50 protein-coding genes and 2 tRNA genes are annotated in these 40396 nt (G+C 36.4%); 18 read left to right on the plus strand and 34 right to left on the minus strand.

What is annotated here, in order from left to right; translation table 11 throughout:
* The 4 genes from NSIN_RS01300 to NSIN_RS01315 all read right to left on the minus strand — a co-directional run.
* A partial coding sequence (locus NSIN_RS01300) for an HYR domain-containing protein (RefSeq protein WP_133124024.1) occupies positions 1 to 2321 on the minus strand: 2321 nt, incomplete at its 3' end.
* 75 nt (positions 2322 to 2396) lie between these two features.
* On the minus strand, positions 2397 to 3176 hold the full coding sequence (locus NSIN_RS01305) for an ABC transporter permease (protein WP_101009026.1): 780 nt from the start codon (positions 3174 to 3176) through the stop codon (positions 2397 to 2399).
* Positions 3173 to 4174, minus strand: a complete 1002-nt coding sequence (locus NSIN_RS01310) for an ATP-binding cassette domain-containing protein (RefSeq protein WP_101009027.1) — start codon at positions 4172 to 4174, stop codon at positions 3173 to 3175. The genes NSIN_RS01305 and NSIN_RS01310 overlap by 4 nt, the downstream gene beginning before the upstream one ends.
* A 67-nt stretch (positions 4175 to 4241) precedes the next feature.
* Positions 4242 to 4688: a PRC-barrel domain-containing protein gene (locus tag NSIN_RS01315; RefSeq protein ID WP_101009028.1), complete on the minus strand. Its 447-nt coding sequence runs from the start codon at positions 4686 to 4688 to the stop codon at positions 4242 to 4244.
* A gap of 88 nt (positions 4689 to 4776) precedes the next feature.
* Between NSIN_RS01315 and NSIN_RS01320 the strand changes: the two genes are divergently transcribed.
* Positions 4777 to 5097 (plus strand): nitroreductase/quinone reductase family protein, encoded by a 321-nt coding sequence (locus NSIN_RS01320; protein ID WP_101009070.1) that lies wholly within the window; start codon positions 4777 to 4779, stop codon positions 5095 to 5097.
* Here the strand turns inward: NSIN_RS01320 and NSIN_RS01325 are convergent.
* Positions 5078 to 5719, minus strand: coding sequence for a hypothetical protein (locus NSIN_RS01325; RefSeq protein ID WP_245871865.1), 642 nt, complete (start codon positions 5717 to 5719; stop codon positions 5078 to 5080). The two genes, NSIN_RS01320 and NSIN_RS01325, sit on opposite strands and share 20 nt — an antisense overlap.
* A 66-nt stretch (positions 5720 to 5785) precedes the next feature.
* Between NSIN_RS01325 and NSIN_RS01330 the strand changes: the two genes are divergently transcribed.
* Positions 5786 to 6289 carry a hypothetical protein gene (locus tag NSIN_RS01330; RefSeq protein WP_101009030.1) on the plus strand — a complete coding sequence of 168 codons (504 nt, stop codon included), beginning with the start codon at positions 5786 to 5788 and terminating at the stop codon, positions 6287 to 6289.
* Here the strand turns inward: NSIN_RS01330 and NSIN_RS01335 are convergent.
* Entirely contained in the window at positions 6241 to 6921 is a 681-nt protein-coding gene (locus NSIN_RS01335; RefSeq protein ID WP_101009031.1) for a hypothetical protein, read from the minus strand. The two genes, NSIN_RS01330 and NSIN_RS01335, sit on opposite strands and share 49 nt — an antisense overlap.
* A 20-nt stretch (positions 6922 to 6941) precedes the next feature.
* Complete coding sequence (locus NSIN_RS01340; protein ID WP_101009032.1) at positions 6942 to 8609, minus strand: cupredoxin domain-containing protein; 1668 nt, start codon at positions 8607 to 8609, stop codon at positions 6942 to 6944.
* Between the two features lie 97 nt (positions 8610 to 8706).
* On the opposite strand from NSIN_RS01340, the gene NSIN_RS09370 reads away from it, so the two are divergent.
* On the plus strand, positions 8707 to 8853 hold the full coding sequence (locus tag NSIN_RS09370; RefSeq protein ID WP_165775215.1) for a hypothetical protein: 147 nt from the start codon (positions 8707 to 8709) through the stop codon (positions 8851 to 8853).
* A 226-nt stretch (positions 8854 to 9079) separates the two neighbouring features.
* Here the strand turns inward: NSIN_RS09370 and NSIN_RS01345 are convergent, their stop codons facing one another.
* On the minus strand, positions 9080 to 9958 hold the full coding sequence (locus tag NSIN_RS01345) for a hypothetical protein (protein ID WP_101009033.1): 879 nt from the start codon (positions 9956 to 9958) through the stop codon (positions 9080 to 9082).
* A gap of 111 nt (positions 9959 to 10069) precedes the next feature.
* Here NSIN_RS01345 and NSIN_RS01350 point away from each other — a divergent pair.
* Positions 10070 to 10145 (plus strand) — tRNA-Glu (locus NSIN_RS01350).
* Positions 10146 to 10190: 45 nt separating this feature from the next.
* Here the strand turns inward: NSIN_RS01350 and NSIN_RS01355 are convergent.
* The 4 genes from NSIN_RS01355 to endA all read right to left on the minus strand — a co-directional run bounded on the left by NSIN_RS01355 (position 10191) and on the right by endA (position 13559).
* On the minus strand, positions 10191 to 11507 hold the full coding sequence (locus tag NSIN_RS01355; RefSeq protein ID WP_101009034.1) for a cache domain-containing sensor histidine kinase: 1317 nt from the start codon (positions 11505 to 11507) through the stop codon (positions 10191 to 10193).
* A 111-nt stretch (positions 11508 to 11618) separates the two neighbouring features.
* Complete coding sequence (locus NSIN_RS01360) at positions 11619 to 12221, minus strand: hypothetical protein (protein ID WP_133124025.1); 603 nt, start codon at positions 12219 to 12221, stop codon at positions 11619 to 11621.
* Positions 12222 to 12290: 69 nt separating this feature from the next.
* Positions 12291 to 12716, minus strand: a complete 426-nt coding sequence (locus NSIN_RS01365) for a hypothetical protein (protein WP_101009036.1) — start codon at positions 12714 to 12716, stop codon at positions 12291 to 12293.
* 273 nt (positions 12717 to 12989) lie between these two features.
* Entirely contained in the window at positions 12990 to 13559 is a 570-nt protein-coding gene (gene endA, locus NSIN_RS01370; RefSeq protein WP_101009037.1) for a tRNA-intron lyase, read from the minus strand.
* A gap of 96 nt (positions 13560 to 13655) precedes the next feature.
* Between endA and NSIN_RS01375 the strand changes: the two genes are divergently transcribed.
* Complete coding sequence (locus tag NSIN_RS01375; RefSeq protein WP_165775216.1) at positions 13656 to 14510, plus strand: S16 family serine protease; 855 nt, start codon at positions 13656 to 13658, stop codon at positions 14508 to 14510.
* Between the two features lie 65 nt (positions 14511 to 14575).
* Positions 14576 to 15082 carry a 50S ribosomal protein L16 gene (locus NSIN_RS01380; RefSeq protein ID WP_101009039.1) on the plus strand — a complete coding sequence of 169 codons (507 nt, stop codon included), beginning with the start codon at positions 14576 to 14578 and terminating at the stop codon, positions 15080 to 15082.
* Here the strand turns inward: NSIN_RS01380 and NSIN_RS01385 are convergent.
* Positions 15079 to 15354: a hypothetical protein gene (locus tag NSIN_RS01385; RefSeq protein WP_101009040.1), complete on the minus strand. Its 276-nt coding sequence runs from the start codon at positions 15352 to 15354 to the stop codon at positions 15079 to 15081. The genes NSIN_RS01380 and NSIN_RS01385 overlap by 4 nt on opposite strands.
* A gap of 82 nt (positions 15355 to 15436) precedes the next feature.
* On the opposite strand from NSIN_RS01385, the gene NSIN_RS01390 reads away from it, so the two are divergent.
* Positions 15437 to 15510: transfer RNA gene (locus NSIN_RS01390), tRNA-Gly, on the plus strand.
* Between the two features lies 1 nt (position 15511).
* On the opposite strand, the gene NSIN_RS01395 is transcribed toward NSIN_RS01390, so the two are convergent.
* Genes NSIN_RS01395 through NSIN_RS01405 form a run of 3 tightly spaced genes read right to left on the minus strand, consistent with a single transcriptional unit; the run spans position 15512 to position 18147 of the window.
* On the minus strand, positions 15512 to 15931 hold the full coding sequence (locus NSIN_RS01395; protein WP_101009041.1) for a hypothetical protein: 420 nt from the start codon (positions 15929 to 15931) through the stop codon (positions 15512 to 15514).
* Between the two features lie 42 nt (positions 15932 to 15973).
* Entirely contained in the window at positions 15974 to 17569 is a 1596-nt protein-coding gene (locus tag NSIN_RS01400; RefSeq protein WP_101009042.1) for a hypothetical protein, read from the minus strand.
* Positions 17569 to 18147 carry a hypothetical protein gene (locus NSIN_RS01405; protein ID WP_101009043.1) on the minus strand — a complete coding sequence of 193 codons (579 nt, stop codon included), beginning with the start codon at positions 18145 to 18147 and terminating at the stop codon, positions 17569 to 17571. The genes NSIN_RS01400 and NSIN_RS01405 overlap by 1 nt, the downstream gene beginning before the upstream one ends.
* A gap of 270 nt (positions 18148 to 18417) precedes the next feature.
* Here NSIN_RS01405 and msrB point away from each other — a divergent pair, with 270 nt between their 5' ends.
* Positions 18418 to 18792 (plus strand): peptide-methionine (R)-S-oxide reductase MsrB, encoded by a 375-nt coding sequence (msrB, locus tag NSIN_RS01410; RefSeq protein WP_101009044.1) that lies wholly within the window; start codon positions 18418 to 18420, stop codon positions 18790 to 18792.
* A 246-nt stretch (positions 18793 to 19038) separates the two neighbouring features.
* Positions 19039 to 20514, plus strand: coding sequence for a chemotaxis protein (locus NSIN_RS01415; RefSeq protein WP_101009045.1), 1476 nt, complete (start codon positions 19039 to 19041; stop codon positions 20512 to 20514).
* Here the strand turns inward: NSIN_RS01415 and NSIN_RS01420 are convergent.
* From NSIN_RS01420 to NSIN_RS01435, 4 genes are all read right to left on the minus strand, one after another.
* Positions 20511 to 22532 (minus strand): cellulose synthase family protein, encoded by a 2022-nt coding sequence (locus NSIN_RS01420; RefSeq protein ID WP_101009046.1) that lies wholly within the window; start codon positions 22530 to 22532, stop codon positions 20511 to 20513. The genes NSIN_RS01415 and NSIN_RS01420 overlap by 4 nt on opposite strands.
* A gap of 48 nt (positions 22533 to 22580) precedes the next feature.
* Positions 22581 to 23534: a 4Fe-4S dicluster domain-containing protein gene (locus NSIN_RS01425; RefSeq protein WP_101009047.1), complete on the minus strand. Its 954-nt coding sequence runs from the start codon at positions 23532 to 23534 to the stop codon at positions 22581 to 22583.
* A 37-nt stretch (positions 23535 to 23571) separates the two neighbouring features.
* Positions 23572 to 23805, minus strand: a complete 234-nt coding sequence (locus tag NSIN_RS01430; protein ID WP_245871868.1) for a hypothetical protein — start codon at positions 23803 to 23805, stop codon at positions 23572 to 23574.
* Between the two features lie 76 nt (positions 23806 to 23881).
* Entirely contained in the window at positions 23882 to 24724 is an 843-nt protein-coding gene (locus tag NSIN_RS01435; protein WP_101009048.1) for a sulfurtransferase, read from the minus strand.
* Positions 24725 to 24811: 87 nt separating this feature from the next.
* On the opposite strand from NSIN_RS01435, the gene NSIN_RS01440 reads away from it, so the two are divergent.
* Positions 24812 to 25627: an NAD(+)/NADH kinase gene (locus tag NSIN_RS01440; protein ID WP_101009049.1), complete on the plus strand. Its 816-nt coding sequence runs from the start codon at positions 24812 to 24814 to the stop codon at positions 25625 to 25627.
* Positions 25617 to 26135 carry an NOB1 family endonuclease gene (locus tag NSIN_RS01445; RefSeq protein ID WP_101009050.1) on the plus strand — a complete coding sequence of 173 codons (519 nt, stop codon included), beginning with the start codon at positions 25617 to 25619 and terminating at the stop codon, positions 26133 to 26135. Before NSIN_RS01440 ends, NSIN_RS01445 begins: the two co-directional genes overlap by 11 nt.
* Here NSIN_RS01445 and NSIN_RS01450 read toward each other — a convergent pair.
* Genes NSIN_RS01450 through NSIN_RS01490 form a run of 9 tightly spaced genes read right to left on the minus strand, consistent with a single transcriptional unit; the run spans position 26082 to position 31342 of the window.
* On the minus strand, positions 26082 to 26840 hold the full coding sequence (locus NSIN_RS01450; protein ID WP_101009051.1) for a sulfurtransferase: 759 nt from the start codon (positions 26838 to 26840) through the stop codon (positions 26082 to 26084). The genes NSIN_RS01445 and NSIN_RS01450 overlap by 54 nt on opposite strands.
* A gap of 40 nt (positions 26841 to 26880) precedes the next feature.
* Positions 26881 to 27543 (minus strand): ERCC4 domain-containing protein, encoded by a 663-nt coding sequence (locus tag NSIN_RS01455; RefSeq protein ID WP_101009052.1) that lies wholly within the window; start codon positions 27541 to 27543, stop codon positions 26881 to 26883.
* 44 nt (positions 27544 to 27587) lie between these two features.
* On the minus strand, positions 27588 to 27980 hold the full coding sequence (locus NSIN_RS01460) for a prefoldin subunit beta (protein ID WP_101009053.1): 393 nt from the start codon (positions 27978 to 27980) through the stop codon (positions 27588 to 27590).
* A 23-nt stretch (positions 27981 to 28003) separates the two neighbouring features.
* Positions 28004 to 28246, minus strand: coding sequence for a KEOPS complex subunit Pcc1 (locus tag NSIN_RS01465; protein WP_101009054.1), 243 nt, complete (start codon positions 28244 to 28246; stop codon positions 28004 to 28006).
* Positions 28233 to 28448: a 50S ribosomal protein L37 gene (locus NSIN_RS01470; RefSeq protein WP_101009055.1), complete on the minus strand. Its 216-nt coding sequence runs from the start codon at positions 28446 to 28448 to the stop codon at positions 28233 to 28235. Before NSIN_RS01470 ends, NSIN_RS01465 begins: the two co-directional genes overlap by 14 nt.
* Before the next feature lie 2 nt (positions 28449 to 28450).
* Positions 28451 to 29254, minus strand: coding sequence for an exosome complex protein Rrp42 (rrp42, locus tag NSIN_RS01475; RefSeq protein ID WP_101009056.1), 804 nt, complete (start codon positions 29252 to 29254; stop codon positions 28451 to 28453).
* Positions 29255 to 29971 (minus strand): exosome complex exonuclease Rrp41, encoded by a 717-nt coding sequence (rrp41, locus tag NSIN_RS01480; protein WP_101009057.1) that lies wholly within the window; start codon positions 29969 to 29971, stop codon positions 29255 to 29257.
* Positions 29952 to 30653: an exosome complex RNA-binding protein Rrp4 gene (rrp4, locus tag NSIN_RS01485; RefSeq protein ID WP_101009058.1), complete on the minus strand. Its 702-nt coding sequence runs from the start codon at positions 30651 to 30653 to the stop codon at positions 29952 to 29954. Before rrp4 ends, rrp41 begins: the two co-directional genes overlap by 20 nt.
* Positions 30653 to 31342, minus strand: a complete 690-nt coding sequence (locus NSIN_RS01490; protein ID WP_101009059.1) for a ribosome assembly factor SBDS — start codon at positions 31340 to 31342, stop codon at positions 30653 to 30655. Before NSIN_RS01490 ends, rrp4 begins: the two co-directional genes overlap by 1 nt.
* A gap of 85 nt (positions 31343 to 31427) precedes the next feature.
* Between NSIN_RS01490 and NSIN_RS01495 the strand changes: the two genes are divergently transcribed.
* From NSIN_RS01495 to NSIN_RS01515, 5 genes are read left to right on the plus strand one after another with little or no spacing between them, the layout of a single operon-like run.
* Entirely contained in the window at positions 31428 to 32063 is a 636-nt protein-coding gene (locus NSIN_RS01495; protein ID WP_101009060.1) for a DNA-directed RNA polymerase subunit D, read from the plus strand.
* 42 nt (positions 32064 to 32105) lie between these two features.
* On the plus strand, positions 32106 to 32453 hold the full coding sequence (locus tag NSIN_RS01500; protein ID WP_101009061.1) for a 50S ribosomal protein L18e: 348 nt from the start codon (positions 32106 to 32108) through the stop codon (positions 32451 to 32453).
* On the plus strand, positions 32446 to 32919 hold the full coding sequence (locus NSIN_RS01505; RefSeq protein ID WP_281259586.1) for a 50S ribosomal protein L13: 474 nt from the start codon (positions 32446 to 32448) through the stop codon (positions 32917 to 32919). Before NSIN_RS01500 ends, NSIN_RS01505 begins: the two co-directional genes overlap by 8 nt.
* Complete coding sequence (rpsI, locus tag NSIN_RS01510) at positions 32919 to 33362, plus strand: 30S ribosomal protein S9 (RefSeq protein ID WP_101009062.1); 444 nt, start codon at positions 32919 to 32921, stop codon at positions 33360 to 33362. Before NSIN_RS01505 ends, rpsI begins: the two co-directional genes overlap by 1 nt.
* 17 nt (positions 33363 to 33379) lie before the next feature.
* Positions 33380 to 34096: a nucleotidyltransferase family protein gene (locus NSIN_RS01515; protein ID WP_245871867.1), complete on the plus strand. Its 717-nt coding sequence runs from the start codon at positions 33380 to 33382 to the stop codon at positions 34094 to 34096.
* Here the strand turns inward: NSIN_RS01515 and leuD are convergent.
* From leuD to NSIN_RS01535, 4 genes are all read right to left on the minus strand, one after another.
* The gene (leuD, locus tag NSIN_RS01520) at positions 34093 to 34665 is read right to left on the minus strand and encodes a 3-isopropylmalate dehydratase small subunit (protein ID WP_101009064.1); all 573 of its coding nucleotides are present in this window, start codon (positions 34663 to 34665) and stop codon (positions 34093 to 34095) included. The two genes, NSIN_RS01515 and leuD, sit on opposite strands and share 4 nt — an antisense overlap.
* 1 nt (position 34666) lies before the next feature.
* Entirely contained in the window at positions 34667 to 36079 is a 1413-nt protein-coding gene (gene leuC / locus NSIN_RS01525; protein ID WP_101009065.1) for a 3-isopropylmalate dehydratase large subunit, read from the minus strand.
* Between the two features lie 196 nt (positions 36080 to 36275).
* Positions 36276 to 36758, minus strand: coding sequence for a LeuD/DmdB family oxidoreductase small subunit (locus NSIN_RS01530; protein WP_101009066.1), 483 nt, complete (start codon positions 36756 to 36758; stop codon positions 36276 to 36278).
* Entirely contained in the window at positions 36755 to 38026 is a 1272-nt protein-coding gene (locus NSIN_RS01535) for a 3-isopropylmalate dehydratase large subunit (protein WP_101009067.1), read from the minus strand. Before NSIN_RS01535 ends, NSIN_RS01530 begins: the two co-directional genes overlap by 4 nt.
* Before the next feature lie 72 nt (positions 38027 to 38098).
* Here NSIN_RS01535 and NSIN_RS01540 point away from each other — a divergent pair, with 72 nt between their 5' ends.
* Both NSIN_RS01540 and NSIN_RS01545 read left to right on the plus strand, forming a co-directional pair.
* Complete coding sequence (locus NSIN_RS01540; RefSeq protein WP_101009068.1) at positions 38099 to 38869, plus strand: coenzyme F420-0:L-glutamate ligase; 771 nt, start codon at positions 38099 to 38101, stop codon at positions 38867 to 38869.
* 41 nt (positions 38870 to 38910) lie between these two features.
* Positions 38911 to 39462, plus strand: coding sequence for a hypothetical protein (locus NSIN_RS01545; protein WP_101009069.1), 552 nt, complete (start codon positions 38911 to 38913; stop codon positions 39460 to 39462).
* Positions 39463 to 39630: 168 nt separating this feature from the next.
* On the opposite strand, the gene NSIN_RS09375 is transcribed toward NSIN_RS01545, so the two are convergent.
* Entirely contained in the window at positions 39631 to 39807 is a 177-nt protein-coding gene (locus tag NSIN_RS09375; protein WP_165775217.1) for a hypothetical protein, read from the minus strand.
* Between the last annotated feature and the right edge of the window lie 589 nt (positions 39808 to 40396).

Genomic DNA, 40396 nt, shown 5'->3' on the forward strand with positions numbered 1-40396 from the left:
TTAGTGATAGTTACTGGTTGAAGATCAGTTACAGAGGGATTAGTCAATTGTATTGTATTATTATTTAGCGAAGTTGCCTCCATCGTTATGTTTGTCGGAGTAGCAATTTTTGGTGCAGTGGTGTCAACTACATTAATAGACTGAGTTGCGTTAGAGATATTGTTTGAGGTATCCTTAGCAATCCACAATATGGTAGTCTTGCCTAGTGGGAATGTCTTTGATGCGTTGTTAGTGATAGTTACTGGTTGGATGTCAGTAGCTGTAGCATTACCTATTGGTACTGTATTGTCTTTGAGTGATGTTGCCTCAAAGGTGACGTTAGATGGAACTGTAAGCTTTGGAGGAATTGTGTGAATTACATCTACTGTTTGAGTGGCATTTGCCTTGTTACCTGCTTCGTCTATTGCAGTCCACAATACAACTGTCTTACCTAACGAGAAGAATTTGGTTGCATTGTTTGTAAGGGATTTTACAATTCCATTATCAGTAACAGTTGCATTTCCAAGTGAAACTGTGTTTTGATCAATAGATGTTGCCTCAAAGGTTACGTTTAGAGGCGGAGATATCTTAGGTGCAGTGGTGTCAACAATATTCACTAATTGATTTGCAGTAGAAATGTTTCCAGACTGATCAGTAGCAGTCCAAGTAACTGTTGTTTTTCCCAATGGAAATACAGTAGGAGCGTCATTTGTGACAGATTTTATGATTCCATTATCTGTAACTGTGGCATTTCCTAGTGCTACAACATTAGAGTTCTGGCTTGTAGCTTCTTGTGTAATATCGGTCGGAGCATGAATTATTGGAGGAGTGGTATCTTTTACTGTTACAATCTGGGTTGCTGTTGCTGCATTACCAGAAGTATCTAATGCTTTCCAGGTGACAGTTGTCTTTCCAATTGGGAAATATGGTGGAGCGTCATTTATTACAGATTCTACTCCCACGGCATCATTTACAGAAGGTAATCCAAGATCTACAGAATTATGATCAGGGCTAGTTGCTTCCACAGTAACAGGCGGAGGAGCTGTCATGACAGGTGGGGTAGTATCTTGCACAGTGATTTTTTGTACTGCCTTTGCTACATTTCCACCATTATCTATTGCAGTCCAGGTTACCATCGTAATTCCAAGAGGGAATTTTGTTGGAGCATTATTTGCTATTGATGCAACACCACTATCATCTGTTGCAGTTGCTTGTCCTATTGACACAGGAGTCAAGATTCCAGTTGCTTCAATCGTAATATCAGATGGAGCAGTAATTGATGGAGGAGTGTGATCATTTGGTGCAGTAATTTTTGGATTATTTTGTGTATTATTTTGTGTGACTGTTACAGGAGTTGTAGTATTTTGGATCTTTGTTTGATTAACAACAGTTGTTGCCACAACAGGAGTTTGAAGTACAACAGGTGAGAATTTTTGTACTCTGTTATTATTCGAGTCTACAACAAAGACATTTCCTGTAGAATCTACTGCTGTTGATATTGGATTATCAAAGAAATCAGCTCCTGTTCCTTGACTTCCCCAAGACGTTATTGTATTACCGTTGTTATCAAGTTCAACTATTCTGTTGTTTCCACTGTCTGCTACAAAAATATTACCAGACTTGTCTACAGACATTCCAAGAGGTGTTTTGAAATTTGCACCGGTTGATGCGCTAAAAGATCGTATAAAGACGCCATCTTCAGTAAACTTTTCTATTCTGTTATTTCCAGAATCAACTACATAGATACTTCCTTGTGAATCAGCTGTGATTGCACGCGGAGAAAGAAATTGACCATCTCCCAATCCACTCTCTCCAATCGTGAGTAGATATTTTCCAGTACTGTCAAATTTTTCAATTCTACTGTTTCCAGTATCAGACACATATACGTCACCACTAGGATCTACTGCTACACCTTGTGGAAGTAAAAATTGACCATGGTTTGTACCTTGTCCTCCCCACTTTGTTACAAATTTCCCAGTAGAATCAAATTTTTGTACATCATTTCTTGCATTATCAACAACATAGATAGAACCATTATTCATCGCAATTCCAACAGGGGCATTAAACTGACCATCTCCACTTCCTTTTGTTCCAAATGTAAATAGAAAGTTTCCATTGTTATCAAATTTCTCTACTCTTCTATTACCTAAATCAGTCACATACACATTACCAGAAGAATCAATCGATACCCCTTGAGGGAAAGCAAATTGTCCTGTATTAGAAAGCCCATAAGAACCCCATTGTGTGGAAAAAGCAGGTGCTGATGCAGCCCAAGAATAATCAACAAACATACTTGACAGTACTAGTGCCATAATCCCAATTAGAACTGGGAGAGTCTTCAATACTCATAGATTTGCAGAATACTAAAAAGATCTTCTAAGTGAGAAATTGTTACAATTTTGGTCAATTATGGTAAATTAGAACGGCTTGTTAACTTCTCTTGTAAAGACATAACTTGCAAGAGCAACCATTACAACAACAAAACCACATATTACAGAGAGTTCAATTGCCACAGGCAGAATTTGGACTGTGCCAGTCATCATCTGTCTTATGAGTAAGACAGAATAAGTAACAGGATTGAGTCTTGCTACAAATGCAAGCCATGATGGCAGCAGCTCTAATGGAAATAGAGCTGGACTTAGCATAAACAAGGGCATACCAAGAAAGTTAATCACGCCCCAGAAGGTTTCTTGAGATTTTGACGTAGCTGCCACAATTACAGATATTCCTGAAAAACCAAGAGAGAACACGGTAACTGTGAGCAATATTGGAAATATGACAAATAGATTTGCAATATGTACACCTAATGCTAGTGCAATTCCCAAAATTAGACTAGATTGCAGTGTTGATATCAAAGATATTGCAAGCATTTTTCCAAGTGCTATTGAAGATCGTGAAACAGGCGATACTAGAGCTTTATTCATAAAGCCATATCGTCTATCCCACAAAGTGTTGACTCCTCCAAATATGCTTGTGAATATTGCAGTAAGCATGATCACACCAGGAGCCATGAATTCAATGTATGAGCCATGAAATCCTACAGACTGAATTAACGGTCTAGTACTTGCAAAAGTATTTCCCATAACTATTATCCATATAGCAGGCTGGATCAATCGTATCAGTATCCCACTACGAGATTTTTTATATCGTTTCATCTCCCTCCAGAAAATTGTATATGCATCAACTAGCATTGTCATGCCCGTATTCTCCTCATTCTCTCCCGGACTTTTTTTCTATCATATTTTCCATCATCTTCACGAAGTTCACGACCCGTATGAGACAAGAAAACATCATCAAGAGTAGGCTTTGTCAGAGATATACTTTCGATCTTTATTGCAAGATTATTTGCATGTTGAAAGATTTGAGGAGTTAGTTGATCTCCACTTGTTGTAAAAATTGTGATCATTGTTCCATCTGTTGATACATCCTTTACAGTTGCGATCTTTTTGATATCAGATACAAAAGTATCAATTTTATCAGAAGAGTCAATTTCAAAAACTACAATTTCATTTCCCAGTGCATTTTTCAGTTCTCTTGGAGAACCAGTTGTCTTGATTTTACCATTATCAATTATGGAGATGTTATCACATAATTTGTCAGCCTCTTCCATATAATGAGTAGTAAGAAAAATAGACATACCAAATTCATTGTGAATTTTTTTTATATACTCCCATATTTTGTATCTAGTTTGTATATCAAGACCAAGAGTAGGTTCATCAAGAAATAGGACTTTGGGCATGTTAAGCAAACCTCCTCCAATATCTAGTCTCTTTCTCATTCCACCAGAATAAGTTACAGCAGCTTCGTGTTGTCTATCAGATAGTTCTATTATCTCAAGTATTTCGTCGATTCTCTTAGATCTAATATTTTTCGGAATGTGATTTAATCGTGCTTGGAGTTCCAAATTCTCACGACCTGTAAGATATTCATCTACAGTAGAATCTTGTTGTACATATCCAATATTTTCTCGAACATCTTTTGCATTAGTTGTGACATCAAATCCTGCAACAAAGGCCTTTCCAGAAGTAGGTTTTAACAGAGTGGTCAGAATCATAATAGTTGTACTTTTTCCTGCACCATTTGGTCCCAAAAAACCAAAGATTTCTCCATTTTTGACCTTGATTGAAATTTCGTTGACTGCTTTCAGACCACTAGAATACACTTTAGAAAGTTTGTCAGTCTCTACAGCATACAACAAAAACTAGGTTATTGATCTGTTATAAATTGCTACTATAATCAAAAATACAAAAAGAAAAAAAGATTTACGGATTTTTATATTCGTCTTTTGTCTGTCGAAGGATTACTTTATCACCGACCCCCCAGATTTCTGATGTGCGGAATATTCTCGAACCAGTAAAACCGGTAGATACTTCAATAGATTCAAGTTCATTTGTGTCAACGGCCATGTGTAGTCTTTTGATTTTACCAATTTTATGGCCGTCAATATCCACTACTAGTGAATCTATTCGTATTGGTGCAGAGGATAATAGAACTGATTCTTCTGTGAATCTATCTATATAATCACGAGACAGAAAGTGATCTTTGTGTAGCCCCTTGTGAACTGTTATTCCTATTACCTCTAGTGTGTCGGTATTGATGTGTATGTGTTTTACACTACCGTATTCGATTCCTTCTCTATCAATGACTTTTTTTCCCTTAAAGTCATCTGCTTTGACTTGTTTGTTGTCATATTGAGCTTGTGTAGCCATGGGAAGAACTCGACAAGTCAGTTTATTGAAGAAGGTATCAGAGTTTTCAATCCAATCGGTTAAATTCTTTACAACCAGAATCAGCCATATGAATATCAAAGATGGAACTTTCAAGGCCATTCTGGTCACCATAGGAAGAAAAACAGGTAAGGAACATGCTGTTGAGATAAGAGTTGTCTTTTATCAAGGTAAATTCTATTTTTCTAGAAGAAATCCTAACAGTGATTGGCTCAAAAATGCACTTGCCAATCCAAGTGTTAAAGTCAAATATCAAGAGCAGACTATTTCAGGCACAGCATTACTTGTAGAGGATCAACAATTATGCAAAAAAATATCTCAAATGAAATATTCAGATAAACGATCTGAAGAATCAAGAATAGTTCTAGAAGTTACCCCATGTGAATTATAGTGGTTTTACCTCGTCTTTCATATTCTTGGCCATCTCGTGTTTCCATTACAACAACGGTAAAAGATACAACATCTCGAAGTTGACATTTTTGGGCGTCCATTTTTAGATGTAGATCAAGCAGATCAAAATCACCATCTGGAATATTTGATTCGTCAATCGTAACTGGAGCTGTGGAGCTTATCAAAAATCGTTTGTCTTTTTGATGCCATCCAAGCTTTGTCTTCATCCCTTCTTTTCCTACAGATTTTATGTTAATGTCAATCATTCCGGGTTTGGCAATAGTATAACCTGATGTATTATTGACAAAAACTCCTATCTGAAATGGATATCCTGCAGTGCTTTCAGCCATTTTTTGAATTCCATCATTCATGACTACATCTACTCCCTTGATTGTGGTAGCTATTTTTGCAATCCAATCATTTGTTCGTTCCACAATTGCATGTATTTGTGTACGTCTTTTCTTATCTTCATCTTCAGGAAGTTTGTAATAATCAACCCATGCAAGATAATCACTGCTAATATCTTTGATAAATTGAATACATGTAACTTTGTAATCCTCAACACTTGATGCTCTTTCTGATCCTTCGTCATATGGAACTCCATCTTTGTCTAGTGGAAGCATGAGTTTCATTTTGTTCTCTTATAATTAACCCTAATGCATATATGAGAAAATTTCCATACTGTAATTGTGAGTTTTTCTCAAATAGTTTCAGAGTTGCAAAAGGAATTAAGATCAAACAATCCACAGATAAGATTTCTTCTCAAAAAAAATCCAGGTCTTGCATTTACTACAATCAATGAGATTTCAACAAACATAGGAAGTAAGTATAACGTTAGAATTTCATTAAATTTTCCTGAGAAGGGAAAGATTGAAGATTATGAATCATATGGTACAGAAAATTTGGGATTCGTATTTCAGAGAAATAGTAGAAACTTTACCATACCAAGAGAATCAATAAAATCAAAAGCGTCAGAGATCTTTAACAGTGTACAAATACAGGATGCGTACATGTATGAAGGAAAAGAAGGAGTCAGAGTAATTCACGATAGTTTTAGAATAGATGTCCTGCCTGCATCTCTACATGTGTGGGGCAAGATAAATGAAGAAATTAGAAATTTTTGTAATTGGCTACTTGAGAATTGTTATGAAGTAAGACCTGCTGCTGGGGCTTTGAGTGAAACCAATTCATAAGTATAAACAAGGTTACCATCAGGGTCATAAATTTCAGATTTCACAGGAAGTGGGATATTGTCAACTATCCAAATCTTGTTTATTTTTGCACCTATTCTGTATGATAACAAGTATGCATCTGCAGAACCAAATGTAAAGGACATTTTTCCAGAATCAGTTACTTTTAGTTTTTCGTGATTTGCTCCAATGTAGAGGTCACCCCACTCTGCATCTTTAGCAAGATATTTGTCGTCAGTAGCATAATCACGCATAGAAAAAACAGATTGGTTTAGAATGTCAAAGTATGGTTTTGCCTCAGGGGACGTATCTACAAAATAATAAACTAGTCCAATTTTTACAGATTGATCTATTTCTTTTCCACCATCGCTGGGCGTTATTTTGGCAGAGATCTGTTGTCCTCCACCTGAAATTGTAAGAAACTTGAGATCAGCAGAAAGTTGGGTTTTGTTGTATGATATTTGATACACCATTTCCGGATTAGTTTCAGAACCTTTTCCAATATGCCATTGACTTGCATGTACCGGTTCTAGAATATAGCTGGTTTTCATATTTGCGATAAATGGCCAAGCAATTCCTGCAACTGCAGCAATTATGATCACCGCAAAAATAGCTACTATTCTGATATTTGGCATATTACTTTCAGTTTAGTTTTTTATAGTTTAACACTTGACAAGCGTGGATTTATTCTGATGAACAAGATTCCGAGTGTAATTACAATTGCCATTATCAACAGAGAACCTAGTGGGAATTCAGGTATTGCAGTACTTACAGTCACAGTTCCAGACAACCATGGACTTGGCTGGTCAAAGTAACTGTATGAGCCAGTACTGTTGAAAATATATGAGAAGGTTTGACCAGGTTGTATCAATCCACTGTCGAATTTTCCGTCAGGACCTGCTTGTGCAGAGCCACTGGTTATAGTATGAGGTTTATCATCATTATTTGTCCAGGTAATTGTAGTTCCTGGCATAATTGATACATCTTTTTGATCATATGTTATTCCGTTGCTGTCAGTTGATCCTTTTGGAATACTTACTGATATTTTCATTGGCATTGACATGTTACTGCTAGTGTTATTCATTGGAGTGACTGTTGTAGAATTAGTCGTTGTAGAATTGGTCATGGTAGAGTTTGTCATAGTATTATTTTGAGTAGTTTGATTTTGTTGTCCAGTTGTACTAACATCAAAACCGCTGAATGGGTCTTGTGTCTTTATATCAAATTTTACAATGCCTGACAAAGTAGGGTCAGGAGTAGTTCCCTCTGCACCAATACCAAGCATTGCGATTAGTACATGAGATGTAGGAGTAGTTCCTTTCAATATTGTGGTAACATCATCAGTACCAACAGGTGCAAATAGAGATGAGCGTCCCTTACTTTGAGCTATTGAAGATATTTGTTTTCCTTGATCATCTACGGTAAAGATATCATACTGAGTATTGCTATAGGTTTGTGACGGATCAGAATTCTTTTCAAACCATATTCTGTATTCTACAGGACATCCATTATGAGGATTAGATGGACTGTATCTATATTCTACAATCATAGAGTTTGAATCAGTTGTAACTGAATCATGTACAGAGTCTTGTTCCATGTTAGGAGTATCACATTGAGGACTGTAACCTTTATGAATTGTTGATGACACATCCAAAAAGCTAGGCTCAGTTGGACTGTTTCCCATTTGTAATAATTCCAAAGTATAATCAGGCGGTGGCACTCCACTTGTAACATCTACATAGACAATTGCTTTTACAGGGAACGGTACACTGGAATCTATCCAAATTTTATTGTCCACACCCTTGTGCCAGCCCAGAACATATGTATCAAAAGTTCCTGCTCCTACTGTAACTTTTTCATGATCTACCGGACCTACAGACTGTCCCCCTACAGAACCAGTTCTTCCCCATGCTGGGACATCAAAGGTTTTTGGAGTATCTTTTGTTGCAAAAGAATCAAGCCAAGATACGGTACTTCTGTAAACTCCCGTATAATCAGAAATATTAGGATCAAAGGATGTAGGATCAGGAGTAATCTTGCCAATTGTCATGATTCCTTTTTGTGTGTTAGACCCATCAACTGCAACAAATACTACATTCCAGCCACTTCCATCACTGGTTTCATTTTTTATCCAAAAGTTCATTTGAAGAGGGGCGCAGTTATGCCAGTCTGTCCAGCATACATTATAACTAAAATAATCTCCTTGCTTTAGGCCTTTTCCAGGATACCAAGAATCAGTAGATGATGTAGCGTGTACAGATTGAAATGCAACAGGTGATATCAGTAATAATGCAAAGATTGCAAATAAGGAGTATTTTTGCATGTATTTGCTACAAAAAATGATCTAGTTAAATCTTTCAAATAAGCAAATATAGTGGATTCATTTTATTCCGAATATGTGTGAATGTGAAAAAGTCCACATGTATGAAGTAGATTTCAAACTTGATGGAATGGTAGTTGTTCCAACACACAAGAATTGTGGTGATGCCCTCAATGAAAAACAGGTAGACAAGTTCCAAAAAGAACTAGTCAAAACATGGGGTATAAGAGACGAAAACGAAAAGTAGGCTTTTAAAAAAGAAAGAAAAAAAGGTTCTAAAACCTAATCAGAATGAAGCTACGTGATCTTTGCAAACTGATGCTTTGCAAGTGCAATTACCATCACAAAGACATGAGCCCTGCATTTCACAGTCGCATTCTGTGCTATTTTCAGCGGATGCTTCGCATCCACATGCTGCATCGGTCATACTTGGGAGATCCCCTGCAGGGTTTTAAAAGTTATCGAATTATGGCCTAGTTTTTTAGATCTCCAAATATTTCAGTTACAGACTGCAACACTGTTACTGCTTGACTGTCTATAACCATTGGATCATTTTCAATATCCATCCCTGTTTTTAGTACATGAATAAACTCAGGGTTTTTGTGGATTCGGTTTTGAATTTTAAGTACATTTTGCCTGTTTACATATCCAAGATAAAAATAACAATCAGATAGAAGAGAGTTCTTCGCCAGATAATCATATTTTTTCTTCACAATACCAGAATTACCATTGTTTTCTATCATATCTGAAAATCCTACAGTAGATTTGGCCATTCTTGAAAGAAGTGATGTAGTGGATCTTTCAATACCAAGAATATTATGAATTATTGAGAGTTTTTGATTTACTTGATCTTTTTTCATATTTCTTAATGAATCAAGCATATGAGTAGGACTAGGTCTTTGCATATTGAAACAGAATATGGCATCTGCGAGAGAATAAGAGGCACATTTTATCCATACACCTGCAAACGGATCCTTTAATTTAGCAAAGTCTCTAGATTTATTGGCAAAGATTCCTGCATCAACAAGACAGCTTCTTGCATGTGAAATTGCAATCTGCTTTCTTTTGTCTTTTATTTTAGATAGAAACATCCTAAGTTTCCATTCATCATCATTTATGATGCTTAAATTCTGCAACTGATGTAATGTGTCACTTTCAACAGTATCAAAAGAACAATGATGTACCTTGACATATTCATCATCCACATTATGAATTGATTCACCAGATTTTCCATCCATTACTGTTATGTTAAATTCACAGCATTCGTAATTAGTTCCATCATTTCTACACCCTCCTAGACCCACAGGAAAATTTGAAAGTCCCATAGTGTCAGAAATTTGTTTCAAATCCATGATGAATGGATAAGACAATTTGCTATAAACTGACAAAGCTGTTAAAATTTACAAATTTATTCAAAGCCAAAACGTTCCTTTAAATTGCTATTCTTTATGGCTTTAATCTAAGCTCCTGTGGTGTAGTCCGGCTAAGCATACTGCCCTCTCAAGGCAGTGATCCCGGGTTCAAATCCCGGCGGGAGCATTTTTACATAAACAGTAGAAACCAGAAACAATATTTTTTGATTATTTAGATTTGTTCTAATTTATTATCCGGAAGTGTGAACTTGAAAGATGCACCTTCCGTATAGCTTGTATCTAGCCAAATTTTCCCACCGTGAGCTTGTACCAAAAGGGAGCATATTGACAGACCTAGTCCACTACCCCCATATTGTTTGGAAGAGATTTTCCCTACCTGATAAAATTTTTTAAAAAGATGTTCTACGTGTTCTTGAGGAACACCAGGACCGTTATCAGATATAGTGAAAACTGCATTTGAGTTTTCATCTTTTTCAACACCTATAGTGATTTGTCCACCTTTTGTTGGTACAAAATCTAATGAATTTTTTATGAGATTAGAAATTACTTGAGATATCCTTTTTGAATCGCATGAAACAGAGCCTTTTACTTTGATATTAGTTGTAATAGATACCCCCTTCTTGACACACAGAGGTGTCAATTCAAATATCGTTTGTTGAATAAAGTTTGAAATATCAATATCTTCTTTTTCCAATTTTAGACTTTTCATCTCTAGTTTGTATGCGTCAAAAATATCATCAATCAGTGTTTCAAGTTTTTGTGTGCTATTTGAGATTGCTTGAACAGCTTTTTCCTGATCCTCGTTTAATGAGCCGTAAATTTTAGGATCAAGTAGCATTCCAGTGTAACTTTTTATAACTACTGCAGGAGTCCGCAGATCGTGACTTACCATTGATGCAAATTCTCCTTTTTCTTTATCTGCTTGAATCAATTCCTTTATTGCAATATCTAATTTTTTAGCAAGATCATTAATTGAGTTGTATGCTCTTGTAACATACAATCCAAAGATTGTAACTAGTAGAGTCACCAACACAACTGTAACTATAACTTGAGATTTAGCAGTCTCATAAGCTGAGAATGAATCATCATATGGTCTTATAACAAGTAAAGCCCAGGTTGTGGTAGGCATCTGAATTGCATGATATGAAACAAACATCTTTGTGCCACCTATTGTCTCAATTTTGCTTCCCATCTCACCATTTATTGCCTGTTTGAAGATATCGAGTTTTTTTAGCGAGATATTGTTCAAGATCGTATTATTTGTGGATGTTATTACATTTCCATTACTGTCCAAAATTGCGACAAGTGAGTGCATACCCAAGTAATTTGTAGAGATAGCTTTGTTCACAAGATGTGGATTTGCTTCTTTTATTATGATAGACAGATTATCCACATCAGCATTTCTCCTATCAATTGTAGTTTGGCGAATGGATTCCACTGCATTTTGTGAAAAATAAGCAATTATGCCAACAGATGCAATTACAACTATAAGAAAGACAAACACAAGTAGGAATCTATCTTTATTCATTTTTGATCTCTTCAGTCATATTTTTGTTGCATCTAGGAGTTAAAATTAATCTTTCAATGAGATTAAGATATTTCTCGCACATGCGTGCAGATACTATTTAGGTATGACATGCTAGTTTCCAAAATAACTTGTAGTGTAGTTCTTCATGTGATACTGAAGTATTACAATGCCATCAGAATGCTCTGTAACAGATACGCCTCGGATAGAGAATACAGAGCTTGTAAAGTCTTTACTAAGATCTCTTGGCATGTTCAGAATTCCTTTGTAGATACTTCCATCATTAGTAGGGCATGTCACAGTTATAGACTCACCACTCCCATATGCAAGACAATTATTGTATGATTGAGTGTTAGTAATTGGAAAATTTGAAGAGATTTTTATTTCATTACTAGTTGTTGCTTGAACTGTATCAGGAATTATGATATGTTCGTTAGAGTATGTCGCCACAAGTCCAAATATGGCAAGCCCAACTACACATACGGCGGCAAGTGAGAAATGAAAAGAATTTTTTCTATATTTTAATCCGGTTGGAATTTCCTGAGTAACCAGAGGTTTTTGATCTTGCCTGATATCAATCACATCATGTACATGATATTGCATATGAGAAGGTGTATTGCATGATTTACATTTCTTTTGAAGTGATTTTCTACAATGATGACATGATTTAGTACTAACCATGTCCCCTCCACACATTCTGCACGATTCATCAGGCATGCGCATACAAAATTTTTTATAATAATTAAGGAATGCGAAGAATTTGTTCTATGAATTTCTACTAGAGAGTTAGTTTACTGTGACAGTTCTATGTAGTACATCAGTCAGTGGAACTGCAGATGAAAGACTAGTCCATACAAATACCTGTATATTATATTGTCCAGGATGTTGAGGGGTCCACACTTTAGCTTCTGTAAATGATTGTCCAGGAGAAATGCCTTTACCTAAAAGTGACGAACCCTCTAGAAAATCTGTTGCTCCATTGCTGTCTATTATTTGCACTAAATATGTGAGAGTTTGATCAGATGAACCATTATTTGTAAGATTAGATTGCACTCCAATTTGTTGGCCTACTTGAAAGCTGGAAAGTGGTTTTCCAAAAGTATCAACCAATGCAGGAGGAGTCAATGTGATATTACTAGTCATAGCAAAAGCAGATTGTGCAAATCCAAACAAGATTACAACAGAACCAAGAAGAAATAGTGATGTTTTCAACAGTTTGAGAAACCTACTATGACTATAAAACAATTACTTATCAATGATTAGCAATGCCAATTATATTGCATCAAGTTTGATAGAGATCAGACAGTTATTCTTTTGATTACTACTTCATGCCCTTCATAGATATGTGAAGCGTGATTTGCTTTTATTATCTCGCTCATTTTTTGATCTGTAAAGTATTTTTCATTATACCTGCCAAGACTTTTCCTACAATTAAAACAGTAGATCTCCTTAAACTCCACAATACAAAAAATAGCTTTACTGTATTTAAGACTCTATACTAGAATATCCTGGTTGATCTTTATTTTGATGAAATTGGATCTTGGAGATTTTGTAATATATCACCTCACCTCTTCTTTCAATCACTGCAAGTACTGGTTCTTTTCCCATCGTGGTTATCTCTTCTATTTGCTTTTGTAGAAGACCGATTTTTTCTCGTCTACCCTCTGTAAGTCCAAATACAACATACCTGGTACCTTTTTCCCCAAATTGCCCTCTCTCATACACTCTAAAGTCAGAACCAAAACCAAAACCATCTTTTGCAACATAACCTCTTGTCCTCAAGTCTCGATATATCAAAAATTTTGTAAAAGAATCAGGATCAGTTTTCATACATTCTCCAAGCAAGGAATCAAAATCAATTTCAGATTTTCCTCGCAGGAGTTTGAGTTTGTCAATATAGAGCAAATATAGAGATTCGAAGGGTTTGAGAAGAAACTTTTTTCGAGTAATTTCTCCAAATCCTTTTTGTTCCAAATTATGTTGCATATCCTTGTCAGAAATTAATACATGATCTTTTATCAGCACCCCTTCTACCTTGGATTCTAATTCAGACATAGACCCACATTAAACTAGTATCAATATAATATTACTTGTCACAAAATGCAATTTGGCAAAAAATCTATTTACGGAACAATAGTATATTCTTCACATATGGTTAATCGATATCTGATATTTTCCTTGGTTGGAATAATAATAGTTTCAGTTGGGCTAAATTACATCCAATACGAGAAAACACAGCAATTACAGCAAACAATAGCAGAATACCAAAAACAGAATTATAATCAAAAAACAATACAGCCAGTGCCTATATTAGATAATCAATCCAGTGCAAAGAATACACCCAGTATTAATGATACAAACCTAAAATCCATATCAGCTGTTGCAGTAAGACCTGTTCTTGAGAGTGATGGATTTTTTGAGACCACCACGTATGTGGGCACAGTTTTGAAGATAACAGTAGAGATTCGGGATGGTACTGGATTAGTACTTGTCAATACAGCAATACCTACTGGTGTTGACTTTCAAACATCGGCACGAACAGCAGTGCAAGTAGCCCAGAAATACACCAATATTGATCTTTCAAAAAAAGATGTGATCTTTTCAATCTCATCTGAGAAACAACAAGAACTACAAGCAGTAGATGGAGGTAGTGCTGGAGGTGCAATGACAGTACTTTTGATATCAGACATGTTGAACCACCCCATAAATAACACAGTGCTTATGACTGGTACCATACAAGATGATGGTACAATTGGAAAAATTGGAGGGGCTGCAGAGAAGGCAGATGCGGCAGGGAAATACGGAGCAAAAACATTTCTAGTTCCAACAGGCCAAGCAGTAGCTCAGATACAAACGTGTGATGAAAGAACAGAAGGATCGTTCACATATAGATCATGCACATCCCAAGAAAAACCACTTTCAGAGATAACAGAGAAAGAATACGGTATGAAGGTAGTAGAGATAAGCAGTATCAAAGATGCACTGAATTACTTTAATTCTTCATAGATAATCCAGTTTAGTGACTCAACGGTTAAAATATGGGCTATTAATAAACAGAAAAAAGTGTTATTATGCACGGAGCAAATTACCGCGTTGGAAATGGCCAACCATATACAAGGAAAAAATACATCAAGGGTAAGCCTCAGATAAAAATTGCAAAGTTTTTCGGAGGAAAAAGAGATGGCGATTATGATTATTGCGTACAGCTCTGTTCCAGTCAAAAGATGCAGATAAGACACATGGCAATTGAATCTGCTAGATTAGCTGCCAACAAGGCAATAGAGACAGTCACTGGTGAAACAGGATATTATTCAACATTAAGGGTTTATCCACATATTCTTCTACGAGAAAATAAGATGATATCAACTGCTGGTGCAGACAGACTGTCTGAAGGAATGAGAGGTGCATTTGGCAAAGCTGTTAGTTTAGCAGCTCGTATCAACATAGGACAAGTGATCATGGAAGCACATGTCAAAAAGGAACATTTGGAAATTGCAAAAAAGGCTTTACACGGAGCATCTGTTAAGCTACCATGCACACCGACAATCAAAGTAATTCCATTGAAAACAGCAGCTTAATTCGATTTTAAAAGATCAAGAATTTCATGTTGTTTCGAGTTTAGAATATTTAGAAATTCATTAAATTCATCACTGGTAGGATTACGTTTCAGAATTCTTCTGCATTGATAATAAAATGAATTGTATAGACGTCCGATTACGATTCCATAACCAAATGCATTTTGATTTATCTTTAATTCATTTAGTGCATTTGTAAGTTTAGAAATTTCATCGGACTTGTCTGCAACTTCGCTTATTTTCTGATTTATTTTTACTTTAAGCTGTTCGTCCACTACCTATACTAGAGTCACCTGTTAAAAAAATTATATTCTAAACCGTATCCTTTAATAGACTAGCAATTTCTAAATCGGTTAAGCGGTTGTAGTATAGCTTGGTTATTATGCGGGATTGCCAATTCTGCGACCCGGGTCCAAATCCCGGCAACCGCATTTACTTGTGTAATCCCTTTCTGATGATATCCAAAGCATTTTGAGCTCGTTCCGGTTTTGGTAGTTGTATCATAAATACATTGGAACTACCATATTGAGAACTAGATGAAAGTGTAAGCATTGCAGTATCTGCCAAAGCTTCAAAGAAATCAACAGATTCATTTGCATATATGAGAAATTTTTCTTCAATATTACCCTGTGAAAAAGTCAGAGTTATTCGTACAAAGACATGTCCAAGGCCATCTTGAAGTATGTTGAGATTTGTTTCAACCGACACTGGCTTTCCAGCAATTGTTTTCATTATACTTCGGAATTTTTCATCATCTAGAATAATGCATGGAACTTGTTTTCCTTCAAAATCAAATAGTGTCACATCTTTGTGTCGCTGTGCTAGGAATTTGTCTAATTCTTCGTTTGCCATAAATGAAAATACTTGGAACTTGTTAAAAAGATACTTGACTGATTAGATAATGCTTAGAGTTTTTGCCAAGAGTTCAATTCTCTCAGTATCTTCTTCAGCAATTTTCTTGTCATGATATTTGTTGTTAAAGTATATCAGATCTACTATCTTTGATTTATCCATATTTACTACAGTAGCATTGTATGGAGTTTGAATTTTTTTGTTTGTAAGTATTATCAATTTATCTACTATTGCAGATTTTGAGATATCAGAGATTTTCTCTATGTCAGGAATGCCTAATTCATCGGCAATTACTGCAAGTCCCACTTTGGAACCTAGATTATCCTGATACACTGCATCAAAAACCAAGTTTTGTTTTTCTAATTTTTGTATACTACCCAGTTCATGTTCGAAAATAGTCAAATTCTGTACTGCCTTTCTGATTTCTTTTTCATTATTACCATTTCTTCGTATTGTCAGAAAATCAGATATGGGTATATTCATTATACTTCCTCGCACTCGAAGTCCAGGATACGATTGTCTTATAGCTTCATCGATGACATTTTCATCTACCTTTTTGGCGTCAGACTGCATTGCTTTTTCCATTGATTGGTACAAGATATTGATAACAGAGCGTACATTTCTAAACTCTGTAAATTCATCATATAACACCCGAATTTGTCCTTCTAATTCCTGCTGTGCATCTGTGACAAATTTGTTATTCTTATCTGCATGTTGTATGTATTCGGTAACAATTTCTGCGAGTTCATCTCTAGAGTTTGATCCTGCCAAGTCTATCTTGTAATTTGCCTTTTCTAGTCTATCAAATACCGATGGATTGACATTTTGTATCTCAAGATAACCAGATGGTGTTGATATCAACAATAGTACTGATGCAGGAAGATGTGCGTTTATCACACCTTTGATAAATTCAATAGAGTCTTTGTTACCATCAAGCTCATCAATTTCAAAAACAAGAACCTTTCCCAAGAATCTATGAGTCAATCTAGATATAGATGACAACATACCTATCAGAGTTTCTAGGTTGTGTGCTTCATCAAAAGAATTAGAGATTACATTTTTGATTAGAGTTGACTCATGGTAGTTGAATTTATGGATCAGGAACTGTCCAAGATTTTCTACAGATACAGATTGTGTTCCTTTAATGATTTCTTCAGTTTTTTCTTTTATGGTCATTCCAGTTAGCTTATTTACAATGCTATAGCCGAGTGCTTTTTTGGCAGAATTATCTCCTTGCTCAGCATTTTCTCTCAAGTAATGGAGGAATTTAGTACGTAACTGTACAAAAAATTCATTGTCAAATCCCTTTAGTATAGCATCATAGATTCCAGAAATAGACTTTGGTGATATGGTTGACAAGTCAACATAAGAACATTCCATGTTGTATCTACCTTTTAGACTCTTGACATGTAATGCAAGATGTGTTTTACCAGAACCTACATCCTGTACAACTGTGATGACTCGAAAATCTCCATTATCTGCAGTTTTATTCTCAACTTTTCTATTTAATTCCTTGATGCATTCAAGTATTGCAGTTTTTGCTTCCTTGTGTCTTTTTCCTCCAAGTATTTTTGCATCTTTTTCCGTAGGAGTTGGACTACTTGGATACGGGTTAAAATCTAGATTGTATGGATACATTAGATATTCCTCACATAGCCATGAACAAGTCCACGCATTACAATACCCTCTTGTCCTCCAGAGGATAGTTCGTACTTGTCCTGATTATTTTCAATCAAGTTTGTAGCCATCTGATAGAATTTCTCTTTTGATAGATTTTGATGTTCACATATTTTTTCTCTAATTTTATCAAATGGAACCCATCCTATGGATGTGGATGATTCATTTAACGAACTGTTGAACATACCTTCAAAATCATCATTTTTTGATACGTTAGCCTGGGAGACACATCTTTCCAGTTCCTCTTGTAACGTATCTGCATGTGCTTGCACCTTTGCTAAAGACTGATTCATGCCATCTAGCATGTTAAGCATTACCTTGAATTTAGGATCGTTTTGTGTCAAATGTTGGACATAGTTTTCCCTAGTCCATACAAAATATGCTACACCTTTTTTTTCAATGAAAATCTTCTCTGTTGTCTTTAATTCCTCAAGTATATTTTCACATTCTTTACCAAATATTTTTTTTAGTTCAACCTTCTTTATTCCGCCCATTCCAGAGGCATTAATTTTTTCCAGTATCTCGTCTATCACAGGCATGAATTTACAAAATTTTATTTAATATCCAAGGTGACATAGGATAACAATTTAGTGAAGATTTGTTACATTCATAGCCAATAACATTCCTGTCAGGCACAAGGCCAAATCCAATCGGTCACATTATAAAGAATACCAAGGTAAGATGCCATGCAGAATGATGATTGGGTATTCTGAGCACATGATGAATTATACCTGGGGTATCTGACTGCTTTGAAAATATGAAAATTTTCAAGACCAAGGGTTAAATCTTAAAAGAAATAAAACAAAACAATGGAAACAAAGGATCCCTGGAAGGACAAGCTTACTGCAGAACAATACGACATATGTCGAATGAAAGGAACTGAACCGCCTTTTACTGGAGCATATTACAATTTTAAAGAAAAAGGAGTTTACAGGTGCCTTTGTTGTGGTGCCCAGTTATTTAGTTCAGAGACAAAGTTTGATTCAGGCACTGGATGGCCTAGTTTTTGGGAACCAATCTTAGACAACGTAAAAACGGAGAAAGACACCAGTTATGGAATGCTAAGAGTAGAGGTATTGTGTAAAAATTGTAATGCACATCTTGGCCATGTATTTGAGGACGGTCCAAATCCTACAGGTTTGAGATACTGTATAAATTCAGCGTCATTGAAATTTGAAAAATAGGATTAGAGGACTGGTAATTGCAAAGTTACCTCGTTATTAATAGTACCGTATGATACCGTAATCTATGTTAAATTGCGAATATTGTCCAAAACAGTTCTTTGAGACTCCAAATGGTCTAGTAGCAAAGACGTTTCATGAAAGCCTCCATGACCCAGAGTTAGTCAATAACTAAACCTGGTTTTCTTTTTTGTATGAAACAAAATTAGACCTCAACTTTTTTATCGACTGGTTTTGTTCTAATTTAAAGTGACCAAGCCAAAGCGAGAAGCAAAACCAAGATCTAAGGATTCTACACATGATGCTGTCAAAAAAATGGCGTCAATATCGGATGCCACAAAGACACTGGCTTCAGAAGTAAAAACAATGTCAAAGATATTTGTCGAGAACCAGAAGATATTGATTTCACTAAGAGACATGATAACAACTGTAAACTCATCTCTTGATCAAATTCAGAAAAATTCAAGACAAATTAACATAATTGAAGAAGATACTCAGAGACTGTTTTCTGGAATGAGCCAGGTAAAGGCACATTCCAACATGATAGACAAGATAAACAATCAGATAACAAGGCTACAAGACCATGTTGAGAAGATTCGAGATAAACAAGAATCTATGCCAGACACCAACAAAATCATGCAGAGTATTGCTGACAACATAGACTCTACGAGAAATAACACCAAGATGATAATGCACATATCAGAAAAGACAGAAAAAGTACGAGAAGAGATCAAAAATGTAGCACATACTACAGAGTCACTTGTCAATCTAAGTACAGAGGTAGAAGCATTAAGAAAGAATACAAGTGAGATATCAACAAAGACAGAATCGCTTGTCAATCTAAGTAGTGAAGTAAATCAATTGCGAAAGAGTACAGATGAAATATCTACCAAGACAGAATCTCTTGTTAATTTACGCCATGAAATTGAAGAAGTTAGACAAAATACAAAGGAAATAGCGTCAAAGACAGAAAAAATGTCCGCACTAGAAGAGAACATAACAGGTTTGAAGGAAGAGGTTGGCTCTGTAATTACAAAAACAGATTCCATCATACCAGGCTTGGAATCTCAGATAAGAAACGTGGGAGCAGAAATAGATTTTCTCATAAAGAAAACAGATTCACTATCAGAGCTTGGCAACGATATTAGAAACATAAATTCTGAATTTTCTAATTTCCGAGAAAATGTGATTGGCAAGAATAAAGATCTGGATGAAAAGATATCAGATTTTACAGAATTGTTAAACAAGAATTCAGCAGCAATTACAGAGTTTAACAAAAAAACATACGAGATCTCCCAACAATTGCAAGATATCAAACATGTTACTCACAAGACATCTCAGAATACTTCTCATGAAGTGATGGGATTGCTCCGTTTGTCAGAGTTCCAATCAAAGATTAGAATGAGTTCGGAATCAAAGTATGGCACATTAGAAGACATTGAGAACATGGCAGATCAGACAAAAGATATGATAAACCTGTTTGATAGAATTTCAATCGAAACAGAGACCAAGATACCATTGCCTCTAGAGGTAAAACAATGGAGCATATCAAAGATTTTGGATTGTGCTGATAGATGGGAGATTAGATTTACAGATGTCTTCAGAATGCTAATTACAGAGCTTGGTTCTGACATTGTAAAAGAAGCAATCAGAATAGAACAAGTACGGGATCTTTTCGGTATTCGCGCTGTTGATGAAATAAGACGCGATTTGAATATAACTTAGGCGTCTTCTTCCAGATCTTTTAGTTTATCTTTTTTCCTTTTCAAGAATGCAAATATTCCAATGATCACTCCAACCCAAATGCTACCAAATAACATGTTGGATACACTGACATACATGTAGGGAGTGGCATCTAGTAAATTGAATACCAACGTAGTTGCTTGTGCATGAATATTGAGCATACCAGTATGAAATGCGGCACTATCTTCAGAGGTGGTAGAGATTTTATCTAATGTATCCTGCATCGTACTAAGATCTCTCTGCATTAAACCAAAATCAGTTTCCTCTGTAGGAAATATCCAAACAGGGTTTCCAGACTTGGGCAATAGTTGTTTTACAGTTGCAATATCATTATGAATAGACTGTGGATCTGAAGTGGCTTGGATTCTTGCTAACAGTCCTCTAGATTGATCAAGTGGATAAATCGTATTACCGTATTCCTCAAATGCCATCACAACGCCCAAAACTATCAAACCAATTATGCCAGCTAATGCAGCTTTGTAGTAACTATTTGCCATTTTTTCCGCCTTTGATTCGACTCTACCTCTTGATTTGCCTTTTTTAAATGTTGAATGAGAAATGCTAAGATATGCAATGTAAAGGAATCCAGCCACCTGTATTCCAATTATTGGTACAAAGATAGGATTATTGGAAAATATTGCAACAAACATACCAATTATACCATATACTCCAAAGAATATCTCAAGAAGTGTAGTTTTTGTGAATGGAAGGGCGTATGCTTTATCCCTCCAGTCATCATCATTTTTTATTATTCCAAATTTAGGAGTACGCAAAAACTCGTTTTTATTTCCAAACAGAGCATCAAATACTGCAACAGTATTGTTGACGGACATACCAGCAGAGTACACTAGCAAGTAAAGATAAGAAAGTGCTTTAGACTTCCATTTTTTTGCATACATTTTTTGAATCACAAGCATGTACGCAATAGGCCCCATGGCAAGATATGCAACAATTGTAAGTACTGGCAATCCACTTATGATGTAAAGATTAATTTTAGAAGCAAGAAGTATGGGCAGAATCAAAAATTGTGCAAGAACTAGAGGATGAACAATGTGTCTTGTAAGCTGAACAAAAGCCTGAACCTTGGTATCAACGGGCATTTTCTTTATTGCAACGTCACCCAGTAACTTTATGGCACACTGTATTGACCCCTTTGCCCATCTGAATTGTTGTCTTTTTGCAGCGTTCATTTGTACTGGAAGTTCTGCATCCACTACAATGTCTGGAATGAACACACATTTCCAGCCTTTCATTTGAGCTCTATAACTTAGATCTAGATCTTCAACAAGTGTAGCAGTATGCCATCCACCAGAATCTTCAATACATTGCCTTCTCCAGATTCCAGCTGTTCCATTGAAGCTCATGAAAAGATGTGAGTTACTTTTTGCTTTTTGTTCTATCAAGAAATGAAAATCAAGACTGAGAGCTTGTGCTTTGGTTATAGGAGAATATTTTTCGTTAACATGACCCCATCTGCATTGAACTAGACCTATGTTTGGAGCGCAGAAATAAGATAATGCTTTTTTCAGAAACCAGGTAGGAGGAATAAAATCAGCATCAAAAATGGCTATAAAATCACCTTTTGCAAACTTCATGGCATTACGTAATGCACCTGCCTTGTACCCCTTCCTGTTTGACCTGCGTATGTGATGTATGTCAAATCCGTTTTTTTTATAATCGGAAACTAGATTTTCAAGCAATTCATATGTTTCATCATTAGAATCATCAAGAACTTGGATGCACAGTTTGTCTTTTGGATAATCAAGTGCACATACAGCATTAACTAATCTTGCAGCAACATACTTTTCATTGTATATCGGCAGCTGTACTGTGACAGTAGGAGTTTCTTTTAATTCAACAGAGTTGTTCTTTTTTTGACGCCGTGAAATCATTACAAGATAATAGAAATTGCAGGTGTAAAGTGTGATAACCATCGCAATACTAAGGAATAAATTCCAAAGAAATTGTGTCAGAGTATTTGGGATGGCATGTGTCAGCATGTGAAATTTTCAGCCTGCTGGATTTATAGCCGTACCGCTAGGAGTTATCTATCCTTTCTTTGAAATTTTGATTGCCTGCACTGGGCATACATTTTCACAAGATAGACAGAAGATACAATCAGGTTCTCGTGCCATCAATGGTTTCTTATCAGATGCTGGATGTCCTTTGAATTCTGCCCATTCGTAAACTTTGACAGGACATGCATCAATACATGCACCATCTCCTACACAGATATCATAATCTACAGATACAAATTCTCCCCAAATTCCCAATACTTCGTTTCCTTTTCTTTGACCAAAGACCTTTATCTTATGACTAGATGGAGCAGTAAAAGTTTCAACAACTTTGAGCTTCTTCTTAAAGTCAACATCAATTGGTCCTGGTTTTGCTCCCTCATTTGCAACAGGTTCTGCTTCTTGTGCAACTTGTTGTCCTGGCGGAGGAGATGCAGGTTTTGGTTTTGGTTTAGCATTAGGAACTATCTGAGCTAGAGGAGTCATTTCCTCCAATTCTTTCAGTGCTTGTTCTGGTGACATTTGTTTTGTCTTTACTTCATGATCAATCATCTTGTCAGCAAGAACACTGTTTCGTAAAATAGTGTCAATTATCATTTTTGCATTTGTATCTGCTTTCTTTCTATAATCTTTAACCCATAAACCATCACCATATTTTTCAACTGGATAAATTTGGTATATCATATCAACAACTTCTCCAGTTACAATCTCAACTTGAACTTCAAGATTTATGGACTTGTATCCTCTTTCGTCAGGATCTGGCATGTTTTCTTCTGTCCATCTGTATGTAGCATAGACTCTATCAGCAAATTTGTCCATTTCAAAGACTTTCTTGAATCCGGATACAATAGAATCAATTTCATAGGAATCTTCTAGTTTTATAGGAAGACGATAAAGACCAAGTTTGTAACTGTGCAAAGGATAGACGCCTCTTTTTGATGTAGCAGATTGAACTGTGTACACCTTATCTTTGAGAAGAAGTGACATCCGACATCAGTATAAGAAAAAGAGTTTAAAAATCTTCTCAGTAGTCAGGGCATGTTTCTTCTCGGATCTTGCGGTATCGCTGCTCCATTTCAGTTGCATGTGCAAGAACCTGGTCAAATCCATACTTTTCCTTGGAAAAGTACCACCTAATGCCAACTTTATGACCTATTCCATCCATGTCGTATATCATTCCCTTGTCAGAATCTACGCTGTATTTTTCATCAATAGATCTCTCTTGCACTGTAAGGCCGCGCTTTGTCTTATCTTCCATGATGAAAAAAGATGGATCATCGATTATTACATAGAATATACCTTTTTTTAGAATTTGAGATTCTTGATCTGTGGAATTATTTTTCAATTGGGTTTCCAATCATATTACCCCATTCAGTCCACGATCCATCATAGTTTCTAACTTGTGGATACCCAAGTAAATATTTTAGAACAAACCAAGTATGAGAGGATCGTTCTCCTATTCTACAGTAGCATATTACATCCTTATCAGGAGTAACACCTTTTCCTTCATAGATTTTCTTTAATTCTTCTACTGACTTGAAAGTACCATCAACGTCATTTACTGCAGTTGCCCACGGAATATTATTTGCATTTGGAATATGTCCTCCTCGTTGTGCATGTTCCATAGGATATTCTGCAGGAGCAGTTATCTCTCCAGTGAATTCTTTTGGAGAACGCACATCAACTAGAACAGTATCATTCTTATCAAGAGCTCTTCTTACGTCAAAAAGGTATGCACGAAGTCCTTCATTTGGAGGCTGTGCAACATAATTTGTTTTTTGTATTTGTGGTTCATCTTTTGTATAAGTCCTTTTTTCAATTTCCCATTTTTTCCTACCACCATTCATTATCTTGACTTTTTCATGTCCATAATACTTGAAGATCCAAAATACAAATGCTGCAAACCAATTATTGAAATCCCCATACAGTACAACTTCAGACTGGGCTGTTATTCCATTTCTAGACAAAAGATCCTCAAACTGAGATTTACTGATAATGTCTCGTGCTACAGGATCATTGATGTCACGTTTCCACCAGATCAGACTAGCTCCTGGGATGTGACCTTGTCTATATGCATTCTCAGGATCATAATCTACTTCTACAATTTTTATGGATTTATTGTTTAGACTGTTTGCAATTGTTTCTGTATCAGTTAAAACGGGTTGTGCGTAATTCATGTTATCTCTACCATACCAGAATTAAAGGTCATTAATATTTTAATCCATCAGATGCTTTTTAAGTGAAAATAAAATTACTATTTTTAATTGGAACTTCACAATGTTGCTCTTGTAAGTAAGGTAGGTTCAAAAGAATCAGAGGATGCTGTAAAAAAGGTCGCTAAAAAACTACTTGCGAAAAAATCAAAGGTATACACAGTCTCTCCAGTAGAAGTAGACGGAGCCAAAAAAGTCAATGATTTGGAAGAACTCAAGAATACAAAACTTGATTTGACAATCACACTTGGAGGGGATGGGACAACTCTACGAACTTTTAGATATTTAGAAAATGAGGTACCAAATCTTGCAATAAACGTAGGCGGAAACAGAGGGATACTATCAGAAATAACAATTTCTCAAATTGATACTGCCATTGATCAGATTATTGCAGATAAGATCTTTTTGGATAAAAGAACAAGAGTAGTTGCATCTTGCGGCGGACAAGATTTTCCACCTGCATTAAATGAGATATACATCAATAGACAAAATCTAACAAAGACTTCATTGTTTGAGATTAAATTTCAAAGCGATACAGTAACACAGAAAATGGATGGAGTCATTGTCTCTACACCAAGCGGATCTACAGGTCATTCATATTCATTAGGAGGCCCAATACTTCATGAAAGTTTAGACGTACTCATCATAACTCCTGTTGCTCCGGTAAACAAATTACCGTCAATTGTTGTTCCTGATGAGAAAATTGAGATCATAAGTAGTCACGATTCCAACATAATTATGGATGCTCAAGTAATCAAGACTGCAAGATTTGATGAAGTGATAACAATCAAGAAATACAAAAAACAAGCAGTATTTGTGCGACTGAAAAAACAAGGTCTTAGACAGATGAGCAAGCTTGGTTTCTAGAGTTTTAGATGCCACATCATTTTATGCCGGAGTTCCATTTTCCTCACAAGAACAGAATTTTACAACTCCTCGAGTTTTTGAGGAGATAAAACATATCAAGAAAAATCATGATGCAGTGCAAGCCCTAATAGATTTAGGGCGGTTAAAGATCATAGAGCCAGAAAAAAAATTTACAGAACTTGTTTTAGAAAAAGCAAGTCAAACAGGCGATCTTCCTAAATTATCAAAAGGAGACATATCGGTACTAGCATTGTGCATACAATTAGATGTAGAACTAGTTACAGATGACTATACTGTATCAAATGTTGCAAAACATTTGAACTTGAAAGTCATTCCAATAATGACCAAGGGAATATCGAAAGTCCTAGAGAGCATCTATTATTGTCCTGCATGCAATAAAGTATCAAAAAAAATATTAGAGTGTCCCATATGCGGTAGTAAATTAAAAAGAAAGTCAAGCAAGAGGAAATCCATTACTGATCCAATCAGCAAAAGAGCCATCGTATAATTTCACGTTTTCATATCCTGCAATCTTTAGCTGTGTGAAGAGATTTGCAGCCCTGTGACCTAGAGTGCAATAACATATCAACTCTCTATCGGTAGGAATCTGTTGTTCTCTAAAAATATGTGAAAGATCATCTTTTTCTTTAAAAAGCATCCCATTTTCTCCAACGCCATCAGTGAAAGGAAAAAGTGTAGCATTAGGAATCCTTCCTGCCATAAATTCTTGAGGAGAACGTGCATCTATGATAACAGCATCATCAATTTTTTTGCGAAGAGATTCTGCTTCAATTCTTATTTCAGCATTAACATTCGGGATGAAAGTTGTTTGTACAGAATTGGTAATTTCTTTTGTTGTAGGAAAACCGTTGTTTTTCCAAGTAACCATTGACATATCAAGAATTTTTGTTTTAGTATGACCAAAATACAGTAAAGTCCATGCAACTCTTGCAGCTGCTGGATCCATAGAATCTCCACAGATTATCACAGTTTTTGAGTCATCAATTCCTAGTGAACCAAATAGAGAAGCTGCTGTATCACTGTCAATTACAGGTGTGATGCCATCAGAATTACTTTGTAGTACCTTTTCAATTCCAAGAGGATGAGAATTTGGAATATGAGAATAACTATACGCAGTGTTTCCTCTAGAATCAAGTATAACTATATCAGCATCATTGTAATGATCAACTAACCATCGGTATGAGACTAGCAATTATTCCATAAGAATCAGTATTTCATATTTGAACGGTTTGTTATACATCCAATGTTTTTTGATCTGATTGTTTATTGTCTTTATTTTTAATATCTAGTATTTTTCTTATTTTTTGTGCACGTGATTCTCCCATTCCATTTATTTTGGCAAGCTCCGCGGTAGATGCATTCAAAGAATTACTAGCAGAGCCGAATTTCTCCAGCATTCGTGATGCAAGTTTTTCTCCAACACCAGGAAGACTACATAAAATAGACAATTGTTGTCGTTGCAGATTATTTGATTTTCTGATTTTTTTAAGAAAAGGTCCCTTTACCTCACCTTGTCTGGCACACATCGATATTAACAATTTTGCAGTATGAGATGCGTTAGGAGTTGGAATTACTGGAATTTTAAAATCAAGTACAACAGAAGAAATAGCACCATAGAATACGAGTGGATTCTCAGTTATGTTGTCTATCTCATCAACATTTCCTTCCAGTATCAAAGCAGGGTGTTCAAAATGTTCTTTGAGTCTATGACATTGATCAAAGAGTCTTCCATCAAAGACAGATGAGATAAAATCATTAACACTTTTTCTTTCTACAATTGTTTCAGGTGCTACAATGTAATCACCCACAGGGAGATTCATCATCTCCACCTTGACTCCAATTTGTTTTAAAAGATCAGGAATGCCGCTTTTTTTCTCGCGTTCATCAACTACCATCCGAAGATCTTCGATTTTCAAATCATCAAGTTTCTACAAATATTTTATTTAGGAGTATCTGTCTTGGCAGGTCCAGATTGAGAAGCAGGGCCTCTTAGCATCTCTCTGATTTTAGTTTCTGCCTCTTTGAGATTTTCTTTTATTCTAGTTTCTTGTTTAGATAAAACAGTTAGTCTTGTATTTGCAAGTTCCTTTTTTTCCTCAAGCTCTGTTATTAAGTTAGTTTTTGTAGATTTTACAAGAATTGATCCTGCTGTTTTATAGACAACATCTTCATCGTTTGCTTTCTTTAACAATTCAAGGGCTCTTTCTGTTTCAAGGTGTTCTGATTCAAGATGCTGTTTTTGCATCATAATGGATTGAAGATTTTGTTGCAACTGTTGCATCCTGCCTACTTGTTCTTGTAACCATGGAGGAATTTGTTCACCTGCTGACATGAATTTCTGACTGGTTGTTTTGCTTATATTTTTACCGATTCGATGGAATCATTACTTGCTTGAACTAGTCGCAAAGTGGAATTCAAGTTAGCACGAAGATGTGAAATCTCTTGTGCTTCAATTAGAATTGTTATTTTCTTGTCAAGTGAGAAACTCATCTTTGTAGGATTCTCATCATAGAATTTGTTATCAGTTTCAACAGACCTAAAAATGGATTTTGTATTTTTACCTGCTGTGATTTCTATTTTAGCATTAAAGTTTGACATCGTATGCCAAGCCTGCTACTTTGTAATTACATTTCTTACAGGCCCAAATTCCTACTGCTTCTCTTCCAAATCTCTCAGAACCACATTCAGGACACTTTCTCTTGGATTTTAATTGTCTGTGTACAGAAGTGAATTTCTTTCGTGGTTTTAGACCATATTTTTGGCCCAATCCTTTGAGTGAAGCTGTCTTACTTTTTACCATCGTTACATCAACTGCTCAAATTGCTTCCTTATTTTTCTTCCTACAGCCAATGCCATTTCAGAGCACTGCACAAGTTGTTCAGGACTAAATCCATCGTTTCCACCTTTTTGTACAGCGCAAATATTGCCTTCAGAATTTGTTGTAATTGTAATTCGTGCATCCATGCAAGCTTCTTCTTCTTTTGTAGGATCAACTAGTACATAATCACCTATCTTTGCCATTGTAACTGAAACTGGAAGAGTCTTTATCGGTGGTTTGGATGTTACTCCTTCTACAAGAACTGGAGCATCATCTTTTATCTCATATTTTGGAACAGTACAAGAGAGTATTCCAGCCACAGAAGCATATGAACAGGCATCAAACAAGTTTCCACCAGAGTCTATCACACTACTATCAATGAACATACCGATGACAGACTTGTCTTCAATTAGAACAAGTTGATGTAAATCAATCATTTCGGTTTCTCTTATACCTCTATCAACAACTCTTGCAAGCTCAATTACTTCCTCATTAGGTGGACCTGGTTCTACAGTTGGATCTGCAAGGGGTAAAATCTCTGCAGTGCAAATCAAGATACCCTTGTCACCAAGATCTGGGAATGGTTTGTCAGGTTGAATCTTTACACCAGTTATGACTTCAGTGTTTCCTAGTTTTACTCTTGAAGAACCATTTGCCTTTGGAATTACTCCAGTTTCAATGACTATGGGTCTTTGTTCGTCTAGTGCTCTACCATCAATTCTTTTTCCTGTTTTTATAAGTTCAAGAATTTTATCTTTCTTTAATTGATCTAGTATTTGAGAACCCATCTATTGTTCACCGCTTTGGAAGTATTTTTCCATCAATGCTTTTCTTTGTACTTCATACACACGTTTACAACCAACTAATGCAGTTTGCATACATGTTTTGAATTCTTCAGGTTTTAGTATACCGTCAAGTTGTAAGAGAGTAATTTTTCCAATATTGGGCATCAAGGCTACAGGCATATCTGCCTGACCTTCCTGATCCTCCTCATTGTTGATATCAAGAACTATCTTATCTTCCACTTTACCTGCAGCACATGCAGACACCAAGTCTCTCATTGGAATTCCAGCATCTGCAAGAGCTACTGCTGCTGCGTCAAGTGCAGCACATCTAGATCCTCCATCTGCCTGTAGTACTTCGATGAATACATCAATAACAGTACGTGGATAGTCTTTTAGTATAACAGCGGGTTGTAATGCTTCTTTGATAACTTTGGAAATTTCAATTTCCCTTCGAGATGGAGCAGGATTCTTTCTTTCAGTTACAGAGAAAGGAGACATGTGATATCTGCAACGCAAAATTCCAGAATCTGGATTTGCCATATGTTTTGGATGAACATCTCTAGGACCAAATACTCCTGCCAAGATCTTGTTCTTTCCAAATTCAATATACGCAGAGCCGTCTGCATTCTTTAGTACTCCTACCTTAATTGAGATATCTCTAAGCTCATCTAATCTCCTACCATCACATCTTATTCCATCTTCAGTCATTAATTGTGTCATTATTTTCACCATCTGGTACCCCAAGCATAGATTTGACTCTTTCAGTCAAATTCGGTGTATGCGCAAGGGCATCAATCATTTTCACTGCTTCTACTGCCTTTAATAATCCCTCGGAATCTTCACAAGAGATTACAACCCACCCATTTTGACCTATTGTTATAATTGCTTTAGTAGCCATCTCTATTGTTTGGATCATAGAACCACGTTTTCCAATCAACCTAGGTACTTTACTTGGAGAGATCTCTACTAGTTCTCCAGCTTCTATTTTGCCAAGATCTCTGTCCTGTACCGTAAGGAGAGGGTCTCTTGATCTATCAAAATTAGCAATTCGTGTAGCAACCAAATCACCTACATCAAGTCTCTGTTTTAATTCATCTTTGGTAGGAGAATAGTCTCTGCCAAAAACGTCCTGAGCCGGTAAAAATCCTACAAAGCAAGAATTGATATCAAATTCCCAAGACAGCGGGGATGTTCCTATTACTTTGCCAATAACCAAGTCATTTGTCTTTGGCATGTATCCTCCAGTGAGAGGGATGACTTTGACAGAATTATCGAAAATTTCAGATATACCTACGCATGTTGAGATCATTCTATCTCCATCTTGGTATACATTTTGTTCTGGTCGAAGAGGTCCAGTTGCTATAACGTCGCCTGGAATAACATATCTTCTTTTTACATCCATCATTTTGCAACCTCAATAGAAGCAGTACCTTTTGTTACAGAACCTAATCTATCCATTACATTTGCCCTTGCCGCCGCCGGTATATCTAGTATTACTTTAAGTGCACCATTTGATTGCCATTCTTCTTTTTTCAAAGTTCCAAAAGATTTCAAGACAGAGTATGATTGAGCTGCAAATTGTGCCGGTACTAAAATTTCAAGAAGCATGTTTTCAGACTTTAATGGAATTATAGAACGAAGTTGTTCAAGTATTTCTTTTATCTGCTCATCAGTATTTCGAAAAGGATCAACTGATACTCTTGCATCATCCATGGCTTGTTCTATTCTAAGTGGGGGATGTGGTAGATGAGATCTTGGGTCTACATATGTTTTTGAAATAAAGTCAACAATTTGTTTACGCTTTTCTGATACCATTTTTCTTCTCTGATCAGTAGTAAGATTTAGATCTCCTTTTTGGAGCATTATTGTTGCAACTGCAACGGGATCTGTTGTTTTGAATGCTTTCATGAGTTTTTCAGTAGATGCTCTAGTACCTTTATTGGAATCAGAGTAAATTTCATCAGAAATTAAGACGCCTGAGATGTCCTTACGCTTACCTAGTTTGAACTCCAGAGCAGGATCTGGCTTTACTAATATCTCAAATTTTTCTCCTTCTACTGAGAACCTCACAATCGTTACTTTTGTATCCATAATTGGGGTATTCATGCTAGGTATTTATCTATAAAGAAAAACTCGCTAGATTTTTATTTGGAATTTCAGCCTTTTTTCGTAAGATTTGACTTCTTTAGAAATTGTTCAAGAAAGTGGTAACAATATGGTTGTCAAGTTAAAGGACATACCTGTTCAATACGCTAATGCACTTAGAAGAATCTGTTTAGCAGGAATTCCTACATTTGCAGTTGACGACGTTGTAATTATCGAAAATTCTTCAGTTTTACCAGATGAAGGAGTAGCACATAGGCTTGCAATGGTGCCACTTAGAACAGATCTGTCAAGATTTGTAGAACCATCAGCCTGTGATTGCCACAGTGAGCTTGGATGCAGTAGATGCAGAGTATTACTTGTACTAGATTCAGGCAGTTCTGATACAACACGCACTATTACATCAGCAGAGATCAGTTCAGAAGATGAAGTTGTCAAGCCAGTCAGTCCAAATATTCCAATTGTTGCACTAGCTCCAAGTCAGAAATTAAAAGTGGAGGCATATGCAAGACTAGGCAGAGGCAACGATCATGCAAAATGGAACTCTGCAACAATAGCAATTCTTACTGCTACAAATAATCCAAATGAGCACATTTTAACTATAGAAACTACAGGCAGTCTAACTCCAAAAGAAGTACTTCGTGCTTCAATTGACGAACTAGAAAAGAGATTAGATGAGTTCCAAAAGAATCTAGCCACCCTGGGCTGAGCATCATATATTATATTTGGGTAAAAGTGGGCAATATTACACATGACTAATCAAGTTGTCATTCAAATGGTCAATACTTTGCGGGTAGCCTCGAAGAAGAACAAGGCTCCAATATGGGAAAGACTAGCAGATCTGGCCTTGAAACCCACAAGAGCAAAGAGGACAATGAATCTAGGTCAGATTGACAGACTTGCAGCAGACAATGATGTCATCATAGTTCCAGGCAAAGTGCTAGGAACTGGAAACTTGTCACACAAAATCACATTATGTTCATTTTCAATATCTACCACAGGTGCAAAAAAAGTAACTGCATCAGGCGGAAAAGTATTAGACATATCGCAAATAATTAAAAATCATCCAACAGGAAAAGGAGTGAAAATAATTGGCTAAACAAGTTTCCGAAGTAAAATCAAAGAATACAGCACCACAGACTATCATAGTAGACGGTTCAAACATGATAGCTGGTAGATTATGCTCTCATGTTGCAAAACTTCTCATAAAAGGAAACAGAGTATCAATTGTCAATTCAGAAAACATCATGCTTTCTGGAGACAGAGATGCAATAATTGAACAATATAGAAAATTCTTAGAGATTGCAAGTATCAACAATCCAAGATTTGGTCCATTCCACCCTCGTAGACCAGACACAATCATAAGCAGAATGGTCAGAGGCATGTTACCAAAGAACAAGCCTTCAGGCAAGACATCTCTGAAAAGACTAAGAGCATATCTCGGAGTACCAAATGAATTAAGATCTAAAAAGACAACACAGTTTGAAGATGCTAAAATTAGAAGACCTTCTCCATATTATACAACTCTTGGAGAATTAGGTAGAATGGTAGGGTGGCACGAATAATGGTTAAACTAGAAAGTTACTACGCATCAAGAAAGACTGCTCGTGCACATGCATTCATTACAAAAGGAGCAGGCAGAGTAAGAATTAACAACATTCCAGTAGAAATGGTTCAACAAGAAGTGGCACGTGAAGTAATGTTAGGACCACTAGAAGTTGCAGGAGACATTAGAAACAAGATAGATCTTTCAGTAAGAGTCAAGGGAGGAGGATTCATGGGACAGTCATATGCAAGCGCAATTGCAATATCACGAGCCATGACAGGTTGGACAAAAACAAGAAAAGAACCAAAAGACCACCCACTCACAAGAACAGTTAGAGAAGATCTTAGAAAACGATTAAACGATTATGACAAACACTTGCTAAGCGGCGACGATAGAAGAAAAGAACCAAAGAAATTTGGTGGCCCAGGCGCTAGAAGAAGAAAACAAAAGTCTTACAGATAGCTTTGAAAGCTGTAATCTTGGCTGGAGGCCGCGGTATACGTGGGAGGCCATTTACAGATTATATTCCAAAAGCAATGATTCCAGTACAAGGACGACCTTTGGTATATCATATTGCCAAATACCTATCAAAATTTGACATCATAGATGAGATAATCATATTAGGTGATTTCACAGGCATTGGAAAACAAATAGAGAAATATTTTGAGAATCACATCTCATTTAAAAAACCAATCAAGTTCATCCAGGACTCACAGAGTGGTACAGGGGGAGATCTTGTACATCTCAAGACAGCAATAGGTAAGAGCGGTGATTTTCTTTTATGGTTTGTAGACAACTTGTGCCCAATAGATATAGACAATTTGCGCCAATTTCACAAAGATTCTAGAGTAGATGCAACAATTGCAGTAAGAAGATACAGAAAAGAAGAAACGGGTTTTGCAATAGTTAAGGATGGAATAATACAAGAATTCAAAGAAAAACCAACAATAGAACTACAGATGGCAGAGTGCCTTGGAATATACATCATCAATTCTAAAATAATTGATACAATCAAAATAAAAAAACAAAGAAAGAAGAGCTTGAATTTATCATATGATATTTTACAGCCACTATCAAAGAAAGGAAGTATTGCAGCATATGACATTGGAAAAACTCAGTGGCTAGACATTGATTCTCCTACACGCGTAGAAAGAAACAAAGAATTGGTAGATACTATAATAAAAAAACTAGATTAAATTTTGTGAGTTTGCTCGTATTGCACAATTTGTTTTTCATGTAACAAAGTTATTGCAATATCATCAAGACCTTCAAGCAGAATTTTTTTCCAGTGTGGTTCTATATCAAATGACATGGACCAACCATCTGCACGTATAGATTGATTTTCTAGATCTACATCAATCTCAGACTTTACTGAAAATAATTTCTGCAGCGATTCTTCAGACACTGTGATAGGCAAGATCCCATTTTTGAAACAATTGTTATAGAAAATGTCTGCAAATGAGGTAGATATTATAACTTTGAAACCATAGTCATCAAGCGCCCATACCGCATGTTCACGACTTGAACCACAACCAAAGTTGTCTCGCGCAAGTAAGATCTTGGAATTTTTGTATTTAGGATCATTTAAGATGAAATCTTTTCTTGGTACATCTTCTTTTTCATATCTCCAATCATAAAACAAGTATTGACCAAATCCAGTTCTCTGAACTAATTTTAGAAATTGTTTGGGTACTATTTGATCAGTATCGACATTTACCTTATCAAGCGGCGTAGCAACACTCTTTATTTTTTTGAAAGGTTCCATGTTAGTTCAAATCCAATTCTCGTACATCTACAAAGTGTCCATAAATTGCAGCTGCTGCAGCCATCACAGGGCTTACAAGATGAGTTCTTCCTCCAGCACCCTGTCTTCCTTCAAAGTTTCTATTTGAAGTGCTGGCGCATCTTTCTCCTGCTTTTAAGATATCAGGATTCATACCAAGGCACATGCTACATCCAGACTCTCTCCATTCAAATCCAGCATCTTTGAATATTTTATCCAGTCCGAGATCTTCCGCATTTTTCTTTACAAGCTGGGATCCTGGAACAACCATTGCTCTTACTTTGGGGGATACTTTTCTTCCTTTGACAACTTTGGAAGCCTCCATCAAGTCTTCAAGTCTGGAATTAGTACATGAGCCTATGAATACTCTATCAATTACAATATCAGTAATTGCAGTACCAGGTTTGAGACCCATATACTGTAATGCTTTCTCAGCTCCTTTTTCCTGTTCAGTACTACCTTTTCCATATTCAGTAGGAAATGGTACATTCTCAGTAACATCACTAGTCATAGCAGGATTTGTTCCCCAGCTTACCTGTGGTGCAATATTATCAGCATGCAGCGTAAAGGACTTGTCAAATTTTGCTCCACTATCTGTTTTTAGATTTTCACGCCACATATTCACATATTCCTCATAATTTTTTGGAATGTATCTTCTTCCACGCAAATATTGGAATGTTTTTTCATCAGGTGCAATCAATCCTGCTCTGGCACCTGCCTCTATAGACATGTTACATATTGTCATTCTCTGTTCCATTGTTAATTCAGATATTGCATCGCCTCTATATTCAATCACTGTCCCTGTTCCTCCAGCTGTTCCAATTTTTTTAATTATTGATAAAATAATGTCCTTTGCTGTTATAGCATGTGGATTTTTTCTCTTTCCTAAAATGTTGATTTCAAAAGTTTTCGGTTTTTCCATCATGATGCATTGAGTTGCAAGAACATGCTCAACATCACTTGTTCCAATACCAAAAGCAAGTGCACCAAATGCACCGTGTGTTGATGTGTGGCTATCGCCACAGACAATAGTAGTACCAGGAAGTGTGATACCAAGTTCAGGACCTATTACATGAACTATGCCTTGGTTTGGACTATTAATATCAAATAATGTAATTCCGAATTCTTTACAATTTTTCTCAAGTGTTTTGATCTGGGTTGCTGATGTTTGATCAATTATAGGCAACGATCTATCACTAGTTGGAACATTGTGATCCATTGTTGCAAATGTAAGATCGGTACGTCTGACTTTTCTCTTGTTTATTCGTAGACCATCAAATGCCTGTGGAGATGTCACCTCATGTACAAGATGCCTATCCACATAGAGAAGAGAACGACCGTTTTCTTGTGCTACTATATGAGAGTCCCAAATCTTTTCAAAAAGTGTCTGCGGCATTCAGATAGTGATTGTGAGAACCGGAGATATAATAGTATAAAATAGAATTTTCCAGGCTTGACTGCAAATATTCATCATATTTGTATATGATTTCATGTCTGGACTGGCAACGCAACACATAGTGTGATCTTTGGACATTCCTGGACTAGCAACGCAAGACAGTATATAGGGATACCAGAAATCAAGTTTCCAAAAACTAGGGTTTGTAGTTAAAAAGCCCTCCTGCTTCTACTATTTTGCCTATTATTTCTGGAAAAGGCTTCATTTTGTATACCTTGTTTTTGGTGAGATTTGTGATCTCATTTTTAGATATGTCAACTTCCAACGAGTCGCTATCAGATATGTCCTTGTATGCACTCTCATCAATTTCAATAGGCAACAAAAATGCTCCATCTACTGCATTCCTATAGAATATTCTTGCAAAAGATAAGGCAAGCACCGCCTTTATTCCTGAATGAGACAAAGCTATAGGAGCATGTTCTCTTGAAGAACCACATCCAAAGTTTTTTCCTGCTACAATAAAGTCACCTGGTTTTACCCTCTTGTGAAAGTCTTTGTCAAGTCCTTCCATAGCATGTGTTGCAAGTTCTGCATAATCATGAATCTTAAGATATGGACCAGGTAGTATAACATCAGTATCAATATTGTCCCGTTCATATTTTATTACAGAACCTTTCATCTAATATCCCTCGGATCAGTAATTTTTCCTGTTATTGCAGATGCAGCTGCCACAAGTGGTGATGCAAGATATGTTTGAGATTCTACATGACCCATTCTTCCTGGGAAGTTCCTGTTTGTAGTGCTTACACATATCTCATCTTTTGCCAATACTCCCATGTGAGCACCACAGCAGGCTCCACATGTAGGAGGGCCAACAACAACACCAGCATCCATGAAAATTTTTAACAATCCTTGATCCATTGCTTTTCTAAATATTGACATTGCAGCAGGTAATACCTCAGTCCTTACCTTGACAGTCTTCCCCTTTAGAATTTTTGCTGCAGCCTCCAAGTCTTCTAGCTTTGCACCAGTGCACGAACCAATGTACGCCTTGTCAATTTCAACAGATGACAAATCACGTGCAACAACAGTATTTTCAGGTGAGAATGGTTTTGCCACAATTGGTTCCATTTCAGATGCTTCATACTCGTAAATTTTTTCATATTGTGCATCCGGATCACTGTGCACTTCATTGTACTTTGTAACTCCCCTAGCAGCAAGATAATCACGTGTTTTTTGATCCGGTTCAACAATTCCACTTTTAGCACCAGCCTCTGTAGTCATATTTGCAAGGGTTAGTCTGCCTTCAACAGACATTTCAGATATTCCCGTTCCACCAAACTGCATTGTTTTATATGCTGCACCATCAGTCCCAATGTCACCAATTATCTTCAAGATCAAATCTTTTGCCATCACATGATCAGGAAGTTTTCCATTAAGTTTGAAAAATAGTGTTTCAGGCACCTTAAACCAAATCTTTCCATTTATCAATACATATGCAACATCAGTATGTCCAAGCCCTGCAGCAAATGCACCCAAGGCACCAGTAGTATTAGTATGAGAGTCACCACCTACGTATACCTCACCTGGAAGTACCATTGCCTCTTCATGAGACAAGGTATGACATATCCCATATTGTCCCATTCCATACTTGAAATGTTTCTTGATTCCAAATTGCTTTGTAAAGTTTGTCAACATTACAACATTTTGTGCAGATATCTTGTCTGCGGCTGGTACAAAGTGATCCTCTGCGACCCACACTCTTTCTGGATCCCAAATCTTATCAATCGTCATGCCCTTCTTTCGTAGTTTTTCAAATACTGCAAGAACACCAGGACCTGATACATCATGTACCATCACCTTGTCAACATTAACAAATACTACATCTCCAGGAGCGACACTTGTTTTTCCAGAAGCACGAGCTAAAATCTTTTCAGTAATGTTCAATATCAAAACTTGATGTGGTAGAAATTAAAATGTTTGGAGAACCCTAAATAGTAATTACTATTTAAAAACAACATGACGCTCACAGTTATTCCCTTGAAATCTACATTAAAGAAAGAAAAGTTTGATTTGTTTCAAAGTCTTGTAACGGATCTTGGTAACGCAAATACCACCCCACAAAATGGAGACGTAATTGTAATTTCAAGCAAATATGTTGCAAATTCACAGGGAAGAGTTTTGGAAGCCAGTAAAGTCATAGCATCTCAGGATGCAGAAGAAATTGGCAAAAAATTTCAAATGAAACCAAACATGGCTGAAATAATTTTAAGAGAATCAGATACGATATTTGGAGGAATACCAGGATTTGTCATAACATCATCAGATAACATAATGGCACCCAATGCAGGAATAGACAAATCAAATACCAAGGGTGGAACCATAGTTCTTTATCCAAATGAACCATATCGTGAAGCAGAACATCTGAGAAGAAAGTTTCTACTAAGATACAACACACATGTAGGAATAATAATTGCAGATAGTAGACTGATGCCTGGAAGAGTAGGAACCGTAGGAGTTGCAATATCATGTGCAGGTATAGAACCTACAACAGATCTTCGAGGACAGAAAGATCTGTATGGAAATTCTCTCAAAGTAACTTTTCAAGCAGTGGCTGATGATCTTGCATCTATTGCAAATCTAAAGATGGGAGAAGGTTCAGATGCCACTCCAAGCGTATTGATAAGAGATTCAGATGCAATATTGACTAACAGAGAGATAAGAGAGGACGAGATGGCCATACCATACGAACAATGTGTCTATGTTCGTGGACTAGGTACGAGGATTTAACACAACTATAGTTTTAATAGAGCTGCAATGGACGGCAAGCTATGGTAGAGTTCCTTACTAGATACCCCAAGACGCTGTCATTTCTAGACGGTAAGAAGGACAAAGTCATGGTGGATACTAAAGGAGTTGAACAGCTTACCATAGTAGTAAAGAAGAGTGTAGAAGAATTGCTAAAGATCTTTTCAAACGAAGGCTTTACTCATGTAAAATTCGAACACAAACAAGAGACCCAGATAGGCAGTGGCTTATCACTCAAATTGAAAAAACCATGGGAGATGCATGTAAGACTGCTAGAAATGAAAAAGGGATTAGTAGCAATACAGGCAGAAGTAGAAGTATCAAGAGATTACCTTCAACATTTGTTTTGCCAAAGAACTCCAGTATTTTATGAGGTAGAAGAATTATTGAAAAAACACCAAATCGAATACAAGATTTGGAATGAAAGAATTAGAAAATACGTAAGTACAGTTTTGGACAATTACAAGGTCAAACTTGTTACCCCAAGTTTTCCAGTATTAGCATGGAAACCAATGGTGTATGTAATTTCAACAATAGGCGTACTATACCTGTTCAAGTACATCATGACCGTCTAGAACCTTCATTTAGTCAAAATTTTTACAATTAAAAGCCATTTTTGTCTATTTCATTTCTCATTCAATTAGAGTAGATGAGTCATGTTCTATCGAAAAAACATTAGACAGACCCCTGAGTGGTTTTATTCAGATTAGTTACTTGTCGTTTCCGTTGTTACTATCGTAGTCTTAGTGATTATTCTGAGTTGCATCTGTGATTGCATCTTCGGCATGCTTCCATGCATTGCTGTAGTGTTCTATTCCAGCTGCAAATTGTCCCTTGCCAATCTCAGTTGATGCCTGTGTCATCTCTTTTTGTGCTTGTGTAATATCATTTTGTGCATCTTTTGCATGGTCACCAGTCAATCCATTGGCAGTAGTGTTAGCATCAGAGATTGCAGTCGTGGCAAGTTTTTGGTCTACATCAGTTAGTGTTGATATGTCATTTTGTAATGTAGTTACTACTGATGATGACTCTTTCTTTTCCTTAATTATATCCGTTAGATGATCTACTGCTTGTTTTTCATAGTCAAATACCTTATCGCCTTTCTTTACAATTAGATGGATGCCATCTGATTGCCAGAGGTTTGCGTTAACACTGTCTTGTACTGCATCTATTGCCTGCTTGAAGTCTTGCTGGTCATCATGGCCTGCAGGCGTAATGGCTAGGAGGCTTGGGATTACACCTTGTTTCTCTTGAAGGAATGTCGATATTGTAACTGTAAATGATGCAGTATTCCGCCCGCTTACAAAAATTCAAGGCGCCATCTAGGGCAGGGGCAAAGCAAACCGGCTCTTGCCGGGCTTGCTATCAACGCACACCTCTGCGCATGCCCGCGCTTCTCGTCGGTTTGGTTTTTGTCTTTTGACGTTCTGCCTAGATGGCGCCTTGAATTTCTTTTGCATGGAGGAAAAAGAGAGGAGGCTGTTTGAGCGACGTCCGTTTGCCTCCTCT

Source organism: Candidatus Nitrosotalea sinensis (genome assembly GCF_900143675.1).
Lineage (GTDB): Archaea > Thermoproteota > Nitrososphaeria > Nitrososphaerales > Nitrosopumilaceae > Nitrosotalea > Nitrosotalea sinensis.

Coding starts and splice junctions, on each gene's coding strand:
- NSIN_RS01305 (WP_101009026.1), bottom strand. CDS start 3,176: ATGACAATGCTAGTTGATGCATATACAATTTTCTGGAGGGAGATGAAA.
- NSIN_RS01315 (WP_101009028.1), bottom strand. CDS start 4,688: ATGGCTACACAAGCTCAATATGACAACAAACAAGTCAAAGCAGATGAC.
- NSIN_RS01320 (WP_101009070.1), top strand. CDS start 4,777: ATGAATATCAAAGATGGAACTTTCAAGGCCATTCTGGTCACCATAGGA.
- NSIN_RS01325 (WP_245871865.1), bottom strand. CDS start 5,719: ATGCTTCCACTAGACAAAGATGGAGTTCCATATGACGAAGGATCAGAA.
- NSIN_RS01335 (WP_101009031.1), bottom strand. CDS start 6,921: ATGCCAAATATCAGAATAGTAGCTATTTTTGCGGTGATCATAATTGCT.
- NSIN_RS01340 (WP_101009032.1), bottom strand. CDS start 8,609: ATGCAAAAATACTCCTTATTTGCAATCTTTGCATTATTACTGATATCA.
- NSIN_RS09370 (WP_165775215.1), top strand. CDS start 8,707: ATGTATGAAGTAGATTTCAAACTTGATGGAATGGTAGTTGTTCCAACA.
- NSIN_RS01345 (WP_101009033.1), bottom strand. CDS start 9,958: ATGGATTTGAAACAAATTTCTGACACTATGGGACTTTCAAATTTTCCT.
- NSIN_RS01355 (WP_101009034.1), bottom strand. CDS start 11,507: ATGAATAAAGATAGATTCCTACTTGTGTTTGTCTTTCTTATAGTTGTA.
- NSIN_RS01360 (WP_133124025.1), bottom strand. CDS start 12,221: ATGCCTGATGAATCGTGCAGAATGTGTGGAGGGGACATGGTTAGTACT.
- endA (WP_101009037.1), bottom strand. CDS start 13,559: ATGTCTGAATTAGAATCCAAGGTAGAAGGGGTGCTGATAAAAGATCAT.
- NSIN_RS01375 (WP_165775216.1), top strand. CDS start 13,656: ATGGTTAATCGATATCTGATATTTTCCTTGGTTGGAATAATAATAGTT.
- NSIN_RS01380 (WP_101009039.1), top strand. CDS start 14,576: ATGCACGGAGCAAATTACCGCGTTGGAAATGGCCAACCATATACAAGG.
- NSIN_RS01395 (WP_101009041.1), bottom strand. CDS start 15,931: ATGGCAAACGAAGAATTAGACAAATTCCTAGCACAGCGACACAAAGAT.
- NSIN_RS01400 (WP_101009042.1), bottom strand. CDS start 17,569: ATGTATCCATACAATCTAGATTTTAACCCGTATCCAAGTAGTCCAACT.
- NSIN_RS01405 (WP_101009043.1), bottom strand. CDS start 18,147: ATGCCTGTGATAGACGAGATACTGGAAAAAATTAATGCCTCTGGAATG.
- msrB (WP_101009044.1), top strand. CDS start 18,418: ATGGAAACAAAGGATCCCTGGAAGGACAAGCTTACTGCAGAACAATAC.
- NSIN_RS01420 (WP_101009046.1), bottom strand. CDS start 22,532: ATGCTGACACATGCCATCCCAAATACTCTGACACAATTTCTTTGGAAT.
- NSIN_RS01425 (WP_101009047.1), bottom strand. CDS start 23,534: ATGTCACTTCTTCTCAAAGATAAGGTGTACACAGTTCAATCTGCTACA.
- NSIN_RS01430 (WP_245871868.1), bottom strand. CDS start 23,805: ATGGAAGATAAGACAAAGCGCGGCCTTACAGTGCAAGAGAGATCTATT.
- NSIN_RS01435 (WP_101009048.1), bottom strand. CDS start 24,724: ATGAATTACGCACAACCCGTTTTAACTGATACAGAAACAATTGCAAAC.
- NSIN_RS01455 (WP_101009052.1), bottom strand. CDS start 27,543: ATGGTAGTTGATGAACGCGAGAAAAAAAGCGGCATTCCTGATCTTTTA.
- NSIN_RS01460 (WP_101009053.1), bottom strand. CDS start 27,980: ATGTCAGCAGGTGAACAAATTCCTCCATGGTTACAAGAACAAGTAGGC.
- NSIN_RS01465 (WP_101009054.1), bottom strand. CDS start 28,246: ATGTCAAACTTTAATGCTAAAATAGAAATCACAGCAGGTAAAAATACA.
- NSIN_RS01470 (WP_101009055.1), bottom strand. CDS start 28,448: ATGGTAAAAAGTAAGACAGCTTCACTCAAAGGATTGGGCCAAAAATAT.
- rrp42 (WP_101009056.1), bottom strand. CDS start 29,254: ATGGGTTCTCAAATACTAGATCAATTAAAGAAAGATAAAATTCTTGAA.
- rrp41 (WP_101009057.1), bottom strand. CDS start 29,971: ATGACACAATTAATGACTGAAGATGGAATAAGATGTGATGGTAGGAGA.
- rrp4 (WP_101009058.1), bottom strand. CDS start 30,653: ATGGATGTAAAAAGAAGATATGTTATTCCAGGCGACGTTATAGCAACT.
- NSIN_RS01490 (WP_101009059.1), bottom strand. CDS start 31,342: ATGGATACAAAAGTAACGATTGTGAGGTTCTCAGTAGAAGGAGAAAAA.
- NSIN_RS01500 (WP_101009061.1), top strand. CDS start 32,106: ATGACTAATCAAGTTGTCATTCAAATGGTCAATACTTTGCGGGTAGCC.
- rpsI (WP_101009062.1), top strand. CDS start 32,919: ATGGTTAAACTAGAAAGTTACTACGCATCAAGAAAGACTGCTCGTGCA.
- leuD (WP_101009064.1), bottom strand. CDS start 34,665: ATGGAACCTTTCAAAAAAATAAAGAGTGTTGCTACGCCGCTTGATAAG.
- leuC (WP_101009065.1), bottom strand. CDS start 36,079: ATGCCGCAGACACTTTTTGAAAAGATTTGGGACTCTCATATAGTAGCA.
- NSIN_RS01530 (WP_101009066.1), bottom strand. CDS start 36,758: ATGAAAGGTTCTGTAATAAAATATGAACGGGACAATATTGATACTGAT.
- NSIN_RS01540 (WP_101009068.1), top strand. CDS start 38,099: ATGACGCTCACAGTTATTCCCTTGAAATCTACATTAAAGAAAGAAAAG.
- NSIN_RS01545 (WP_101009069.1), top strand. CDS start 38,911: ATGGTAGAGTTCCTTACTAGATACCCCAAGACGCTGTCATTTCTAGAC.